The 40611-nt window shown below is 71.9% G+C and carries 34 protein-coding genes; 8 read left to right on the forward strand and 26 right to left on the reverse strand.

The window, feature by feature from the left end; all coding sequences use genetic code 11:
- Positions 1-584: 584 nt before the first annotated feature.
- The 9 genes from tyrS to argC all read right to left on the reverse strand — a co-directional run bounded on the left by tyrS (position 585) and on the right by argC (position 10222).
- Positions 585-1853 (reverse strand): tyrosine--tRNA ligase, encoded by a 1269-nt coding sequence (gene tyrS / locus IEY93_RS15540; protein ID WP_203968613.1) that lies wholly within the window; start codon positions 1851-1853, stop codon positions 585-587.
- Positions 1854-1976: 123 nt separating this feature from the next.
- Positions 1977-2708 carry a DNA-3-methyladenine glycosylase gene (locus IEY93_RS15545; RefSeq protein WP_229691164.1) on the reverse strand — a complete coding sequence of 244 codons (732 nt, stop codon included), beginning with the start codon at positions 2706-2708 and terminating at the stop codon, positions 1977-1979.
- A complete protein-coding gene (argH, locus tag IEY93_RS15550) occupies positions 2690-4114 on the reverse strand; it encodes an argininosuccinate lyase (RefSeq protein ID WP_189163898.1) in 1425 nt (474 codons plus the stop codon). The genes IEY93_RS15545 and argH overlap by 19 nt, the downstream gene beginning before the upstream one ends.
- Positions 4115-4309: 195 nt before the next feature.
- Positions 4310-4828 (reverse strand): arginine repressor, encoded by a 519-nt coding sequence (locus IEY93_RS15555; RefSeq protein ID WP_189163778.1) that lies wholly within the window; start codon positions 4826-4828, stop codon positions 4310-4312.
- Positions 4825-5796: an ornithine carbamoyltransferase gene (gene argF / locus IEY93_RS15560; protein ID WP_189163899.1), complete on the reverse strand. Its 972-nt coding sequence runs from the start codon at positions 5794-5796 to the stop codon at positions 4825-4827. The genes IEY93_RS15555 and argF overlap by 4 nt, the downstream gene beginning before the upstream one ends.
- An 8-nt stretch (positions 5797-5804) precedes the next feature.
- Entirely contained in the window at positions 5805-7028 is a 1224-nt protein-coding gene (locus IEY93_RS15565) for an acetylornithine transaminase (RefSeq protein ID WP_372444502.1), read from the reverse strand.
- Between the two features lie 20 nt (positions 7029-7048).
- Positions 7049-7990, reverse strand: coding sequence for an acetylglutamate kinase (gene argB / locus IEY93_RS15570; RefSeq protein ID WP_189163779.1), 942 nt, complete (start codon positions 7988-7990; stop codon positions 7049-7051).
- Positions 7987-9138 carry a bifunctional glutamate N-acetyltransferase/amino-acid acetyltransferase ArgJ gene (gene argJ, locus IEY93_RS15575; RefSeq protein ID WP_189163780.1) on the reverse strand — a complete coding sequence of 384 codons (1152 nt, stop codon included), beginning with the start codon at positions 9136-9138 and terminating at the stop codon, positions 7987-7989. The genes argB and argJ overlap by 4 nt, the downstream gene beginning before the upstream one ends.
- Before the next feature lie 52 nt (positions 9139-9190).
- Positions 9191-10222, reverse strand: a complete 1032-nt coding sequence (gene argC, locus IEY93_RS15580; protein WP_189163781.1) for an N-acetyl-gamma-glutamyl-phosphate reductase — start codon at positions 10220-10222, stop codon at positions 9191-9193.
- 289 nt (positions 10223-10511) lie between these two features.
- Here argC and IEY93_RS15585 point away from each other — a divergent pair, with 289 nt between their 5' ends.
- From IEY93_RS15585 to IEY93_RS15605, 5 genes are all read left to right on the forward strand, one after another.
- Positions 10512-12194, forward strand: a complete 1683-nt coding sequence (locus tag IEY93_RS15585) for a class I adenylate-forming enzyme family protein (protein ID WP_189163782.1) — start codon at positions 10512-10514, stop codon at positions 12192-12194.
- 150 nt (positions 12195-12344) lie between these two features.
- The gene (locus tag IEY93_RS15590) at positions 12345-13655 is read left to right on the forward strand and encodes an MFS transporter (RefSeq protein ID WP_229691165.1); all 1311 of its coding nucleotides are present in this window, start codon (positions 12345-12347) and stop codon (positions 13653-13655) included.
- A 177-nt stretch (positions 13656-13832) separates the two neighbouring features.
- The gene (locus IEY93_RS15595; protein ID WP_189163783.1) at positions 13833-14474 is read left to right on the forward strand and encodes a GOLPH3/VPS74 family protein; all 642 of its coding nucleotides are present in this window, start codon (positions 13833-13835) and stop codon (positions 14472-14474) included.
- A gap of 29 nt (positions 14475-14503) precedes the next feature.
- A complete protein-coding gene (locus IEY93_RS15600; RefSeq protein ID WP_189163784.1) occupies positions 14504-15976 on the forward strand; it encodes an APC family permease in 1473 nt (490 codons plus the stop codon).
- A complete protein-coding gene (locus IEY93_RS15605; protein ID WP_189163785.1) occupies positions 15973-16572 on the forward strand; it encodes a GNAT family N-acetyltransferase in 600 nt (199 codons plus the stop codon). The genes IEY93_RS15600 and IEY93_RS15605 overlap by 4 nt, the downstream gene beginning before the upstream one ends.
- Before the next feature lie 196 nt (positions 16573-16768).
- On the opposite strand, the gene IEY93_RS15610 is transcribed toward IEY93_RS15605, so the two are convergent.
- Complete coding sequence (locus IEY93_RS15610; protein ID WP_189163786.1) at positions 16769-17512, reverse strand: TetR/AcrR family transcriptional regulator; 744 nt, start codon at positions 17510-17512, stop codon at positions 16769-16771.
- A gap of 83 nt (positions 17513-17595) precedes the next feature.
- On the opposite strand from IEY93_RS15610, the gene IEY93_RS15615 reads away from it, so the two are divergent.
- Together IEY93_RS15615 and IEY93_RS15620 are read left to right on the forward strand one after the other, a co-directional pair.
- On the forward strand, positions 17596-18513 hold the full coding sequence (locus IEY93_RS15615) for an NmrA family NAD(P)-binding protein (protein WP_189163787.1): 918 nt from the start codon (positions 17596-17598) through the stop codon (positions 18511-18513).
- Between the two features lie 174 nt (positions 18514-18687).
- Complete coding sequence (locus tag IEY93_RS15620; protein ID WP_189163788.1) at positions 18688-21879, forward strand: penicillin acylase family protein; 3192 nt, start codon at positions 18688-18690, stop codon at positions 21877-21879.
- Positions 21880-22161: 282 nt separating this feature from the next.
- On the opposite strand, the gene pheT is transcribed toward IEY93_RS15620, so the two are convergent.
- The 16 genes from pheT to IEY93_RS15700 all read right to left on the reverse strand — a co-directional run bounded on the left by pheT (position 22162) and on the right by IEY93_RS15700 (position 39296).
- Entirely contained in the window at positions 22162-24693 is a 2532-nt protein-coding gene (pheT, locus tag IEY93_RS15625; protein WP_189163789.1) for a phenylalanine--tRNA ligase subunit beta, read from the reverse strand.
- Positions 24693-25733: a phenylalanine--tRNA ligase subunit alpha gene (pheS, locus tag IEY93_RS15630; RefSeq protein WP_229691185.1), complete on the reverse strand. Its 1041-nt coding sequence runs from the start codon at positions 25731-25733 to the stop codon at positions 24693-24695. Before pheS ends, pheT begins: the two co-directional genes overlap by 1 nt.
- 270 nt (positions 25734-26003) lie before the next feature.
- Positions 26004-27086, reverse strand: a complete 1083-nt coding sequence (locus IEY93_RS15635) for a sensor histidine kinase (protein WP_189163791.1) — start codon at positions 27084-27086, stop codon at positions 26004-26006.
- 139 nt (positions 27087-27225) lie between these two features.
- On the reverse strand, positions 27226-28029 hold the full coding sequence (locus tag IEY93_RS15640; RefSeq protein WP_189163792.1) for a TrmH family RNA methyltransferase: 804 nt from the start codon (positions 28027-28029) through the stop codon (positions 27226-27228).
- Between the two features lie 118 nt (positions 28030-28147).
- Positions 28148-28531, reverse strand: coding sequence for a 50S ribosomal protein L20 (gene rplT / locus IEY93_RS15645; protein WP_189163793.1), 384 nt, complete (start codon positions 28529-28531; stop codon positions 28148-28150).
- 24 nt (positions 28532-28555) lie between these two features.
- Positions 28556-28750, reverse strand: coding sequence for a 50S ribosomal protein L35 (rpmI, locus tag IEY93_RS15650; RefSeq protein ID WP_189163794.1), 195 nt, complete (start codon positions 28748-28750; stop codon positions 28556-28558).
- A 136-nt stretch (positions 28751-28886) separates the two neighbouring features.
- The gene (infC, locus tag IEY93_RS15655; protein ID WP_189163902.1) at positions 28887-29504 is read right to left on the reverse strand and encodes a translation initiation factor IF-3; all 618 of its coding nucleotides are present in this window, start codon (positions 29502-29504) and stop codon (positions 28887-28889) included.
- Positions 29505-29835: 331 nt separating this feature from the next.
- Positions 29836-30660 (reverse strand): shikimate dehydrogenase, encoded by an 825-nt coding sequence (locus tag IEY93_RS15660; protein ID WP_189163795.1) that lies wholly within the window; start codon positions 30658-30660, stop codon positions 29836-29838.
- Positions 30660-31823, reverse strand: coding sequence for an endolytic transglycosylase MltG (gene mltG / locus IEY93_RS15665; RefSeq protein ID WP_189163796.1), 1164 nt, complete (start codon positions 31821-31823; stop codon positions 30660-30662). The genes IEY93_RS15660 and mltG (IEY93_RS15665) overlap by 1 nt, the downstream gene beginning before the upstream one ends.
- Positions 31824-31980: 157 nt before the next feature.
- Complete coding sequence (gene mltG / locus IEY93_RS15670; RefSeq protein WP_189163797.1) at positions 31981-33102, reverse strand: endolytic transglycosylase MltG; 1122 nt, start codon at positions 33100-33102, stop codon at positions 31981-31983.
- A 215-nt stretch (positions 33103-33317) separates the two neighbouring features.
- On the reverse strand, positions 33318-33809 hold the full coding sequence (gene ruvX / locus IEY93_RS15675; RefSeq protein WP_189163798.1) for a Holliday junction resolvase RuvX: 492 nt from the start codon (positions 33807-33809) through the stop codon (positions 33318-33320).
- A 211-nt stretch (positions 33810-34020) separates the two neighbouring features.
- On the reverse strand, positions 34021-36693 hold the full coding sequence (alaS, locus tag IEY93_RS15680) for an alanine--tRNA ligase (protein ID WP_189163799.1): 2673 nt from the start codon (positions 36691-36693) through the stop codon (positions 34021-34023).
- A 1-nt stretch (position 36694) separates the two neighbouring features.
- On the reverse strand, positions 36695-36949 hold the full coding sequence (locus IEY93_RS15685) for a hypothetical protein (RefSeq protein WP_189163800.1): 255 nt from the start codon (positions 36947-36949) through the stop codon (positions 36695-36697).
- Positions 36946-37335 (reverse strand): DUF948 domain-containing protein, encoded by a 390-nt coding sequence (locus IEY93_RS15690; RefSeq protein WP_189163801.1) that lies wholly within the window; start codon positions 37333-37335, stop codon positions 36946-36948. The genes IEY93_RS15685 and IEY93_RS15690 overlap by 4 nt, the downstream gene beginning before the upstream one ends.
- A 129-nt stretch (positions 37336-37464) precedes the next feature.
- Positions 37465-38781, reverse strand: coding sequence for a replication-associated recombination protein A (locus IEY93_RS15695; protein WP_189163802.1), 1317 nt, complete (start codon positions 38779-38781; stop codon positions 37465-37467).
- A gap of 53 nt (positions 38782-38834) precedes the next feature.
- Positions 38835-39296: a DUF2231 domain-containing protein gene (locus IEY93_RS15700; RefSeq protein WP_189163803.1), complete on the reverse strand. Its 462-nt coding sequence runs from the start codon at positions 39294-39296 to the stop codon at positions 38835-38837.
- A gap of 294 nt (positions 39297-39590) precedes the next feature.
- Between IEY93_RS15700 and IEY93_RS15705 the strand changes: the two genes are divergently transcribed.
- Positions 39591-40520, forward strand: a complete 930-nt coding sequence (locus tag IEY93_RS15705; RefSeq protein ID WP_189163804.1) for a peptidylprolyl isomerase — start codon at positions 39591-39593, stop codon at positions 40518-40520.
- Positions 40521-40611: the final 91 nt, after the last annotated feature.

The raw sequence follows: 40611 nt of genomic DNA on the forward strand, positions 1-40611 counted from the left end.
AGAAACGGACGCGTACACCACCCGGAAACCGACCCTTTAAGAGGTCCGGCCCCGGCCGGGGCGTTCATTTCGTTGTGTTGTGAACTTTACCAGTTTCCGTCGATCTCCGTCAAATCGCTGTGATCTGCCGGTAAACCTCAAAAACCGCTGAAGTTCACTGCCCCGTTGCCAGAGCAACCCGAGTAACGTACTCGATCGTCCACGCGATGCCAAACCGAACCAGCAGAGGTTCGAGCCGATCTCGCGAGGGCGACACATCAAACCGGCCCCTCCGTCGTGAGACGGGGTTCCGTGAGTGTGTCGGTCGGATTGCCCGGGAGTCAGGCGCCTCTGCGGCAGCCCGCCGTTCCCTGGGGCGAGACAGAACATTAAGCGGCGTCGGGAGCTCCGTCAAATCGATTCCCCGGATCCACCACCAGCTCAGCCTGCGTAGTCAGAAAGTCTCACTCATCCGCTACAAGACTGTTACCCGAGAACGGCGACGGCCCCGGCACCCACGAGGTGTGCCGAGGCCGCATTCAAGATCACGTTATGTGCGCCGGCGCGCGGACCGCTCGAAGGCGGGCCGGCGCGGGACGACCGCCCTAACCGGCCGCCACCTCGACACCACCGACCGAGCGCTTCCCGCGGCGCAGCACCAGGAAGCGGCCGTGCAGCAGGTCGTCAGCGGTCGGGACGTACGCCTCGTCGGTGATGCGCACGTTGTTGAGGTAGGCACCGCCCTCCTTCACCGAGCGCCGGGCGGCCGACTTGCTCTCGGCCAGGCCGCTGTCGGCGAGCAGGTCCACGTACGAAGCGCCGAGCGCGGGCACGGTGGCATGGGGCACCTCGGCCAGCGCGGCGGCGAGGGTGCGTTCGGGCAGCTCCTCCAGTGACCCCTGGCCGAACAATGCCTTGGACGCCGCGATCACGGCGGCGCACTCGTCGGCTCCGTGCAGCAGTGTCGTGAACTCCTCCGCCAGCGCCCGCTGTGCCTCACGTGCCGCGGGGCGCTCGGATGCGCTCTTCTCCAGCGCCTCGATCTCGTCGCGCGACCGGAAGCTGAAGATCTTCAGGAACTTCACGACGTCCCGGTCGTCGGAGTTCAGCCAGAACTGGTAGAAGGCGTACGGCGAGGTCAGCTCGGCGTCGAGCCAGACCGCCCCACCGGCCGTCTTGCCGAACTTCGTGCCGTCGGCCTTGGTGATCAGCGGCACCGTCAGCGCGTGGACGTGAGCCCCCTCGACCCGCCGGATCAGGTCGCACCCGGCGGTGATGTTGCCCCACTGGTCACTGCCACCGATCTGCAGCGAGCAGCCGTGCCGGCGGTACAGCTCCAGGTAGTCGTTCGACTGGAGGATCTGGTAGCTGAACTCGGTGTAGCTCAGCCCCTCCCCCGCCAGCCGCGCCGAGACCGACTCGCGGGCGAGCATGCGGTTCACCGGGAAATGCTTGCCCACGTCGCGCAGGAAGTCGATCGCCGACAGCCCGGCCGTCCAGTCGAGGTTGCTGACCAGCGTGGCGCCCTCCGGGTCGGAGAAGTCGATGAACTTCTCCACCTGGACGCGGATGCGCCGCACCCACTCGGCGACCACCTCGGTGGAGTTGAGCGAGCGTTCCTCGCTCTTGCCGCTCGGGTCGCCGATGAGGCCGGTCGCCCCGCCGACCAGGCCGATGACGCGATGGCCGGCCCGCTGGATGCGGGTGAGCGTGAGCAGCGGGACGAGGTTGCCGACGTGCAAGGAGGGGGCTGTTGGGTCGAACCCGCAATAGACCGTGATCGGACCCTCGCTCATCGCCGTCCGCAGGGCGTCGATGTCGGTGGACTGCGCGATCAGGCCGCGCCACGCAAGGTCGTCGAGGATGTCGGTCACGATCCTGGCCTTCGTTGTCGTTGCCGGTTGGGATGAGAGTGCGGCTTTCGCCGTGCCTACAGCCTGCCCGATCATCGCACCACTCCGCCACTCGAAAGGCGCATGGGCCCCGCGCCGCGGATCTCAGGTGGGACGGGTGCGGGGCACGTGCTTGCGGTAGGGCGAGACGCTCGGGTCGCCGTCGATCCAGAACCGCCACGGGATGTCCGCGGCGGACGACACGCCGGTGCGCGGGCCGGAGCGGACCGACCCGGCGCCGGCGGGGTCGCCTTCCAGCACCAGCAGGCCCTCCGGCGCCGACTCCGAGCAGCAGTCGGCGCCGTTGTGCTCCCGGCCGATGCCAAGGGCCACGGCGAGCCGGGCGGGACCGCGGGCCAGGTCGCGCGCGGGAACCGCCCGGCCGGGCGCGGTGAGCGGCCCGGCCGTGCCGGGACGGTGGCGGCGGGTGCGGGCGGTCTCGACGCCGGAGATCACCTCGCCGGCGCGCAGGAGCACCCCTGAGCCCAGCCCTTCGGGCAGGCACACGAAGTTGGCGCAGTAGTGCATGCCGTAGGTGAAGTACACGTAGAGATGCCCGGGCGGGCCGAACATCACCGCGTTGCGCGGGGTGCGCCCGCGGTAGGTGTGCGAGGCCGGATCCTCTCCGGGCGGGCCGTACGCCTCGACCTCGGTGAGGCGTACGGCGACCGGGCCGTGGACGAGGACACGCCCGAGCAGCTCAGGCGCGACCTCGGGGGCGGGCCGGTCGAAGAACGCACGGTCCAGGACGCGCCCGCCGGCCTGCGCCGCCGGGCCCGCCACGGTGATCGGCCCGCCGCTGCCGGACTCCTGCCCGGCTACGATCCGCTCGCCCACGCCGCCTGGCCGTCGACGATCTCGCGGAGCGCCGTGATCTGGTCGCGGACGCGGTCGGGTGCGGTGCCGCCGTACGCCTTGCGCGCGGCGAGGGCCCCCTGGACGTTCAGCACCTCCAGCGGGCCGGGGACATCGCCACCGTCCTTCTCGCCGGCGGCGAAGTGCGGGGAGATCTTGGCGAGGTCCTCCTCGGTGAGCCGGTCGAGGGTGGTGTCGTTGACCTGGCACCACACCACCAGGTGACCGACGGCCTCGTGGGCGTCGCGGAAGGGCACTCCCTTGCGCACCAGCAGCTCGGCCAGGTCGGTGGCCAGGGCGAAGCCGTCGGGCGCGGAGGCCTCGAGACGCGCGGTGTTGACCCGCATGGTGGAGACCAGCCCCGAGACGGCCGGAAGCACCAGCAGCAGGGTGTCGACGGCGTCGAAGACCGGCTCCTTGTCCTCCTGCAGATCGCGGTTGTAGGTGAGCGGCAGTCCCTTGAGCGTGGTGAGCAGGGCCGTCAGGTCGCCGATCAGCCGGCCGGACTTGCCGCGGGCCAGCTCGGCGACGTCCGGGTTCTTCTTCTGCGGCATGATCGAGGAGCCGGTGGAGTAGGCGTCGTCCATCTCGATCCAGCGGAACTCCTGGGAGGCCCACAGGACGATCTCTTCACCCAGGCGCGAGAGGTGGACGCCGATGAGGGCCGCGCAGAACAGGAACTCGGCGGCGAAGTCGCGGTCGGCGACGGCGTCCATGGAGTTGGGCGCGGCCGAGTCGAAGCCGAGCTCCTGGGCGACGGCCTGCGGGTCGAGCGGCAGCGAGGACCCGGCGAGCGCGCCGGCGCCGAGCGGGGAGACGGCGGCGCGGCGGTCCCAGTCGCGCAGCCGGTCGACGTCCCGGGCGATGGCGTGGACGTGGGCGAGGAGCTGGTGGCCGAACGACACCGGCTGGGCGTGCTGCAGGTGGGTCATGCCGGGAGCGGCGGTGGCCGCGTGCTCCTCGGCCTGACCGATCAGCGCCGTCTCCAGCTCGACCAGCCGGGACACCAGGTACCGGACGTTGTCGCGCAGGTACAGGCGCAGGTCGGTGGCGACCTGGTCGTTGCGGCTGCGGCCGGCGCGCAGCTTGCCGCCGAGCGCGCCGAGGCGTTCGAGCAGGCCGCGCTCCAGCGCCGTGTGGACGTCCTCGTCGGCGACCGTCGGCCGGAACTCGCCCGACCGGCACGCCCCTTCGAGGTCGTCCAGTGCCGCGAGCATGCGCTCGAGCTCGCTCTCGCTCAGCAGCCCGGCGCGGTGGAGCACGCGGGCGTGCGCCCGCGACGCGAGCAGGTCGTAGGGCGCGAGCCGCCAGTCGAACTGCACGCTCACCGAGAGCCGTGTCAGCGCGTCCGCCGGACCGCCTTCGAACCTGCCGCCCCAGAGCCGCATGGGCTTGCCACCCTCAGCCACCGTTCTCCTCTTCCCGAGATCTCAACACGTCAATCCGCGACCCTAGCCGAATCGCCCGCCGCCGGCCGGGACGACCGTCCCGCGCCGTGACGATCTTCGAAAGGTATTCGAAGAGAGGTCGTCATTCCTGTTGTGCACGGCCCGGAGCTGTCCGGGCCGGCGCTTCGAGCGGCCTCACGCCGACTGGCCGCGTCGCTCGGTCAGCCTGAGCAGGGAATGCGCCAGCGCGGCGCCGCCCATCGGGTCCCGGCTGATCACGAGGATGGTGTCGTCGCCCGCGACCGTGCCGAGGATCGACTCCCAGTCGGCGTGGTCGAGGGCCGAGGCGAGGAACTGCGCGGCGCCGGGCGGGGTGCGCACGATCACCAGGTTCGCCGACGCGTCGGCGGAGACCAGCAGCTCTTCGGCCACCCGGCGCAGCCTGGCGGCCGGGGTCTCGGCGCCGGCCCCGGTGCGGGTCAGGGGGATGCGGGCGCCGCCCTCGCCGGGCAGCGCGTACACCAGGGTGCCGTCGTCGGCGCGCAGCTTGAGGGCGCCCAGCTCGTCCAGGTCGCGCGAGAGCGTCGCCTGGGTGACCTCCACCCCGCTCTCGGCCAGGAGCCTGGCGAGTTCGGGCTGGGAGCGCACCTTGTGCCGGTTGACCAGCTCGGCGATCTTGGAGAGGCGGCCCGCCTTGGTCAGCGGGACCGTCATCGGGTCACCAGCCAGTGGAGCAGTGCCTTCTGGGCGTGCAGGCGGTTCTCGGCCTCGTCCCAGACCGCGCTCCGCGGGCCGTCCAGCACCTCGGCGGTGACCTCCATGCCGCGATAGGCGGGCAGGCAGTGCAGCACGAAGGCGTCCGGGGCGGCCGAAGCGAGCAGCGCGGCGTTGATCTGGTACGGCGCGAGCGCGGCGACCCGCTCCTCTTTGCCGTCCTGTCCCATGGACACCCAGGTGTCGGTGGACAGGACGTGGGCGCCGGCCGCGGCCGCGGCGGGGTCGGTCAGCACGGTCACCGAGCCGCCGGTGCCGGCGGCGATGTCGGCGGCGCGGGCGAGGACGGCGGGGTCGGGGTGATAACCGGCCGGGGCGGCCACGCGCACGTGCATGCCGGCCGTGGCGCCGCCGAGCAGGTAGGAGTGGGCCATGTTGTTGGCGCCGTCCCCGAAGTAGGCGAAGGTCAGCCCGGCCAGCCGTCCGCACCGTTCACGCACGGTGAGCAGGTCGGCCAGCACCTGGCAGGGGTGGAACTCGTCGGTCAGCGCGTTGACGACCGGGACGGCGGACACCGACGCCATGGCCTCGATGCGTTCCTGCCCCGCTGTGCGCCACACGATCGCGGCGCACATGCGTTCGAGGACGCGGGTGGTGTCCTCGATGGGCTCGCCGCGGCCCATCTGCGAGCCGGCGGCGTCGATGACCAGGGGGTGACCGCCGAGTTCGGCGATGCCGACGGCGAAGGAGACCCGGGTGCGGGTGGAGTGCTTGTCGAACAGCACGGCGACGGTCCTCGGGCCCTCGAAGGGGCGGTGGCCGTGGCGGTCGCGCTTCATCGCCTCGGCGAGGTCGAGCACCTCGGCCTGCTCGGCGGGGGCGAGGTCGTCGTCGCGCAGGAAGTGCCGGACGGTGGTCGGGCCGGCTCCTGCCGCACCTGCCGACCCCCCGGTGCCCGCTGCCTGCATCACACCGCTCATGCGGCCACCTCCGACAGGATCGCCGGGAACGCGGCGAGGAAGGAGTCGATGTCGTCCAGGCCGATCACCAGGGGTGGGGCGAGGCGTACGGCGTCGGGCTGCACGGCGTTGACCAGGAACCCGGCCCGCTGGGCGGCGGCCTGGACGTCGGCGGCGCGGTCACCGGCGAGCACGGCGGCCAGCCACAGCCCCCGGCCGCGCACTCCGGCCAGCAGCGGGTGGTCCACGGCGGCGATGCCCTCGGCGAGCCGCCTGCCGGCTTCCCGGACGTGGCCGAGCAGTCCGTCACGTTCGATGGTGGTGAGCACCGCCAGCGCGGCGGCCGCCGCGACCGGGTTTCCGCCGAAGGTCGAGCCGTGGTCGCCCTTGGCGAAGAGCGTGGCCGCGTCGCCGATGCCGACGCAGGCTCCGATCGGCAGGCCGCCGCCGAGGCCCTTGGCCAGGGTGAGCACGTCGGGGAGGATGCCGTCGTTCTGGTGGGCGAACCAGTGGCCGGTGCGGCCGATGGCCGACTGGATCTCGTCCAGCACGAGCAGGGCGCCGGTGGCGTCGCAGATTTCGCGGGCGGCGGTGAAATAGCCGGCCGGCGGCGGCACGACTCCCGCCTCGCCCTGGGTGGGCTCCAGGAAGACGGCGGCGCAGTCGGGGGTGACGGCCTGCTTGAGCGCGTCGGCGTCACCGTAGGGGACGAAGCGGACGTCGAGCGGGAAGGGGCCGAACTGGTCGCGGATGGACGCCTTGCCGGTCAGCGACAGTGCGCCGAGGGTGCGGCCGTGGAAGCCGTTCTCAGCGGCGACGAAGTACGTGCGGCCGGTGGTCTTGGCGTGCTTGAGGGCGAGTTTGAGCGCCGCCTCGTTGGCCTCGGTGCCGGAGTTGGCGAGGAAGACCCGGGCCGGCGCCTTCAGCAGGCCGAGCAGGCGTTCGGCGAGCAGCACCTCGGGCTCGTTGATGAACAGGTTGGAGCTGTGGGCGAGCACGGCCGCCTGGTCGGAGACGGCGCGCACCAGAGCCGGGTGGCCGTGGCCGAGCGAGCTGACCGCGATGCCGGCGATCAGGTCGAGGTAGCGCCGGCCGTCGGCGTCCCAGACGTGGCACCCCTCGCCGCGCACCAGGACGGCGGGCGGGACGCCGTAGTTCGGCATGAAGGCCGCCTGGAACCGCTCGGTGAGCGAGGAGGCGCTCGCGCCGAGCAGGTCGCCTCCGGTGGTGGCGGCGGACACTGCGGCCCCGCTGACTTCGCTCACGACTCCTCCTCGGGCAGCACCATGGTCCCTATACCTTCATCGGTGAACATCTCCAGCAGCACCGCGTGCGGCACCCGGCCGTCCAGCACGTGTGCCTGCGGCACGCCGCCGGTGACGGCGGTCAGGCACGCCTCCATCTTGGGCGCCATGCCGCTGGACAGGGCGGGCAGCATCTCGGCGAGTTCGCCGGCGGTGAGCCGGCTGATCAGTTTGGTGGGGCCGCCGTCGCCGGAGGGCGGCCAGTCGGCGTACAGGCCCTCGACGTCGGTGAGGACGACGAGCTTGCCGGCGCCCAGCGCCACGGCGAGCGCCGCGGCGGCGGTGTCGGCGTTCACGTTGTAGATCTCGCCGTCCTCGCCGCGGGCGACGGAGGAGACCACCGGGATGCGGCCGTCGTCCAGCAGGGCCTGAACCGCGCCGGGCAGGACCTTGACGATCTCGCCGACCTGGCCGATGTCGACCCGCTCGCCGCCGACCTCGGCGTACTTGCGCTCGGCGGTGAACAGGTGGGCGTCCTCGCCGGACATGCCGACGGCGAACGGCCCGTGGCGGTTGATCAGCCCGACGACGTCCCGGTTGACCTGGCCGACGAGGACCATGCGGACGACCTGCATGGCCTCGGGCGTGGTGACCCGCAGCCCGGCCGTGAAGCCGGTCTCGATGCCGAGCCGGTCGAGATGGGCGTTGATCTGCGGGCCGCCGCCGTGGACGACCACCGGACGCAGTCCCGCGTGCAGCAGGAACACCATGTCGTCGGCGAAGCCGCGGCGCAGCTCCTCGTCGGTCATGGCGTTGCCGCCGTACTTGACCACGACGGTGCGGCCGCGGAAGCGCTCCAGCCAGGGCAGCGCCTCGATGAGGACGGCGGCCTTGGCGTGCGGGCCGACGAGGACCGGGCCGGTGGTGCCGGCCGCGGCGGCGGAGGGCAGCCCGGTCATGTCGAGTACGCCGAGTTCTCGTGGACGTACTCGGCGGTCAGGTCGGTGGTGTGCACGGTCGCGCTGTGCGGCCCGGCGGACAGGTCGATGGTGATGGTGACGTCACGCGGGCGCAGGTCCACCTTGGCGCGGTCGTCCCCGGCGGCGCCGCCCCGGCAGATCCAGATGCCGTTGATGGCCACGTTGAGCCGGTCGGGCTCGAAGACCGCGTCGGTGGTGCCGACGGCGGCGAGAACACGGCCCCAGTTGGGGTCCTCGCCGTGGATGGCGCACTTGAGCAGGTTGGACCGCGCCACCGCCCGTCCGACGGTCACCGCGTCGTCCTCGTGCGCGGCGCCCACGACCTCGATGGCGATGGCCTTGGTGGCGCCCTCGGCGTCGACCAGGAGCTGCCTGGCCAGGTCGGCGCACACCTCGGTGATCTTCTTCTCGAACTCGGCGGGGTCGGGGACGACGCCGGCGGCGCCGCTGGCCAGCAGCAGGACGGTGTCGTTGGTGGACATGCAGCCGTCGGTGTCCAGCCGGTCGAAGGTCACCGAGACGGCCTTGCGCAGCACGCGGTCGAGCTCGGCCGCGGGGACGTCGGCGTCGGTGGTGATGACGCTGAGCATCGTGGCCATGGCGGGGGCGAGCATGCCGGCGCCCTTGGCCATGCCGCCCGCCATGTAGCCCTCGCCGCGGCGGAAGGCGATCTTGGTGACGGTGTCGGTGGTACGGATCGCGTCGGCGGCGGCCAGCCCGCCGTCCCGGGAGAGCTGGGCGGCGGCGGAGTCGACGCCCAGCAGCAGCGCGTCCATGGGCAGCCGCTCACCGATCAGGCCGGTGGAGCACACGGCGATCTCACCGGCCGAGTCGCCGAGCACGCCGGCGACCTTCTCGGCGGTGGCATGGGTGTCCTGGAACCCGGCGGGGCCGGTGCAGGCGTTGGCGCCGCCGGAGTTCAGCACCACCGCCCTGACCCGTCCGCCGGTGAGCACCTGCTGGGTCCACAGGACGGGTGCGGCCTTGACGCGGTTGCGGGTGAAGACGCCGGCGGCGGCACGCGAGGGGCCGTCGTTGACGACCAGTGCCAGGTCGCGGGCGTCCTTGGACTTCAGGCCCGCGGCGACGCCTGCCGCGCGGAAGCCGAGGGGGGCGGTGACGCTCATGCCCGTCCCTCCGCCGGTGCCTGGTCGGAGTGGGTCGGGTGACTGCGCTGGCTCACGGGGCGACTCCATTGTGAGGAAGGCCGAGTTCTTCTGCCAGGCCGAGGGCGAGGTTGGCGCTTTGGATCGCGCCCCCCGCCGTGCCCTTGGTCAGGTTGTCGATGGCGATCACGGCGACCACGCGGCCGGCGCGCTCGTCGAGGGTCACCTGCAGTGCCGCGGTGTTGGCGCCGAGGGTCATGGCCGTGGCGGGCCAGGTGCCCTCGGGCAGCAGGCGCAGGAAGGGCTCGTCCTTCAGCGCGGCGGCGTAGGCCTCGCGCAGCGCCGCGGCGGTGAGGCCTGGCGTGGCGGGCGCGGTGCAGGTGGCGAGGATGCCGCGGCTCATCGGCGCGAGCAGCGGGGTGAAGGAGACCCGCACCGGCGCGCCGGCGACCTTGGCCAGGTTCTGTTCCATCTCGGGGATGTGGCGGTGGACGCCGCCGACGCCGTACGTGCCGACCGAGCCCATGACCTCGCTGCCGAGCAGATGGGGCTTGGGCGACCGGCCGGCGCCGGAGGTGCCGCTCGCGGCGACGACCACGACATCGGGCTCGGCGAGCCCGGCGGCGAAGGCGGGGAACATCGCGAGGGTGGCGGCGGTCGGATAGCACCCGGGGACGGCGATCCGCCGGGTGCCGCGCAGCACTTCGCGCTGGCCGGGCAGCTCGGGCAGCCCGTAGGGCCAGGTGCCGGCGTGTTCGCCGCCGTAGAAGCCGGCCCAGGCTGCGGGGTCCTCCAGCCGGAAGTCGGCGCCGCAGTCGACGATGAGCGGGTCCTCGCCGAGCTCGGCGAGCCGGGCGGCGACGGCGGCGGAGTGACCGTGCGGCAGGGCCAGGAAGACGATGTCGTGGCCGGCGAGCACCTCTGGTGTGGTGTCCAGCAGGACACGGCCGGCGAGGGCGGGCAGGTGGGGCTGGTGCTCGCCGAGCGTGCCGCCCGCACTGGAGCCGGCGGTCAGTGCGCCGATCTCGATGGCGGGGTGGGCCTGGAGCAGGCGCAGCAGCTCGCCTCCTGCGTAGCCACTGGCTCCCGCGACCGCCGCCTTCATCGATGCACCTCGCATAACCATGCACTCAACCTCATAAATCCTCGATGGAAAGAGTATGCACGCACCGGAATCATCATGCAAACGACCAGGGCCGAAGTCGAGCCCCACCCTCGTTCTGGTGCCTCCATCGGCCTGCGCCCTTCCATACACCCTCATCATGAGCCGCGCGGGCGGCGCCGGGCACGGCCCCCGGCCCGGGGCGGCCGGCGCACTCCTCTGTTATCCGTACCTACCGGTCGGTATCCTCACTATTCACCAGGCAGGCCCTCACCCCCGGGAGTATGCGCGTATGACTGTCAGTCCCGGCCGGATTCACCAGATACAGGCACAGCTCACCGGACCCGGCCAGCTCTTCGAAATGGAGGAGATCGAGGTGCGCGGGTCGACGGTCCGCACCTGGAAGCACGCCCCGGAGACCTTCCGCGCCCTGCTGGACAACAGCCGCCTGCACGGCGAGCAGATCTTCCTGGTCTACGAGGACGAGCGGATCAGCTACGAGGAGCACTACCGCCGTGCCGCCACCCTGGCGGTCCGGCTGGTCGAGGACTACGGCGTCGCCAAGGGGGACCGCGTCGCCATCGCCATGCGCAACTATCCCGAATGGGTCGTCGCGTTCTCGGCGGCCCTCGCGGCCGGGGCGATCGCCGTACCGCTGAACGCCTGGTGGACCGGCCCCGAGCTGGAGTACGGCCTGTCCGACTCGGGGGCCAAGGTGCTCATCGCCGACGGTGAGCGGGCCGAGCGGGCGCAGGGCGCCGGAGTGCCGATGATCGTCACCCGCGCCGCAGGCCCATTGCCGGCCGGGGCCCGCGCGTTCACCGATGTCCTCGGCGAGGTGCGCGCCGAGGTGACCCCGCCCCCGGTCGAGCAGGCTCCCGAGGATCCGGCCACGATCTTCTACACCTCGGGGACGACCGGCCGCCCCAAGGGCGCGCTCGGCACCCACCGCAACCTCGGCCAGTCGCCGATGAGCGTCGCCTACGCGCTGCTGCGCAGCGTCGCCCTGGCCGGCAAGGACCCGTCCACGGCCGCCGGGACCCGGCGGATCACCCTGCTCGCCGTGCCGCTGTTCCACGCCACCGGCTGCTTCGCGGTGATGGCGCCGACCATGTTCACCGGCGGCGGGCTGGTGCTGATGTACAAGTGGGACCCGGGGCAGGCGCTGCGGCTCATCGAGCGCGAGAAGGTCACCACCATGACCGGTGTGCCGACCAACGCCTGGCAGTTGCTCTCGCACCCGGACTTCGGCGACCACGACATCTCCAGCCTCGGCGGCATCAGCTACGGCGGCGCCCCCGCCCCGCCCAAGCTGCTGGAGCGCATCGGTGACCGGCTGCCCCGGCGCCAGGCGTCCAACGGATACGGGATGACCGAGACCACCGCCCTCGCCATCTACAACAGCGGGCCCACCTACCTGGCCAGGCCCGACAGCATCGGCCTGCCTCTGGCGGTGTGCGACGCACGCGTCCGCGACCCGCTGGGCGTAGAGGTGCCGGTGGGCCAGGTCGGCGAGCTGTGCCTGCGCGGGCCGAACGTGATCGCCGGGTACTGGAACCGGCCGGACTCGACCGCGGAGACCTTCATCGACGGCTGGCTGCACACCGGCGACCTCGCCAAGGTGGACGAGGACGGCTTCGTCTACATCGTGGACCGGGCCAAGGACATGGTGATCCGCGGCGGCGAGAACGTCTACTGCGCGGAGGTGGAGGCGGCGCTGTTCGAGCACCCCGCAGTGGACGACGCCGCCGTGATCGGCATCCCGGACGAGGAGTTGGGCGAACAGGTCGGCGCGGTCGTGCGGCTCAGGCCGGGCGCCTCGGCGGACGCGGAGGAGCTGCGGGGGTTCCTGGACGGCGTACTGGCCCCGTTCAAGATCCCGGTCCGCTTCTGGTTCCGCGAGACCGAACTGCCCCGCAACCCGGGCGGCAAGATCCTCAAGACCCATCTGCGCAAGGAGACCCTCGGCCTGTGAGCCCGGCGGCCGCCGGCCCGGAACAGGATGTGCCGTCCCCCCCGCCGCGTGGGCTTCGCGGCGAGCGGGTGGGCGAGCAGCCCGGGCGACCGTGGGCGCGGCGGAAAACCGGTTGCCGGAGGCCGGGACGGGCATTCACACTTGCCGCCTGTGCCGACCAGCCCATTGCCGTCCCTGAAGACCCTGCTGCTGCGCCTGCGCCTGGACATGAGCCCGCTGCGCGACTCGCGGGAGTTCCGGCTGCTGTTCTCCTCCAGCCTGATCACCATGCTCGGCAGCGTGCTGACCATGGTGGCCGTGCCCTACCAGATGAAGCAGCTCACCGGCTCCTACGTGGCGGTCGGCCTGGTCAGTCTGGCGGAGTTCGCGCCGATGGTGGTGTTCGGGCTGTGGGGCGGGGCGATCGCCGACGCGCTCGACCGGCGCAAGATCGTCGTGCTGTCCGAGCTCGGACTGTGCGCGGCCACCGCGCTGCTCCTGCTGAACGCCGTGCTGCTCCCGCCCGGAGCCCAGGTCCCGGGGCTGTACGTCCTGGCCGGGCTCGCGGCGGGCCTGTCCAGCCTGCGCGGGCCGAGCGAGCAGGCGATCATCAATCGCGTCCTCAAGCTGGACCAGATGGGCGCGGCCTTCGCGATCCAGGGCCTGGCGCGCAACGCCGGCATGATCATCGGCCCGGCCGCGGGCGGCCTCGTCGTCATCGCCTTCGGCCCGGCCACCGCCTACGGCATCGACGTCGCATCCTTCCTGCTCTCCCTGCTGCTGCTCCTGCGGGTGCGCCCGGTGCCCCGCCTGGGAGAACACACCCCGGCCTCGCTGCGCTCGCTGATCGAGGGAGTGCGGTACGCCACGCGGCGTCCCGACCTGATGGGCACCTACCTGGTGGACATCGCGGCCATGGCGTTCGCCTTCTCCAACGCGCTGTTCCCGTTCCTCGCCGACGAACTGCACGCCCCCGCGGCCCTCGGCGTGCTGTACGCCGCGGGTGGTGTCGGCTCGATGATCGCCTCGGCCACCTCGGGCTGGACCGCGCACATCCACCGGCACGGCAGGGCGGTGATCATCGCGGCCGCGGTGTGGGGCGCCGGGGTCGCCCTCGCCGCGGTCATGCCGAACATCTGGCTGATGGCCGCCCTGCTGGCCGTCGCCGGCGGCGCCGACATGATCAGCGGCGTGTTCCGCGGGATCATCTGGAACCAGACCATCCCCGACGAGTACCGCGGGCGGCTGGCCGGCATCGAGTTGCTGTCCTACTCCACCGGGCCGATGCTCGGTGACACCCGCGCCGGTCTGATGGCGGCCTATGGAGGCGCCCGCTTCTCCCTGGGTGCCGGAGGGCTGCTGTGCGTCGCCGCGGTCGCCGTGACGGCCGCCGTGCTTCCGCGCTTCCGCGCCTACGACGCGCGAACCGACGAGCACGCCCGGGCCGAGCGCGCCCGCCGCGAGCAGTCCGTCACCGCCTGACCGGGGCTTCGAGCCGGACAGGCGCCGTCGTTTTGTCCGGAACCAGCGATAAATGCACACCCTAAAAGGCGAACCTTCTGCAGAAATGTACTCTTTCGGGGATAGAAAACACCTCGTTCTCCGACAACGGCCTTCATCCCTGACGGATGGAAAGATTCACCTATATCATCGCCGTTCGTGGCTGAAGGCGATCTTTTGTGGCCCTCACTGGTCGATGATCTCTACTTTGTCCTGCACGACAGCGTGACGGGTCACGCGCGGCTGCACCCCCGCCTCACCAGCCTGGCGCTGGCGGGAGCCGCCCTGGCGGAGTTGACGCTCACCGAACAGGTGACCGTCGACCTCACCACGCCCCATGACCGCCTGTACGCGACCACCCAATACGCCACCGGCGATCCGCTCAGCCGAAGCCTGCTGGGCCACATCATCGCCGAGCCGCACCACCCGGTGGGCACGTGGCTTCTTTTCTTCGCCCGCACGATCTACGCCGACGTAAGGTCCCGGATGGTGGCCGGGAAACTGCTGAATCCGCCGGCACGGCACCTATTGAAACAGCAGCCCGCGGCCCCCGTGGACCCGAACAGGGCGGCGTGGCCGCTGTCCCGCCTCAACCTCACCGTCCAGCGAGGCGAGCCCCCGGCGATCGGGGACCGCGTCTTGTACGGGCTCCTGGCGGCCACCGGATGCGCCCAGCGGGTCATGTGGGAGCACGATCCCGCGTTCATGACCGCCATGACGGCCGCCCTCCCCGTACCGCTGCGGCGGCTCCTCGCCCAGACCAAGATCGCCGTCGGCCAAGCGGTCATCAGCCGCCGGTGAACCGCTTCCCCCCATCCCACGGAGTCCAGATGTCCCTGACAGAGCAACGGCCCGGAGCCGTCACCGCCGCACTGGCCAAGGATCGGCTCGGCATCCCGTCGATCGTCTTCTTCGTCGTCTCCGCGGCGGCGCCTTTGATGGTCGTCGCGGGTTCGGTCCCGACGGCGTACGCGGTGACGGGCGTCATCGGCGTGCCGTTCGCGTTCCTCATGCTGGGAGCGGTGTTCGCGCTCTTCGCCGTCGGTTACGTGACGATGGCCCGGCATGTGGTCAACGCGGGCGCCTTCTACGCCTACGCCGCCCAAGGACTCGGCCGGACGATGGGCGCGGCGGCGGCGTGGGTGGCGCTGCTGACCTACAACGCGCTGCAACTGGGCCTCTACGGCATCATCGGATCGGCGACCGAGCCGCTGCTCCTCGACTGGTTCGGCGCCTCGCCCCCATGGTGGATCATCGCGCTGGCGGCCTGGGCGCTGACCGGCGTGCTCGGCCTGCTGCGGGTGGACCTCAACGGCAGGATCCTGGCCATCCTGCTGGTGAGCGAGATCGCCATCGTTCTGCTGTTCGACATCGGCGACCTGGCACATGCCGCCCCGGGCGGCATCGACGTCACGGGGTTCACTCCCGGCTCGCTGTTCGTGCCCGGCGTCGGCGCCGCGCTCGCCACCGTCGTCGCGGGGTTCGCGGGGGTCGAGTCCTCGGTGGTCTTCGCCGAGGAGTCCAAGGACCGCCACAGGACGGTGCCGATCGCGACCTACGCGGGCATCGCGATCATCGCGCTCCTGTACTCGTTCTCCGCCTGGGCGCAGACCGTGCCGACCGGGCCGGACGGGATCGTCAAGGCGGCGACCGAGCAGGGACCGGTGCTCATCTTCAACCAGGCGGGCGCCCACCTGGGTTCGGCCGTCGCCACCATCGGCTCGGTCCTGTTCGTGACCAGCAGCATCGCCTGCATGATCGCCTTCCACAACACCACGGCCCGCTACATCTTCGCCCTGGGCCGCGAGAACGTGCTCCCCGCGGTGTTCGGGCGCACCTCCGCCCGCACCGCCGCGCCGATCGCCGGATCGGTGCTGCAGACCGCGCTCGGGCTGATCGTCATCACCGTCTACGCGATCTCCGGCCTCGATCCGGTCACGAAGCTGTTCTTCACGTTCGGCGCCTTCGGCGGCCTCGGGCTGCTGACCCTGCTCACCCTCACCTCGATCGCGGTGATCGCCTTCTTCGCCCGCGCCCCACGCGGGGAGACGGCATGGCGGACGCGCTTCGCCCCGGCCCTGTCGGCCCTCGCGCTGGGCGTGATCATCGGGCTCATGCTGATCAACTTCGACACGGTGCTCGGGGTCGCCCCCGACTCGGTCATCCGCTGGGTCCTGCCCGGCATCTTCGTCCTCGCGATCGTCCTCGGGGTGGCGTGGGCCCGGGTGCTGAAGGCGACCAGGCCCGAGGTGTACGCCAACATCGGCCTCGGCCCCCAAGCGCTCGACGGAGACACCAGGTGAGCCCCGAGATCGTCCGGATGACGGACGCCGCCCCGGTCGGCGAGCTCATCGCCGAGACGTTCAGCCCCGACTCGATCACACGCTGGCTCGTCCCGCCGGTACAGGACCGCCTGCCGATCCAGCGGTGGTTCTTCACCCTGCACGTCGCGCACGCGCTCGGCCACGGCGATGTGTACGGGATCCGGGAGTCGGGAGAGCTCGCCGGAGTCGCGGTGTGGTTCACCGCGCCGTTCCCCGAGATCGCCGGCTTGGACGAGCAGATCGCCTCCATCGCCGGGGAACACGCCGAGCGCTACCGGATCCTGGGGCAGCGGATGGACGAGATCCATCCGCACGAGCCGCACGGCTACCTGGCCTTCATCGCCATGGCGCAGGGCAGGACCGGCCGCGGCCTCGGCAGCCTGCTGCTGGAAGAGCACCACCGGCGGCTCGACGCGCAGGGGATGCCCGCCTATCTGGAGGCCAGCAGCGAGGACAGCCGCCGGCTCTATCTGCGTCACGGCTATGTGGACATGCCGGAACCGCTCAAGCTGCCGGGCGGCCCGGTCATGTACCCGATGTGGCGCGCCCCGCGCCCTTCAGCGGCACGCGGATGACGGGTCCGTCCGCGGCCCCGGGCATGCCGGACGGTGTCCGGGACAAGGCCCGTGCGGATGCCGGGGCCGCGGACGGTGGACGCACCGGGCCGGTGTGACGGACGGGCGGCGTCGCGCCCGCGCCCGCTCCCTGAAGGACAGCGGCCCGCGGGCGCCCCTCGCCCGGGCATGCCCACCTGCGGAGCGAGTGGCGTCGCTAACCGGCCAGGCTGCGCCGGTGAGCGCGCTGGCGGCAGGTCGGACCGCAGAAGCGGGGCGGCCTCCCGGTGGCCCGTACCGGCAGCGGCGCGCCGCATTCCCCGCAGCGCCGGGGAGCGGCGGTTTCGTGACCCGGCAGCGCGGGTGCGTCACGTAACGAGGCGGGTTTCGTGACAGGCCGGGCACGCAACCCGTCAAGCAGCAGCCGCACCAACCGGGCACCCCGGGCCGGGTCCCGGTGGGCCGAACGCAGCGCGACACCGCCGACGGCGATCGCCGACAGATCGTCCACCCGTACGTCGGCGCGTATCGCCCCGGCCTGTTTCGCATCGTGCATCAATCGCTCCAGGGCCTGGTGGAAGCGCTGGACGGCGGGGGTCAGCACGGCACGCGGCCAGCTCCGGTCGTCCGTGAGCGCATCGCACACGTGCTGGCGGTCCGCCGACTTCTCGATCACTTCGAGCAGGAAGCCGAACAGCGCCTCACCGGGAGCGGCGCGGGCGCTCCAGCGACGGGCGGCGGCCACCAGGACCTCGAGGTGCTCGGCGAGCACCGCCTCGACCAGGATGTCCTTGCTCGGGAAGTGCCGGTAGACGGTCCCGGCGCCGACCCCGGCGCGCTGAGCGATGCGGCCGAGAGACGCCTGCAGCCCTTCTTCGGCGATCACCCGCATCGCGGTGCGCAGCACGAGATCCCGATTGCGGCGGGCGTCGGCGCGCCCGGCGACCGGCGCTGCTGTCATGTCACGAAATCCTTGTCTGCGGCGGCGAAGCGGGTGGAGTATTCCGGACCGCAGCAGTATCCCGCACATCTCCGGAGGGCACCATGACCACTGCGGCACCAGCCGGCATCGACGCTCCGATCCTCGTCACCGGCGCCACCGGCAAGCAGGGCGGCGCCACCGCCCGGTTACTGCTCGCCCGGGGCCGGCGGGTACGGGCGCTGGTGCGCGACCTCACCGCGCCGGCCGCCGTGGCACTGGCCACCGCGGGCGCCCAGCTCGTGCGCGGCGACTTCGACGATCCGGCGAGCCTGCCGCCCGCGCTCGACGGTGCCGCCGCCGTGTTCGGCGTCCCGCCGGTGGCCTACGGCCCGGCCGGATCGGGAACGGAACTGGAGGTGGCCCGCGGCCGGGCGCTGATCGACGCCGCGGCCAGGGCGGGAATCGAGCAGGTCGTGTTCAGCACCGTCGCCTCCGCATCGGACACATCACCGATGACGGAGGGCAAGGCGCTGATCGAGGAGTACCTGCGCGACCACATCGCGCTGCCCACCGTGCTGCGCCCGGTCCGGTTCATGACGAACTATCTCGCCACCGGGGTCGCCGGCCTCGACGGCATCTCCCGCGACGGCGTGCACCGGCACCTCTTCGCGCCGCACCGGCCCATGCAGGTCATCGCGCTGGAGGACATCGCCGAGTTCGCGGCGCTCGCGTTCGCCGATCCGGCCCGGTTCGCGGGACGCACCCTGGAACTGGCCGGCGACGAGCCGACCCCCGTGCAGGCCGCCGCCGCGATCGCCGCGGCCACCGGCATCCCGATCCGGTACGAGCAGCTCACCGACGACGAGACCGCCCGGCTCGGCCCGGAGATCGCGGAGGTCAAGAAGCGCTGGCAGGCCGGTCATCGCTGGCAGGCCGACATCGAGGCACTGCGCGTCATCCATCCCGGTATGCGTACGCTCGCCGACTGGCTCGCCGAATCGGGCGCCGCCGCCATCCGCGCCCTCCTCACCGCTGCCTGAGCCGCCCCGACCAGCGTGAGGACGGCTTCCTCGGCCCGTCTCATCTCGTGCCGTCCTCACCCGAGCGCCCGGCGACCGGACCGATCCGTCACATCGGCCATTGCCGGGCTGTGGGCGCGAGCGTATGTTCCTCCCAAGATTCGAGTACACCTCATGTTCTGGGGGTTCTCTCAGATGCACGCACGCCTCCGGCGGACGATCACGGCGGCCTCCGCGCTGGTGATCCTCACGCTGGCATCCCCCGTCGTGCCCGCACCCGCCTCGGCGGCCGTCTACACCGCCGACGACTACTGCATCGGCCAGTGCGCGGACGTGCTGCCGCCCGGCCAGAACGGCAACGCGACCCTGGTCGAGATCCTCGCCAACCAGTCGCTCGGCACGATGCCGCGGCACTCGGGCGACCAGCTCGGCAAGTACGCCGGCCTCATCTCCGGGTACACCGGGCTCACCGGGGACCAGATCTCCGCGTTCTTCAACGACGCCTCCTTCGGCGTGCCGGCCGGGCAGGTGGAGAGCACGACCAGTCCCCGCTCGGACGTCACCATCGTCCGCGACAAGACCACCGGTGTCCCGCACATCACCGGCACCACCCGCGAGGGCACCATGTTCGGCGCCGGTTACGCGGGCGCCCAGGACCGCCTGTGGCTCATGGACCTCATGCGGCACGTCGGGCGCGGCGAGCTGACGCCCTTCGCCGGCGGCGCGCCCGGCAACCGCGACCTGGAGCAGAGCGTCTGGCGCAACTCCCCCTACACCGAGGCCGACCTGCAGGCGCAGATCACCCGGCTCAGGGACTCCGGTCCGCGCGGCGCCCAGCTCTACTCCGACGTGCAGAACTACGTCGGCGGCATCAACGCCTATATCGACCACTGCATGGCGGGCCGCAACTGCCCCGGCGAGTACGTGCTCACCGGGCACCTGGACGCGATCACCAACGCGGGCGGCCCCCAGGACTTCACGGTCACCGACGTGATCGCCGTCTCCGGCGTGATCGGCGGGCTGTTCGGCGGGGGCGGCGGCGCGGAGATGCAGTCGGCGCTGGTGCGTGTGGCGGCCCGCGCCAAGTACGGCACGGCGGCCGGCGACCAGGTGTGGGCGGCGTTCCGGGCGCAGAACGACCCCGAGACCACCCTCACCCTGCACAACGGGCAGAGCTTCCCGTTCGGCGCCGCCCCTGGCGCGACCGGGGTGGTCCTGCCGGACTCCGGCGCCACGGCTCCGGTGGACATCACCCAGAACGAGACCGGCTCGGCCACCACGTCGATCTCGCCCGCCAAGGGGGTGCTGGACGGCCTGACCGTCGACAACTCCAAGCCCGGCATGTCCAACGCCGTGGTGATCTCGGCCGCCGAGTCGGCGAGCGGGCACCCCATCGCGGTGTTCGGCCCGCAGACCGGCTACTTCGCCCCGCAGCTGCTCATGCTCCAGGAACTGTCCGGGCCGGGCATCCGCGCACGCGGCGTGGCCTTCGCCGGGCTCAACATGTACGTGCTGCTCGGCAGGGGCACCGACTACGCCTGGAGCGCGACCTCGGCCGGCGAGGACATCACCGACACCTACGCGCTGAAGCTGTGCGACCCTGCCGGCGGCCCGGTGACGACGTCGTCCGGCCACTACCTGTACCACGGGGTCTGCACGGCGATGGAGACGCTGCGCAAGACCAACTCCTGGAAGCCCACCGTGGCCGACGGGACCGCCGCGGGCTCCTACGACCTGGTGATCCAGCGCACCAAGTACGGCCTGGTCACCTGGCGCGGCACGGTAGGCGGCGAGCCGACGGCCTTCACCACGCTGCGCTCGACCTACCAGCACGAGGCCGACTCGGCGATCGGCTTCCAGATGTTCAACGAGCCCGCCCAGATGGGGGACGCCGCCGCATTCTCGGCCGCCGCCGCGCAGATCGGGTTCGCGTTCAACTGGTTCTACGTCAACTCCGCCCAGGCCGCCTACTACATGTCGGGCGCCGTCCCGGCCAGGTCCCCGGCCTCCGACCCCAACCTGCCGATGACCGCCGACGCGGCGCACGAGTGGGCGGGCTTCGACCCCGCGACGAACACCGCGACCTACCTGCCGGCCTCGGCCCATCCGCAGACCGCGAACCAGGACTACCTGGTGAGCTGGAACAACAAGCAGGCCGGGGACTTCGGCGCGGCCGACGGGAACTTCAGCTTCGGGCCGGTGCACCGGGTGGACCTGCTGGACCGGCCGGTGCAGGCGGCGCTGGCCGGGGCGGGCAAGCTCGACCGCGCCGGCACCGTGAAGATCATGGCGGAGGCGGCGGTCACCGACCTGCGGGGCAAGGAGGTGCTGCCCGACCTGCTGCGAGTGATCAACACCGCGACGGTCGCGGACCCGGCACTGGCCTCGGCGGTGGCCGAGCTGTCGGCGTGGGCGGCGAGCGGCGCCAGGCGGGTCGAGGCCACCCCGGGCGGCAGGGCGTACGCGCACGCCGACGCCGTCCGTGCCTTCGACGCCTGGTGGCCCCGACTGGTCAGGGCGCAGTTCCGGCCGGGCCTCGGCGACGGGCTCTACCAGGCGCTGGTCAACGCGCTGCAGATCAACGAGTCGCCCTCCGGCCGCCAGCAGGGCGACCTGTCGTCCCTGCCCACCTCGGCGAACGAGGCGCAGGCGCACAAGGGCTCGGCGTTCCAGTACGGCTGGTGGGGTCAGGTGAGCAAGGACATCAGGTCGGTGCTCGGCGACGCGGTCTCCGGGCCGCTGCCGGTCCGGTTCTGCGGCGACGGCACGGTGGCCGGGTGCCGCGCGGTCCTGCTGGAGAGCCTGTCGGCGGCGCTGGCCGAGCCGGCGACCACGACCTACCCGGGCGACGACGCGTGCGCGGCGGGCGACCAATGGTGCGCCGACTCCATCCGCCACTCCCCGCTCGGCGGGATCAAGCAGCAGCTGATCTCCTGGCAGAACCGGCCGACCTACCAGCAGGTGGTGGAGTTCCCCGCCCACCGCGGCGACCCGGTCGCCAATCTGGCCGCCGGCGGCGCCGCGAGCGCCTCCAGCAGCCAGCTGCTCCCGCCGTACCCGGCGAGCAGGGCGGTGGACGGCGACCCCACCAGCCGGTGGGCCAGCGCCTCCGGCGACGACCAGTGGCTGCGGGTGGACCTCGGCTCGGTCAAGACGGTGGCCCGGGTGGTGCTGCGCTGGGAGGCGGCCTACGGGGCCGCCTACCGGATCCAGACCTCCTCCGACGGGTCCTCCTGGACGACGGTGTTCTCCACCACCTCCGGCGACGGCGGGGTGGACAACGTGACCTTCCCCGCGACCGGCGCGCGGTACGTGCGGATGCAGGGCGTCACCCGGGGCACCTCCTACGGGTACTCGCTGTACGAGATGGAGGTCTACGCCCGCTGACCGGCCGGACCGGTCGCGGGCGGTGACGGCGATCACGTGGCCCGCGACCACCGCCGGAGCGCCCGGGCCCCGTCCTGCCGAACCGCCTGCCATGGGCTCGGTGTCCGGATCGGACGTGGCGACGAGCGGGCCCCATGGACAGCGGGACGGCTCCCCCGGCGGCCGGCCTCACGCAGGGCGGGCGGTGCGGCAGGGCGCCCGGCCGTCAGGGACGCGAAAGGGGGCGGCGGTGGGAGGACCACCGCCGCCCCCTACCGAGGCATCGCCGTGACCGGTCGCCGGTCAGGCGCCGCGCTGCTGCGCGCCGGTGCGCTCGCCCGCCAGGGCGACGGCGGCGTCGCGGGCCGCGGTGGTCTCCTCGACGGTCAGCGTGCGGTCGGCGGCCCGGAAGCGCAGGGTGTAGGCCAGGGACTTGTTGCCCTCGCCCACCTGAGCGCCGGTGTAGACGTCGAACAGCCGGATGGACTCCAGCAACTCGCCCGCGCCCTCGCGCAGAGCGGTCTCGACCTGCGCCACCGGGATTTCGGCCGGGACGACCAGCGCGACGTCCTGGGTGGCCACCGGGTAGGCCGAGACCGGCCGGGCCTGCACCGGGCCGGGCAGGGCGACCTCCAGGACGGTCAGCTCGAGCTCCATCGCGCAGGTGCGCGGCGGCAGGCCGAACGCCTCCACGACCCGCGGGTGCAGCTCTCCCGCATGGCCGATCAGCTCGTCACCGGCGTACAGCGCGGCGCACCGGCCGGGGTGCCACGGTGTGTGCCGGTCGGCACGGACCACCGGCTCCACGCCGGCCTCCCGCGCGACGATGCGCGCGGCCTCGATGGCGTCGGCCCAGCCCGCCGGGCGCCCCGCACCCCACCAGCCCGAGCGGTCGTGCTCGCCGGCGAGCACGACGCCCACCCGGAGCGGCTGGCGGGGAAGCGCCGCGGCGATGCCGGCCAGCTCGTCCTCGGCCGGTCTGCGGTCGACGCCGAGCACCGGCGCCTTGGCCGGGGCTCCCGGCTCGGGCAGGTAGACCAGGCCGGACTCGAACAGGGCCACGTCGCCGAAGCCGCGCCCCACGTTGCGCACCAGGGTCTTCAACAGCCCGGGCAGCAGGGTGGTGCGCATGAGCGGCTCGTCCTCGCTCAGCGGGTTGGCGAGCCGGACCGTGCGGCGCCGCGGGTCGTCCGCGGCGAGCTGCAGGCCGTCCAGATCGCGGGCGCCGATGAACGGGTAGGCGAGCGTCTCGACGTACCCGGCGGCGGCCAGGGCGCGCCCGACGCGGCGGCGCAGCCGCTGGGTCTCGGTGAGCCCCGCACCGGCCGGCGTGTCGGGCAGCACCGAGGGAAGCCGCTCGTAGCCCTCGAGGCGGACGACCTCCTCGGCCAGATCGTTGGGGTCGGTCAGGTCGGGACGCCAGGACGGCGGGGTGACGGTCAGCAACTCGGCGGGGTTCGGCCCGTCGAGCAGGTCGGCGGGCGCCTCGGCGCCCGCCTGGCCGCCCGCGGCCCCCTGCGCGACGACCGTGCAGCCGACCTGCTCCAAGCGGTGCACGACCGTCTCACGGCCGTAGGCGACGCCGGCCACCCGGTCGGGGTGATCGGCGGGGATGACGATGGTGTGCGGCTCGGCGTCGACGTAGGCATGGGTGAGCCCGGGGTCCGCCGTGCCACCGCCGAAGGCGACGAGCATCTGCACCGCGCGCCACGAGGCGTACAGCGGCAGCTCGCGGTCGACGCCCCGCTCGAACCGGCGGGAGGCCTCGCTGACCAGGTTGTGCCGCCGCGACATGCGGGCGGTGCCGGTGGCCGAGAAGTGCGCGGCCTCGATGATCAGCTCGGTGGACTCCCCGGAGATCTCGGTGGACAGGCCGCCCATCGTTCCGGCCATCGAGATCGGCCCGGAGGCGTCGGTGATCAGAATGTCCTCGGGGTGGAGCTCCCGGGTGACATGGTCGAGCGTCTCGAGCCGCTCACCCGGCTCGGCCCGGCGCACGACGATGGGCCCGGTGAGCTTGGTGCGGTCGAAGGCGTGCAGCGGCTGGCCCAGCTCGAGCATCAGGTAGTTGGTGACGTCGACGGCCAGCGACACCGGCCGCATGCCGGCCCGCGACAGGCGGACCTGCATCCACATCGGGGTCTCCGCCGACTGGTCGAAGCCGGAGACCGAGCGCAGGACGAACCGGTCGCAGGCCGTCGGGTCGGCGATGGAGGCCGGATAGGACTCCTCGTCGAAGGCCGGCGGCTCGATGTCGGCCGGGTCACGCCAGGGCACGCCGAAGGCGGTGGCGACCTCGCGGGCGACGCCCCTGATCGACAGGGCGTACCCGCGGTCGGGGGTGACCTCCAGCTCGATCACGTCGTCGCGCAGCCCGAGAAGCTCGACCACGTCGGCGCCGAGGTGGGTGCCGGCGGGCAGGATCAGGATGCCACTGTGGTCCTCGCCGATGCCGAGCTCGCGGGCCGAGCAGATCATGCCGTCGGACACCCGGCCGTAGGTCTTGCGGGAGCCGACCTCGAAGCCGCCGGGCAGCACGGCGCCGGGCAGCGCGACCGGGACCCGGTCGCCCACGGCGAAGTTGGTCGCGCCGCAGATGACCCAGCGCGGGGCGGCCTCGCCGACCTCCAGCGAGCAGTAGCGGATCGGCTTCTTGAAGTCGGTGAGCTCCTCGATGGACAGGACCTCGCCGACCACGACGTTCTTGATGTCATCGCCGACCGACTCGATGGCCTCCAGCTTGAGGCCGGCCGCGGTGAGCTTCTCGGCGACCTCGTGGGCGGTGGCCGCCGGCAGGTCGACGTACTCCCGCAGCCAGGAGAGCGGGAACTTCATCAGGCCTCCATACCGAACGGGAGCGTGAAGCGCACGTCTCCCTCGACCATGTCACGCATGTCCTCGGCGTTGTTGCGGAACATCAGCGTCCGCTCGACGCCCATGCCGAAGGCGAACCCGCTGTAGCGCTCGGGGTCGACACCGCAGGCCACCAGCACGCGCGGGTTGACCATGCCGCAGCCGCCCCATTCGATCCAGCCCTCGGACTTGCAGGTGCGGCAGGGCGGGTTGCCCGGGACCGCCGAGGCGCCCCGGCAGACGAAGCAGCGCAGGTCCATCTCGGCCGACGGCTCGGTGAAGGGGAAGTAGTTGGGGCGGAAGCGGGTGCTGATGCCCTCGCCGAACATCACCTCGGCGAACCTGTCGAGCGTGCCCTTCAGATGGGCCATCGTCAGGCCCTCGTCGACGGCCAGGCCCTCGACCTGGTGGAACACCGGCGTGTGGGTGGCGTCGAGCTCGTCGGTGCGGAACACCTTGCCCGGCGAGACGACGTACACCGGCAGCTCGCGCGACAGCAGCGCGCGGATCTGCACCGGTGAGGTCTGGGTGCGCAGCACCATGCCGGAGTCGACCGAGCCGACGAAGAAGGTGTCGTGCTCGGAACGCGCGGGGTGATCGGGCGCGATGTTGAGGGCGTCGAAGTTGAACCACTCGCCCTCCAGCTCAGGCCCCTCGGCGACCTCATAGCCCATCGCGACGAAGGCGTCGGCGATGCGCTCTTGCAGGGTCGTGAGCGGGTGGCGGGCGCCGCTCGGGCGGCGGTCCCACGGGAGGGTGACGTCGACCGTCTCTTCGACCAGGACGCGCTCGTCGCGCTCGGCGGCCAGCGCGGCCTGCCGGGCGGCGAGCGCCTCGCCGATGGCCTTGCGGGCACCGCCGATGCGCTTGCCCGCCTCGGCCCGGGCCTGGGGCGGCAGCGCGCCGATCTCGCGGTTGGCCAGGGCGATCGGGGACCGGTCACCGGCGTGGGCCAGCCGCACGTGCTTGAGTTCGTCGAGGTCGCTCGCCGCCTCGATGGCGGCTATGGCTTCGGCCTCCATGCGCGCCACCTCGTCGGCGTGCAACGGCGTCACCTCGACCGGGTCATAGGTGTTCGACAAGAGAGAGCTCCGTATCCAGGGCTTGAGCGGGCACGAGTCTAGTCCGTCCGCAGCGGCGGACCGGCCGCGGACGGGGTGCTGTGGACAACCTGCGCGATCTTGTGCGGACGACGCCGCACTCAGTGCCTCCGGTCGCGGCCGGGGTCCGTCGAGCTCGAGGCGGCGCCGGTCGTCGCCGGCGTGGTTCGGCCCACCGGCCGTCCCGACCCGTCAGCCGAAGTCAGGGGTGCCGGCGGGCATGGTAAATCGGAACTCGGCGCCCCCGCCGGGCGCCCGCTGCACGGAGATCGTGCCGCCGTGGGCCTCCACGAGGCCCTTGACGATGAACAGGCCGAGACCGGTGCCACCGCGGCGGCGCCCGTTGCCGCGCCAGAACTGCCGGAAGACGCGCGAGGCCAGCTCGGGCGCCACACCCTCGCCCTGGTCACGCACGGACACGGCAACTCCCCACTCGACGGGCTCCACCACTATCGTCACCGTACCTCGCCCGTGACGCACCGCGTTTTCCAGCAGGTTGCCGAGGATCTGGTCGATCTTGTCCTGGTCGAGCCACATCTCGGGCAGCTCGCCATCGACCTGCAGCCGGAAGCGCTCCTCGGGCTCCCCCGCCGCCACCCGGCCCTCGATGATCTTGCGTGCTCGGGCCGGGACGTCCACCACCTGGCGGTGGATCTGCAGCCGGCCGGACTCGATGCGCGACACGTCGAGCAGCTCGGTGATCAACCGGGTGACCCGGTCGGCGTCGGCGTTGACGGTCTCGAGCATCACGCGCTTCTGGTCGTCGGTGAAGCGGTCCCACTTGGCCAGCAGGGTGGCGGTGAACCCCTTGACGCTGGTGAGCGGGGAGCGCAGCTCGTGCGCGACGGTCGAGACCAGGTCGGCGCGGCTGCGCTCGAGGCGGGCGCGCGCGGCGGCGTCGCGCAGGGTGACCACGACGCGCACGACATCGCCGCCGCGAGCGGGCCTGCGGACGAAGCGGGCGGCGACCAGCAGCTCGTGGCCGCCGGGGAGGTAGAGCGAGCATTCGGGCTGGCGGCTGCGGATGCGCAGGCCCCCGTAGGCGTCCAGCCACTTCCACCAGTCGCGGCCGTCGTCGTCCCGGAAGGGCAGCACGTCGGGGAAGTGCTTGCCGACGACGTCGTCGTCCACCCCGGTCAGCCGGCACGCGGCGCGATTGACCGCGACCACCCGGCCACGGGCGTCGGCCACGATCACACCCTCGGGAAGGTCGTCGACGTCGATCGAGCACACGGCATCGGCGCTTCGCCGGTGGGTTTGCTCGCCGCGCACCATCGCCTCCCTCGACCCCTACAGCGCCGACAATAGCGGGTTTCCCGCACCGTGCGGCAGCCCCGCGCCGGGGCGGGACGGCCTACCATGCCCAGTAGGTGGCGACTTGTCCGGTAAGTAATTTTCGGACCGGCCACAGGGCTCAGCGGCCACGCCGCTCCCTCGCCGACGCGTACAGGCAGACGGCCGCGGCCGTCGCGAGGTTCAGGCTCTCGGCGCGTCCGTAGATGGGCACCCGGACCACCTCGTCGGCCAGGGCGAGGATCTCCTCCGGCAGGCCCCACGCCTCGTTGCCGAAGATCCAGGCCGTCGGCCCGGCCAGGTCCACGTCGTCGAGGGTCTTGCCGCCCGCGCCGTCGGCCGCCAGGACGCGCAGACCCTTGTCCTTCAGATGCCGCACCGTCTCGGCCACCGGGGCGGAGGTGACGACGGGCAGATGGAACAGGCTTCCCGCGCTCGCCCGGACGCACTTGCCGTTGTAGGGGTCCACCGAGGCGTCGGTGAACACCACGGCGTCGGCGCCCGCGGCGTCGGCCGTGCGCAGGACGGTGCCCGCGTTGCCCGGATCACGGACGTGGGCGAGCACGGCCACCAGGCCCGCGTCCTCGGTGACCGCCTCGGCCAAGGGGACGTGGACGAAGCGGCAGACGGCGAGCAGCCCTTGGGGGGTGACGGTCTGGGCGAGCTCCGCCATCACCTCACCGCTGGCCCCGAACACCGGCACGCCGGCCAGCCGCGCGGCGGTGACGATGTCGGCGTGCCTGCTCTCGGCCTCGGCCGTGGTGAACAGCTCCACGGCGACGCCCGGCAGGGCCAGGGCCTCCCGTACGGCCTGCGGGCCCTCGGCGAGGAAGGCGCGGTCGCGGTCTCTGAAGGCCCGCTTGGTCAGGCGCTTGGCGGCCTTGACCCGCGGGGACTTGATGTTGGTCAGCTCTGAACCGGCCATGTGCCCCCCTGTGGGACCCCAGGAGCGTCGCGGCGCCCGCGAGTCCCGCCCGGGCGCCGCCGCGAAAAGCGAACGACCCGCTCCCCGAGAGAACGAGTCGTTCACGGTCGTGCGTGGATCAGCCGGCGACCGGCGCGTTCACATCGGCCGGCAGTGCCTTCCTGGCGGCCTCGGCCAGCGCGGTGAAGGCCTGGCTGTCGTTGACGGCGAGGTCGGCGAGGATCTTACGGTCGACCTCCACACCGGCGGCCTTCAGGCCCTGGATGAACCGGTTGTAGGTGATGCCGTTCGCGCGCGCCGCGGCGTTGATGCGCTGGATCCACAGGCGCCGGAAGGTGCCCTTCTTGTCCTTGCGGTCGCGGTAGGCGTAGGTCAGAGAGTGGAGCATCTGCTCCTTGGCCTTGCGGTACAGCCGCGACCGCTGACCCCGGTAACCACTCGCCCGCTCGAGGACGACGCGGCGCTTCTTCTTGGCGTTGAGCGCCCGCTTTACGCGTGCCATTGTTCTATCTCCCCGGGGGTTCGGTTACTTGCCGAGCAACTTCTTGATCTTCTTGGTGTCGGCATCGGACATGACGACCTCAGGCTTCAGACGGCGCGTCAGCGTCGACGACTTCCACTCGTTGTAGTGGGCACGGTTCGCACGACGGCGAATGATCTTTCCGCTTCCGCTCAGGCGGAACCGCTTCTTCGCACCGCTGTGCGTCTTCATCTTCGGCATCTCAGCCGTCTCTCCCTCGTTCGTCCGTGCCGATATTCCGGGTCAAGGCGCCGCAGCCAGGCATATGCCCGGCTGTGGCACCTCACCCGGTGTCGGTGTTCTCTCGCTTCCCCGCCGGATCGTCAGGCGGGGTGCGTCACTCCTGCGATTCCGATGCCGGCGCCAACTCGGCGTCGACGTCGTGCTCCGGATCGCCGGGAGCGCCCGAGCGGGCCGCGGCCCGCTCGGCCTTGGCCTCGGCCTTCTTCTTGTGCGGCCCGATCACCATGATCATGTTCCGGCCGTCCTGCTTGGGCTGGGACTCGACGAAGCCGAGCTCCGTCACATCCTCCGCCAGCCGCTGCAGGAGCCGGAAACCCAGCTCGGGGCGGGACTGCTCACGCCCGCGGAACATGATCGTGACCTTGACCTTGTCCCCCGCTTTGAGGAACCGCACGACGTGACCCTTCTTGGTCTCGTAGTCGTGCGGATCGATCTTCGGCCGGAGCTTGATCTCCTTGATGATCGTGTGCGCCTGGTTGCGACGCGCCTCGCGTGCCTTCATCGCGGACTCGTACTTGAACTTGCCGTAGTCCATGAGCTTGCACACGGGCGGGCGAGCGGTGGCAGCGACCTCGACCAGATCGAGGTCGGACTCCTGGGCCAGCTTCAGGGCGTCCCCGATGGAGACGATGCCGACCTGCTCGCCGTTCGGGCCGACGAGGCGGACCTCGGGCACACGAATGCGCTCGTTGATGCGGGGCTCAGTGCTGATGGGACCTCCTAGGTACCTGGCATACTTCCGCGTTCGTGCTCGACCGTGCCCCGGGACCTCGCGCCGAACGCGAAAAAGCCCCGCACGTCGCGCATGCGGGGCCACCGAGCCCCCCGGCCGTGACCGGAGAACCCACCGGAGGAAGTCCGGCAGTGATCCTGTGACCCGTCGACCTCGCGGCCGATCAGGTGGGAGGAAGACCTCCGCTTGCGCGTCCGGCACTCACACCGGACCGATCAAGCAGTTACGTTACCACAACACGCCGCATCCACCGAATCATCCCCACCCCTGATCACGCAGCGCGATCAGGGGTGGCGTGGACGGGGAGCGATCAGCCGGCCGCACGGGCGAGGATCTCGGCCTCGCCCGCGGCACGGACGGGCTCCACGGGGACGGGCGAGCGTCCGGTGTACAGCTCGACCTGGCGGATGGCCTGGTGGAGCAGCATGGACAGACCGCCGATGACCGTCCCGCCCTTGTCGCGGACGGCGCGGGCGAGCGGTGTCGGCCAGGGGGCGTACACGACGTCGAAGACGGCCGGGACGGCGGCCAGCGCGCCCGCGTGGGCGTCCGCGGCGCCGGACGGCAGCGTCGAGATCGCCAGATCGGCCTCCAGAGCGGTGGCGAGTTCCCCGAAGCCGCGCACGGTCAGCGTCATGCCGAGCCGTTCGGCCGCCTCGGCGGTCTCCCTCGCCCGCGCGGCCTCCCGGACGACCAGCGTGGCCTCCCGCAGCCCCAGCTCGCGCAGCGCGGCCAGCGCCGACCCGGCCGTCGCCCCGCCGCCGAGGACGACCGCCGCCCGCGGGGCCGTCACCCCGGCCTCGGCGAGCGCCCGGACCATGCCGTACACGTCGGTGTTCTCGCCGTGCCGGGCGCCGTCACGGAAGATCACCGTGTTCACCGCACCCACCTGGACGGCGAGGTCGGCCACGGTGTCCAGCAGCGGGAACACCACCCGCTTGAGCGGCATGGTCAGCGACAGGCCGGCCCACTCGGGGCCGAGGCCCGCCAGCAGCCCGGCCAGGCCCTCCTCGCCGCACTCGATCGCGTCGTACCGCCATCCGCGCAGGCCGAGGGCCCGGTAGGCGGCGCGGTGCAGAGCGGGCGACAGGGAGTGGGCGATCGGGGAGCCGAGCACGGCCGCGCGTCGTTCCATCAGCCGGCCGCCTGGTTGCGGTTGAACTCCTCGACGAACTTGTCGTGCTCGGCCTGGGAGTCGGTGTACTTGGTGATGCCGCGCTTGGTGTCGACGGTCACGAAGAACAGCCAGGGACCGTCGGCCGGCTCGAGGGCGGCCTTGATGGCGTCCTCGCCCGGGTTGCCGATCGGGCCGGGCGGCAGGCCGGGGTGCGCGTAAGTGTTGTACCGCGACTTGTTCTTGGTCTCGGCGTGGGTGGCCGCGACGCCGAACTTGTTCAGCGCGTACATGACGGTGCTGTCCATCTGCAGCATCATCGGCGGCGTGCGCTCGAGGCGGTTGTAGATCACGCGGGCGATCTTCGCCATGTCGCGCTTGCTGCCGGACTCGGCCTGCACGATGCTCGCGATCGTCATGATCTCCATCGGCGTGTGACCGAGGCGTCTTGCCCCTTCGGCCAGCCCGACGTCGTCGGCGGCCTTCTTGTAACGGGCGACCATGGCGGCGAGCAGATCCTCCGGCGTGGACTTCGGCGACACCTCGTAGGTCGCCGGGAAGGCGAAGCCCTCCAGCCGCTTCCTGGCGTAGGAGGGCAGGTCGAGCGCCTCGGCGTCCTTGGCGGCCTTCTGGAAGTCGCGCACCGGCCGGCCGGTGGCCGTGGCTAGCTGCTGGAGGATCTGGGAGAGCCGCAGACCCTCGCGCAGGGTCAGCGTCGTCTGCAGGCGGCGCTCGGGGTCCAGCAGGGGGACGGCCGCCGCCGCGGACATGCCCTTGCGCAGCTTGTAGTCGCCGGGCTGCAGCGAGGCGCTCTTGCCGGCGGCGCCGATCGCGTTGATGAACGCCCGCTCGCTGGCGACGACACCCTGATCGACGAGGGTCTGGGCGACCTCCGAGGCGCTCTGCCCCTGCTTGATCTCCACGACGACCTCACCGGTGCCCTGCCCGGTGAAGTCCTTGGGGACCGCCACGCCCCGCAGCCAGTTGTAGCCGTAGTAGCCGCCGGCGCCGAGGACACCGACGATGATGACCATGGCGGCCAGGAACGCCACGTAGCCCTTGCGCCGCTGGCGGCGCTGGCGCTTCTTGCTGCGCCTCTGGGCCGATCGGGAACCACGAGACCGGCGCCGGGGACCCTCGTCGTCCTCGGCACCCAGCAAGCCATCGAGGTCGAGATCGTTCATAGGTGCGTTCGCCAATCTCCCGGTCGGACCGGCCCGCCGTCAAGCGAGTACCCAGAATCGGTCCGATTCACCGGGTGCGGGGTCGCTCCGACGCCGGGCGGCGCGCCGGCCCGGGTCGCCGGGCGCGTACGGGAGGAGTTCGCCGTACCTCCGGGCATCAGTGCCGCCCAACACGTTTGTGCAGCTCTTCGCGATACTTCACGAACTCACTCTCTTTATCAGTGAATTTCGTGATTCTATGCTGCGGGTCGACCGTGACAAACCAGTACCAATCACCCTTAGCCGGACGAAGCGCCGCAATGAGCGCCGCCTCCCCGGGGTTGCTGATCGGCCCGGGCGGCAGCCCGGGGCGCATGTAGGTGTTGTACGGGGTGTCGCGCTTGATCTCGGCGTTCGACGCCATGATGCCGTGCTTGCCCAGGCCGTACATCACCGTGCTGTCCATCTCCAGCTTGGCGCCGGAAGCGAGGCGATTGTAGATGACTCTCGCGATCTTCGGATAGTCGGCCTCCCTGCCGCCCTCGGCCTGGACGATGCTCGCGACCACCACGACCTCGCCGGGAGTGAGCCGCTGGCGTGCGGCGCCCTCCTGCAGCCCGACCGAGGCCGCGGCGCGCTCGAAGCGGCGGACCATCGCGCGCAGCAGCTCCCGGGGCGTCGTGGAACGCTCGATGTCGTAGGTCGCCGGGAACAGGAACCCCTCGGCGGCGCCCTTGGCGTAGGCGGGCAGGCCGAGCTCGGCGGGACGGGCCAGAATCTTCGACAGCTCGGCCGCGGGCAGCCCGGAGCCCTTGGCCAGGCGGGCGACCGTCTCGACGGCGCGCAGCCCTTCGGGCACCGTCACCCGCCTGCGGATGCGGGACTGCGGCGCGAGCAGCAGGTTCAGCGCCTCGACGGCCGCCATGCGCTTGCGCAGCCGGTAGCGTCCCGGGTGCAGGCCGCCCGACTTGCCGCGGTCCTCCACGGCCTGCACGAAGGCCCTGGCGCTGGCCACCACCTCGGCCTGGACGAGGACGTCCGCGACCTGCCCGGCGTTGGACCCTGGGAGGATCTCCACGACGACCGGCACCGTCCCCTTGCCCTCATAGTCGCCCGGCTTCATCAGCGGGCGCAGCACGGTGAACGCGCCGGCGAGCCCCGCGGCGATCACCGCGACGCTGCCTCCGCCGATGAGCAGGAGCAGCCCGCGCCTGCCGCGCCCTGCCCGTGCCCGACGCTCCTCCTCGTCCTCCTGATCGGCGGAGAACGCGATCAGGTCTCCGTCGTCCTCCTCGCCCACGCCCCCGGCAACTGGGTCGGCGCGCCGATCGCCCGGGTCGTCCGGAGCGGCACGCTCTGGAACGTTCCAAGGCGGTGATGACCGGCCGTCGCTCGCAGGGAGAACGGCGTCATCGGGACGGAACGCCGGTGCCCCGTCATCGGGCTCCGGCTGCCCGGCCCGGTCAGGACCGGTGGAGGGGTCGCCTCCGTCGCCGCCGGAGCCGGCCGGGCGGCTCACTTCGCGGGCCCGGTGCTCGATTCTCCGCCGGGGCGGCGCGGCTCGACGGGTCTCCCCGGTGGGGCCCCACTGGCACGCTCGGCGTCCAGGGCCGCTTGCAGCAGCACCACGGCCGCCGCCTGGTCGACCACCTCGCGCTGGTTCTTCGCCTTCACGCCGCTCGCGCGCAGGCTCTGCTGCGCGGACACCGTGGTCAGCCGCTCGTCGTACAGCCGGACCGGCGTCGGCGCGAGCCGTGCGGCCAGGCGGCCGGCGAACTCGCGCGCCGCCCCGGCGGCATGACTCTCGCGCCCCGACAGCGAGGTGGGCAGACCGACGACGACCTCGACCGCCTCGTGCTCAGCGGCGATGGCGGCGATGCGGTCGAGGTCGCCCCGGCCACGCCGCACGGTCTCGACCGGGGTGGCCAGCAGGCCGGACGGGTCGCTGCGCGCCACTCCGACGCGCACCGACCCGACATCGACGCCCAGCCGGGCCCCGGGCCTCACCAGGGCCGCCCGCGGCCGATGGCGAACGGCGGCGAAGGACAGCGCGGCGCCGGAGTCGCCGTGGCCCGCCGCGCCGGCTCGACGCCGTACGGGCCCTCCCCCGGGCGGGACGGCACGGTGGGCCGGTCCGCCCGCGCGAAACGGGCGGACGGGCCGGCCGTGCGGACGGCCGGGGCCGGCGGGCAGGCGGCCCGGGGTGCCGCGGGTCCGCTCAGGACAGGGTCTCCCTGATCGCGTGCTCGACGGCCCCGAACGCCTCGCCGATCGCCTCCGGACGGGCTCCGCCGCCCTGCGCGACGTCATCCTTACCGCCACCGCCACCCCCAAGAGCCTTGGCGGCGGCGCCGACCAGTCGTCCGGCCTTGAGCCCCCGGGAGCGCCCCGCCTCGTTGACAGCCGCGACCACGACCGGCCGGTCGGCGGGAACACCGGCGATCACGATGATCGCTGCGCGGTCACCGGGGAACCGGCCCCGCACATCTAGGGCGAGTTTACGCAGGTCATCGGCCGAAGTGCCGTCAGGCGCGCGGTGGGTCACCACGGAGACGCCCTCGATGTCGCGCGCCGCGGCGGCGAGCTCGCCGGCCACCGCCAGCACCTGGGAGGAGCGGAGCTTCTCCAGCTCGCGCTCGGCGGCGCGCAGGCGGGTGACGATGCCCTCGACGCGCTCGGGCAGCTCTTCGCGGCGGGCCTTGAGCTGCTCGCTGATCTGCGCGACCAGAACGCTCTCGCGGGCCAGGAAGCGGAAGGCGTCCAGGCCGACCAGTGCCTCGACCCGGCGCACGCCGGCGCCGATCGAGGACTCGCCGAGCACCTTGACCAGGCCGAGCTGGCCGGAGCTCGCGACGTGGGTGCCGCCGCACAGCTCACGGGAGTAGTCGCCGACCTCGACGATGCGGACCTCGTCGCCGTACTTCTCACCGAACAGCGCCAGTGCGCCCATCGCGCGGGCCTCGTCGAGCGAGGTGTGGTACGCGTGGACCCGCAGGTCGTTGATCAGGATCGAGTTGACCTCGTCCTCGACGTCGCGCAGAACGCTGTGCGAGACGGCCCCCGCCGCGGTGAAGTCGAACCGGAAGCGGCCCGGGGAGTTCTCGGAACCGGCCTGCGCGGCGCTCTCGCCGAGCGCGTTGCGGAACCCGCGGTGCACCAGGTGGGTCGCGGTGTGGCTGCGGGAGATGGCCCGCCGCCGCTCGATGTCGATCTCGGCGTGCACCTGGTCGCCGACCCGGACCTCGCCGTCACGGACCTTGCCGCGGTGGACGACCAGGCCCGCGAACGGCGACTGGACGTCGGTGACGTCCACATGGGCGCCGCCGGTGGCGATCACGCCCTGGTCGGCGAGCTGACCGCCGCCCTCGGCGTAGAAGGGGGTGCGGTCCAGGACGATCTCGACCACGGTGCCGGCCCCCGCCGCCGGGACCGAGGCCCCGTCGACCAGCACGCCGATGACGGTGGCCTCCGCGGTGGTCTGGTCGTAGCCGAGGAAGTCGACCTTGCCCGCGCGGTCGAGCAGCTCGCCGAGCACCGAGATGTCGGCGTTGCCGGTCTTCTTGGCCGCGGAGTCGGCCTTGGCGCGGTCGCGCTGCTCGTTCATCAGGCGGCGGAAGCCGTCCTCGTCGACCCGCAGGCCCTGCTCGGCCGCCATCTCCAGGGTCAGGTCGATGGGGAAGCCGTAGGTGTCGTGGAGCTGGAACGCCTGGCCGCCCGCGAGAACCGCCGCGCCCTTGCGCTTGGTCTCCTCCACGGCGGCGTCGAAGATCGCGGTGCCGGTGCGCAGCGTGCCGAGGAAGGAGGTCTCCTCGGCGTCGATGACGGTGTGGATGTGCGCGGCGTCACCCTTGAGCTCGGGGTACTGCCGGCCCATCGCCTCGATGGTGGTGGCGGTGAGCTCGTGCAGGTAGCGCTCTTCGCCGGCGCCGAGCAGGCGCAGGTTGCGCACGGCGCGGCGCAGCATGCGGCGCAGGACGTAGCCGCGGCCCTCGTTGGAGGGCAGCACGCCGTCGCCCACGAGCATGACCCCGGCGCGCATGTGGTCGGCGATCACGCGCAGCGAGACGTCGGAGCGGTGGTCGCGCCCGTAGCGCGACTTGGTGAGCTCGGCCGCCCGGTCGAGGATCTTGTAGGTGGTGTCGATCTCGTAGATGTTGTCGACGCCCTGCAGGATGGCCGCCATGCGCTCCAGGCCCATGCCGGTGTCGACGCTCTTGGCGGGCAGCTCGCCGGCGATGTCGAAGTCGACCTTGCTGCGGACCGTGCTGAGCTGGAACTGCATGAAGACGTTGTTCCAGACCTCGAGGTAGCGGTTCTCGTCGGCGACCGGACCGCCGTCCCTGCCGTAGTCGGGGCCGCGGTCGTAGTAGATCTCGGTGCAGGGCCCGCCGGGACCGGGCACGCCCATGTGCCAGTAGTTGTCGGCCACGCCGCGGCGCTGGATGCGCTCGGCGGGGATGCCGACCTTGTTGTGCCAGATGTCGAACGCCTCGTCGTCCTCGTGGAAGACGGTGACCCACAGCAGGTGCTCGGGGAAGCCGAAACCGCCCTCGGACTCGGGCCTGGTCAGCAGCTCCCAGGCGTAGGGGATCGCCTGCTCTTTGAAGTAGTCGCCGAAGGAGAAGTTGCCGAGCATCTGGAAGAAGCTGGCGTGCCGGGTGGTCTTGCCCACCTCGTCGATGTCGAGGGTGCGCACGACCTTCTGGGCGCTGGTCGCGCGCGGGAAGGGCGGCTTCTTCTGGCCGAGGAAGTAGGGCTTGAAGGGCACCATGCCCGCGTTGACCAGCAGCAGCGTCGGGTCCTCGGCGACAAGGCTGGCCGAGGGCACGACAGTGTGACCGCGCTCCTCGAAGAAGCGCAGGAAGCGGCGAACGATCTCTGCCGACTCCATCTCAGCGGCCGTCCTTTACATCGTCTGGGTGGGTTGTCTCAACACTGTCGAGGCCGAACCGCGCTCGCAACTCGGTTTCCCTGCCTGCGGAGAGGCGCCGGACCTCTCCGGCGAACGAACGCGCCTCGGCGGCGAGGTCCAGGGCGCGGTCGGCCGTGCGGCGCGCGACGTGGTCGGGCTTCAACGCTTGAAGCTTACGCATCGTCCAGACCGCGATGTACGCGCCCAGGGCCATGTAGAACAGCCGGCGGATCATGCGCGCCGCCGCCGGCCGTCCGCGCCGAAGGCTCCGCGCCGCCGGCCGGTGAGTGCGGCGCGCAGCGCGTGCAGCAGCGCGGCGATCTTGATCAGTGGCCGGGCGAGCAGCGAGGACGCCACATTGCTGACCTTCGCCACATCGCCGCTGACCCGCTTGACGTCGACCGCGATGGCCTCGACGGCGACCAACTGGCGGTTGGTCTCGGAGACCGTGACGCTGAGATCGTCCAGCAGCGGGACGACCCGGTCGCTCAGGTCGGCGACGGTCTTGGCGGTCTCGGTGAGCAGCCGGGCCAGCCGCACCAGCACCACGGCCATGAAGCACACCAAGATCGCCCAGAACAGCGCGACGATGAGGCCGGCGACCTCTCCGGCGGTAAGCATGTCGATGCGTCCCCTCGTAGGTGACCTACGGTTGTCCGGCCCGTCAGGGGCGGTGGAATGGACAGACCCTATCGCGCCCGGCGTCGGCGCCCACGCCGCGCGCGCCGCCCTGTGGACGGCGCGCGGAGGTCAGCGGGGACCGCGCAGGAACTCACGGATCTTCGTCCAGCGATCGGCGAAGTGCGCCTCGGCGCCGTGGCGGGTGGGCTCGTAGTAGCGCCGGCCGCGGATCTGCTCGGGCGCGTAGTCCTGCCGGACGAGGCCGTGCTCGAAGTCGTGGGGATACTGGTAGTCCTTGCCGTGGCCGAGCGCGGCGGCGCCGGGATAGTGGGCGTCGCGCAGGTGGCCGGGCACCTGGCCGATCAGTCCTTTGCGCACGTCGTCGCCGGCGGCGCCGATCGCCTTGACGACGGCGTTGGACTTGGGGGCCAGCGCGCAGTGGATGACCGCCTGGGCGAGGTTGATGCGTCCCTCGGGCAGGCCGATCATCTCCACGGCCTGCGCGGCGGCGACCGCGATCTGCAGGCAGGTCGGGTCGGCCATGCCGACGTCCTCCGAGGCGAAGATCATGATGCGGCGGGCGAGGAACCGCGGGTCCTCCCCCGCCTCGATCATGCGGGCCAGGTAGTGCAGGGCGGCGTCGGCGTCCGAGCCGCGCATGCTCTTGATGAAGGCGCTGATGACGTCGTAGTGCTGGTCACCCTGCCGGTCGTAGCGCACGGCCGCCTTGTCGACGGCCTTCTCGACGGTCTCGACGGTGATCGCGCCCTCGGGGACCAGCAGCGCAGCGGCCTCCAGGTAGGTGAGCGAGCGGCGCGCGTCCCCGCCGGCCAGGCGCACCAGATGGTCGGCCGCCTCGGGTGCGAGGGTCACCCTGCCGCCCAGGCCGCGCGGGTCGGCCACCGCCCGGTCGAGGACGGCGCGGACGTCGTCCTCCGACAGCGACTCCAGCGTCAGCAGCAGCGAGCGCGACAGCAGCGGCGAGATCACCGAGAAGAAGGGGTTCTCGGTGGTGGCCCCGATGAAGGTGACCCAGCGGTTCTCCACCGCCGGCAGCAGGGCGTCCTGCTGGGCCTTGTTGAACCGGTGGACCTCGTCGACGAACAGGACGGTCTGGCGGCCGGTCATGCCGAGTTCGCGCCTGGCCTGCTCGATCGCCGCCCGGACCTCCTTGACGCCCGCCGAGACGGCCGAGACCTCGACGAACCGGCGCTTGGTGACGCCCGCGACGACATAGGCGAGGGTGGTCTTGCCGGTGCCGGGCGGCCCCCACAGGAACAGCGACATGGGGGCCTCGCTCTCGACCAGCCGGCGCAGCGGGGTGCCCGGGCCGAGCAGGTGACGCTGGCCGATCACCTCGTCGAGGCCGCGCGGGCGCATGCGCACCGCGAGGGGCTCCTGGCCCTTGTGGGCCTCCTCCGCCGCCGAGTCGAACAAACTCTCCACGCACCGACATTACCGCCGCCACGCGGGGCGTCAGGGCCGCGCGCGGGAGGCGTTCAGCGGGCCCAGACTGCCGTCGCGCCCGTGTGCCCTGCCCGCAGCACGTAGAAAGCGGCGGTCAGGGCCAGCAGCACGGTGAGCACGGCGAGCACGGCCGTGGTGACCCGGCCCCAGCGGCGGGAGGAGTACACCAGCAGCAGCGAGGAGACGGCGAGGCCGAAGGTGCTCAGCACCAGGGGGTTGGCGTAGCCCTCGTGCTCCTGGACGCGCGCGGCCAGCGGCCCTTCGGGCAACCCGCCGCCGAACATCGCCTCGAAGAACGCCTCTCCGCTCTCCTTGGCGGCGAAGGCGGCAGCGGGGGCCGCGATCGCGAGCAGGACCACCGCCCAGGCGATGCGGGGACGCACACGCGGCACCACGCCGTAGGCGATCGAGCCCACGGCGAGCAGCGGGATGAAGACCACGGCCGCGTGGATCATCAGGGGGTGGGCGGGCAGCCCGAAGATCTGGTCGAACATCTGGAAGCTCCTGTCAGTGGCTCGTCGGCTATACCCGCCCGGGTGCGCTGAAGGTTCCGCGCTGCGCCGGACGACGCGGCCCCCACCACCGCGTCCCCATGATCCCGATCGGACCGTCAAGCTGCCATAAAGAACTTCCCCTTGGCAACATTCCACTCGGCAACCACGCGACGCGACCAGGTCAAGGAAGATCTACCGGCCGCCGGGAACTCGGCGTTTTATCCGAGCTCAACATAAAGGCCGGTACGATTCCCGAGCACATCAAGTCATCTATCGGCAAATGGAAGGCATACCGTGACCGACGTGGATCGCCAGACCCAGCTGGCACGGGAGCACCGCGAACGGCAGGAACAGCGGGCCAAGGGCGCCTCCGGCACATCCAGGCGGAACACGGTCATCGGTGCCGGTCTGGGCGTGCTGCTCGTGGCCGGTGGCATCTTCGCCGCCACCACGCTGCTCGGGGACGATGGGAAGAAGCCGACCTCGGCGGCGGCGCCGTCCGACTCTCCCGCCGCCTCCTCCGAGCCCTCCGCCACGGCCTCCGCGCCGGCCGAGGCCCCCACCGCGAGCGCCGACCCGGCCGCCGCGACCTGCGAGTACCGCAAGGACGACAGCGGATCCCCCGCCAAGAAGGTGGGCACGCCGCCGTCCAAGCCGGACACCCGCGGCAAGCACATGGTGGTCACCACCAACCAGGGGACGATCGTCATCGAGCTGGCCACCGCCGCCGCCCCCTGCACGGTGAACTCCTTCGAGTTCCTGGCGAAGAAGAACTTCTTCGACAACACCCGCTGCCACCGGCTCGCGACGGTCGACACGGTCGGCCTCGGCATGCTGCAGTGTGGCGACCCGTTCGCCAAGGCGGACGGTAAGCACTCCACCGACGGCTCCGGCGGCCCGGGTTACCTGTTCAACGACGAGAACCTCGGCGGCATGCAGCTCGGCAGGGGCACGGTGGCCATGGCGCAGTCCTCGGAGGACGCCAACTCCAACGGCAGCCAGTTCTTCATCTCCTTCGCCGACGACAACACCCAGCTGACCGCCGCGGGCGCCGCGTTCACCCCCTTCGGCGTCGTCACCAAGGGCATGGACATCGTCGACAAGATCGCCAAGGGTGGCATCATCCCCTTCAACGACGACCCGATGTCCGACGTGCGCGGCGAGGGCTCCAACGCACCCAAGCTCCCGGTGATCATCAAGGACCTGCGGATCACCAACCGCTAGCCGCTCCGCCGGCCGGACGGCCGACTACACCGCGAGAGCCCCGGCGCGCAGTGCGCGCCGGGGCTCCATGCTTTCCGCCGGGGCCGCCGGT

The organism is Sphaerisporangium melleum (genome assembly GCF_014646695.1).
GTDB classification, from domain to species: Bacteria; Actinomycetota; Actinomycetes; order Streptosporangiales; family Streptosporangiaceae; genus Sphaerisporangium; species Sphaerisporangium melleum.

Excerpts from the sequence above, each read along its gene's own strand:
- argH (WP_189163898.1), bottom strand. The coding sequence starts at position 4,114 with ATGCGGCTCTGGGGCGGCAGGTTCGAAGGCGGTCCGGCGGACGCGCTG.
- IEY93_RS15555 (WP_189163778.1), bottom strand. The coding sequence starts at position 4,828 with ATGACGGTCCCGCTGACCAAGGCGGGCCGCCTCTCCAAGATCGCCGAG.
- argF (WP_189163899.1), bottom strand. The coding sequence starts at position 5,796 with ATGCAGGCAGCGGGCACCGGGGGGTCGGCAGGTGCGGCAGGAGCCGGC.
- argB (WP_189163779.1), bottom strand. The coding sequence starts at position 7,990 with ATGACCGGGCTGCCCTCCGCCGCCGCGGCCGGCACCACCGGCCCGGTC.
- argJ (WP_189163780.1), bottom strand. The coding sequence starts at position 9,138 with ATGAGCGTCACCGCCCCCCTCGGCTTCCGCGCGGCAGGCGTCGCCGCG.
- argC (WP_189163781.1), bottom strand. The coding sequence starts at position 10,222 with ATGAAGGCGGCGGTCGCGGGAGCCAGTGGCTACGCAGGAGGCGAGCTG.
- IEY93_RS15585 (WP_189163782.1), top strand. The coding sequence starts at position 10,512 with ATGACTGTCAGTCCCGGCCGGATTCACCAGATACAGGCACAGCTCACC.
- IEY93_RS15600 (WP_189163784.1), top strand. The coding sequence starts at position 14,504 with ATGTCCCTGACAGAGCAACGGCCCGGAGCCGTCACCGCCGCACTGGCC.
- IEY93_RS15610 (WP_189163786.1), bottom strand. The coding sequence starts at position 17,512 with ATGACAGCAGCGCCGGTCGCCGGGCGCGCCGACGCCCGCCGCAATCGG.
- IEY93_RS15615 (WP_189163787.1), top strand. The coding sequence starts at position 17,596 with ATGACCACTGCGGCACCAGCCGGCATCGACGCTCCGATCCTCGTCACC.
- IEY93_RS15620 (WP_189163788.1), top strand. The coding sequence starts at position 18,688 with ATGCACGCACGCCTCCGGCGGACGATCACGGCGGCCTCCGCGCTGGTG.
- pheT (WP_189163789.1), bottom strand. The coding sequence starts at position 24,693 with ATGAAGTTCCCGCTCTCCTGGCTGCGGGAGTACGTCGACCTGCCGGCG.
- pheS (WP_229691185.1), bottom strand. The coding sequence starts at position 25,733 with ATGGAGGCCGAAGCCATAGCCGCCATCGAGGCGGCGAGCGACCTCGAC.
- IEY93_RS15635 (WP_189163791.1), bottom strand. The coding sequence starts at position 27,086 with ATGGTGCGCGGCGAGCAAACCCACCGGCGAAGCGCCGATGCCGTGTGC.
- IEY93_RS15640 (WP_189163792.1), bottom strand. The coding sequence starts at position 28,029 with ATGGCCGGTTCAGAGCTGACCAACATCAAGTCCCCGCGGGTCAAGGCC.
- rplT (WP_189163793.1), bottom strand. The coding sequence starts at position 28,531 with ATGGCACGCGTAAAGCGGGCGCTCAACGCCAAGAAGAAGCGCCGCGTC.
- rpmI (WP_189163794.1), bottom strand. The coding sequence starts at position 28,750 with ATGCCGAAGATGAAGACGCACAGCGGTGCGAAGAAGCGGTTCCGCCTG.
- IEY93_RS15660 (WP_189163795.1), bottom strand. The coding sequence starts at position 30,660 with ATGGAACGACGCGCGGCCGTGCTCGGCTCCCCGATCGCCCACTCCCTG.
- mltG (WP_189163796.1), bottom strand. The coding sequence starts at position 31,823 with ATGAACGATCTCGACCTCGATGGCTTGCTGGGTGCCGAGGACGACGAG.
- alaS (WP_189163799.1), bottom strand. The coding sequence starts at position 36,693 with ATGGAGTCGGCAGAGATCGTTCGCCGCTTCCTGCGCTTCTTCGAGGAG.
- IEY93_RS15685 (WP_189163800.1), bottom strand. The coding sequence starts at position 36,949 with ATGATCCGCCGGCTGTTCTACATGGCCCTGGGCGCGTACATCGCGGTC.
- IEY93_RS15690 (WP_189163801.1), bottom strand. The coding sequence starts at position 37,335 with ATGCTTACCGCCGGAGAGGTCGCCGGCCTCATCGTCGCGCTGTTCTGG.
- IEY93_RS15700 (WP_189163803.1), bottom strand. The coding sequence starts at position 39,296 with ATGTTCGACCAGATCTTCGGGCTGCCCGCCCACCCCCTGATGATCCAC.